Below are 56244 nucleotides of genomic sequence, written 5' to 3'. Positions count from 1 at the left end.
GTAGGTGATACTCTTGGTAAATTCATTGCAGTCAGGGATTGGAAATTGTCTTCCAAAATTACCGGAGAGTATTACGGTGATTATACTGCCTCTCTAGCTTTACTTTCAGCTAAGCATGCATTGTCTTGCACGAAACTTCTTAACAAGGATATAAGGGCTGGTGTTAGAGTTCTCGTTGAAGCACTCATAAGTAGCGGAGTAGCTATGGGGATGGCAGGTAGTACTAGACCTGCAAGTGGTTCGGAGCATTTATTCGCCCATGCGATAGAGATGTTATACCCCGGAAAGGGTCTCCACGGTGAGTTGGTTGCTATAGGGACTATTCTAATGGCTTACGTTCATGGAATTAACTGGAGAAAAATTAAAAGAGCTATGAAAAGAGTAGGGTTACCTACTAAAGCCAAAGAAATAGGAATCCCTGATGAGGGTGTTATAAAGGCATTAACAATCGCCCATAGCATAAGACCAGAGAGATATACTATTCTGGGAGACAGAGGATTAAGTTGGAATTCGGCTGAAAAAATTGCTAAGGAAACTGGTGTAATTAGCTGAAGTTAGATTTGTTAAAGGTCTCCGTGAATGACACACTAGCGTCAGGCAATACGTAGGTTATTATATCCTTTGCGGTAACGTAAATTCTTGACTGCAAGTCCTCCACTAAGTAAAGTTCCTTGGGAACAATTATCTTTACTTCTTTCTTATCATTACTTATCTCGACAGCGAACTTGTCTACGTTAGAGCTACCGAAGTATCTTTCCAAAAGTGCTTTTACTTTATCTAGTTCTGTTTCCGCTACTTTTACGACCTTTACCTTGTATATTAATGTCCTTCCAGCTAGTGGGTGATTATAATCTAGGACAACTCTACCTCCAGTGACACTTTTTACTACGGCAATACTTCCGTTACTCATCCTTAACACCATGTTAGGATATGGTCTAATACCTTGTTTCCTTAACTCTCCTAAAGACATCGTTTTTACTTTATTTGGATCTCTCTCACCGTAAGCCTTCTCCGGCGGTATTTCTATCTCTTTCTCTTCTCCTACACTCATTTGGTATAGGGCGTCCTCAAGACCTTTTATTATAGCTCCTTCACCCAGAATCACGAGTTTTGGTTTGTAAATTTTTTCACTATCATATATGTTAGCTTTTTTAGCTTCCTCTTCAATAGTTGTATCGAATATTTCTCCAGTATCTTTTATTCTTGCTATGTAGTCAATATAGACAAAATCTTTGTCTTTAAACATTGAGTATCTAAAATTAGTTGAGCTACTAGTTTTTAAAGCTAAGCAAATAAAGTTATAAACGAGTTAGTTAATCAGATTGTGAAAGGTAATGAAAGGTACACCCTCATTCGGTAAGATGAATAAGGGAGCTACTCATGTTAGATGCAGAAGATGTGGTAGAAATTCCTTTAACGCTAGAAAAGGCTACTGTGCAGCCTGCGGGTTCGGGAGGACTAAGAAAATCAGAAGATATAGTTGGCAAAACAAGAAGGTGAACGGAGTGAGATTAGTATAATGTACGAATGGCACTGGCACATAGAATGGCAAACTCCTTATGAGTATCACGCTCATGCAATAAAGAGGGTTATCGCAGAGGAAAGGAGCGAGTTCCAGAGGGTTCTCCTAGTAGAGCTTTTCAGGTTTGGAAAAAGCCTGATAATTGATGGTAAAGTGCAGTCTACAGTTTCAGACGAATATATTTACCACGAGACTTTAGTTCACCCTCTTTTAATAACTCTAGATAATCCTAAAGATGTGCTAATATTAGGCGGAGGAGAAGGGGCTACACTTAGAGAAGTTTTGAAGCACAAAAGTGTAAATAGTACTGTGATGGTGGATATTGACCCTGTAGTTATAGACTTCGCCAAAAAGTACCTCCACGAATGGCATCAAGGTAGTTTTGACAATCCAAAGACCAAACTGATTATAGGGGATGGTTACAAATTTGTAAAGGAGACAAATCAGAAGTTTGACGCTGTGATTTTAGACCTTACGGATCCAATTAAAGATTCTCCTTCTCAGCTCCTTTACACTGTGGAGTTTTACAAACAAGTGAAGGGAATTCTAAAGGAAAACGGAGGTTTAGTAACTCAAGCTACTTCTCCTTCATTTAGTTTGGACACGTTCTCAGCTATTTATAACACGTTAAGAAACGTGTTTAAGTACGTCAGTGCGTCCATAGCATATATACCGGGCTTTGACAGTCTATGGGGTTTCGTATATGCTTCGGATTATCGCAGTCCTTCTTCGCTCACTGCTGAACAAGTTGACAAGCTGATAAAAGAGACGATTATTGGCGAACTGAAGTTCTATGACGGTGAGACTCACGAGATGATCTTCAGCATACCTAAGCACATTAGGGTTAAACTTGAGAGTGAAAAAAGGATATCTACGGAAAAAGAGCCTATAGCAGTTCCAGCGTGAATTAGGTTAACTTTCCTATCTCCGTTTCATTTTCTAGATACGGATTACGATTTTTTACCCTACCGTACAACTTTTAAGTTCACACACAAAAAGTAATAAATGCCGGGGTGCCCGAGCGGACCAAGGGGGTAGGCTCGAGACCATTTCCAGCGTTCAGAGGCGCGCGACCTACTGCCTCTCTGAGGCACGCGGGTTCAAATCCCGCCCCCGGCGTTATTTCAACTTTTTTGTAGTTTTCACCGTATTACTTCATAGAAAGCTTTAATTACATAGCCCATGAAAGAGATATTAGCGGGGAAATAGTAGCGGCGTAGGGTAGCCAGGTATCCCGCGGGGCTCATAAGGTCTCAACCTGAGACACCCCGAGATCCCAGGTTCAAATCCTGGCGCCGCTACCTTCCCCGCTATTTATGATGACAAAGAGCCGAATGGAGTAGTGACATTTTCTGTGGGCAGCCGCTGAAAACTATTCATCTACTTATCAAAACAAAAATACTAATAGCCCAACACTTGGTATAACAAACGAAACACTTATAATAATATTTAAAGTCATTATTTAATCTGTTGAAAAATATAAGCAGTTAATGAAAATATTTTAATACTAAAAACCGTTAATTCATGATAACGTGGCGAAGAAAAATAATAAGCCCAAGAAAGATGATAACAAGAAACTCATACCAATTTATGAAGATGCCGTACATTCCTTAGATGAGATGGAACAACTCATACGTTTACAACTAAATTTGAAATACACTTCACTTGACGGTAAAAACAGAAAGGAAGAAGATATACGTGCCCTTTACCTCAGCAATGTTGTTAAGCAAACGACATACTCTTTGAAGGTCACCCGCAATATAGATATTGTAGAGTATCCAGCGAATTATATATTACTTGCTTATTTAACTAAATTAAATAGACAAGGATTTTTACGTGTTCCGCTTTCAGTTTTCAGTAAGTTAGATAAAACGATCATTAGTGAAATTTTCTTATGGTATGAAAACGTTACGTTGCAATATGCAGATAGTATTAAAGATCTTATTACAGAAAAGGATATAATAACTGAGACCGATATCCAAAATTTGCTTGATAAAACTCCCATACTAATGGACATCTCTCCATTAATAATGGTTAATAAAGATCAAGCATATCCTAACGAAAATAAATTCTACGTAATAGTTGCGATACAAGGGTCAACTAAAGACCTTACGGAAAGAATTGGTGAAATCCTGAGGAATTTCCTCACACGTATAGGATTTAAAGTAGAAGATCAACAATTTTTAGAACAGACCATAAAATTTTCTATAATTATTTAGATGTTCCCTAACTATTATCATAAAATTTATATTAAGGAATATACATTTGTATACACATGGGAAGAAAACCGTGTTTTATGTCAGATGAGGCATATTCGATAATTAAGTCCTACTGTGATGCAAGCGGTAAGACCATTTATGATGCTACAAATGAGGCAATAATGGTTTATAATAGGTTATTATCTCTTGGAGTAAATTTATCCCTTTTTTTAACTGAGTTAGAACTTTATAAACTATTAAAACAAGCCGAAGTCTTACGTATTAATCTCGAGATACCACCTGAAACTCTTGCAACTTATTTGGGGTCTTATTTAATGGCAAGAAGCGTGTCAAAAAGCACTGTTTTAAACAACATGTTTAGCATTCTAAATTTACTGTTGGACTTCATGGATGGGAAACCCCTACCAATACCATCTAATAACGGAAACACCTTTACTTACTCCTTTAAAAATGAGAAAGCTGCTATATATTTCGAGAATATAATTGAATCTTTAGCTAAGATATTAAATGAAAGTTATTCATTAAGTTTAAAAGTCAAGAGGGATGGTACGGTTGTAAGGGTTACGGAATGATTTTTACGGGAGTAGATCCCGGTAGTAGGACATATGAATTTGCTTTTGTCGACGAGGTGGGAAGGATAATAAAGTTTTTCTCCGTTCCTACAGAGCTTGTCAGTAAAGCATCAAGTACTCTGGTCAAAGCTATATCCGACCTTAGACCTAATGGAGTAGCACTGCCTTCAGGACACGGGTTGCCGTTTAAAAGGATTTCAGAAATCACTAATAGAGACATTTTTCTCATGACCCTAAAAGACCCTGACATTGATGGTCCTTTACGAAATTTTATAATCTCAGCTAAGTTATTACATAACGCCTTTACCGTACCCGGGGTCATAGAATTAAAGAGCGTAGATGAGAACAAGAAAATAAACCTCATCGACATGGGTACGGCTGATAAAGTAGCTTCCGCTTTCTTCTACAGAACCATGTATGATAGTTTCGTCTTGGTTGAAGTGGGTTCTTCTTTTTCGTCATTTATAGTAGTAATTGACGGGAAAGTTGTAGACGGGTTAGGGGGAAGTATAGTGCCCGGAGTTAACTCGGCTGGTTTCTTGGACGGTGAAGTGGCTTACTTGTTATGCAAATACTCGAAGATAAATAAAGACACTATATATACGCGAGGAAATTGGGCTAGGGGATTAAAACTCTTACAAATACTCTCGGAGTGGTATTCGGCTCAGTATAAAATACCGATCATAATATCCGGTAATAAAAAGTGGGAAGTACCTTTCGGTATTAAGCATAACTTCAAATTTAAGGAGTCGTCGGTAGGTTCAGCTTATATTGCTAACGCTTTATTCGGAGGTATATTCAGGAATTACGTTAACTTCCTCGAAAGTGTTGGCACGCCGATAGACTACGTGAGGTTGAAAGGATGGGAAGAGATTATTTCCTTGATAAAGACATTATAGTGGACAAGGACAGAAACATATACTTAGTATTCTCTAATGTAAACCCTTACGGTTACATCTACGCCATGTTAAAGTATGTCTATACAGGGAAAGGATTATGGAAAGGGTACGAAAGAGTGCTAAAATATTACGGTGTAAATAACATGCTTAGACTAAGTCAAGAGTTCCTCATGGAACCATGCTGTGATGTAACTTTCCCTATATTAAGACTTTCCAGTGTTTCAAAGCATTTAAAACCAGAAGAAAAAGCGTTAGAATTAGTTAAGCACGCGTCTGGTTCTAAACACGAAATCTCATTTCTCGAACTTTATACAGCCTTAGGAGTCAGACAAATAGGAATAACGGGGAGCTTGTTAGCGGGGATTAACCATGAAAACTCAGACCTCGATATAGTAATATACGGTTGTGAAGACACTCTACATGTTATGAATAACTTTGACGGCTTTGAAGAAGATAAAGATTGGATTGTTGAGACCTCACGTAATTACGGGCTAACTTTAGACTATTCTAAGCAATTATATGATAAAAGGACTCGGGGTGTGATAAAAGGAATAAAGTTCTCTATTCTCTTCGTGGATCCGAGACCGCAGAGACCGTGTAAGGAAGTATGCAAGAGGAAGGGAGAGATAACTATAACGGCTGAGGTAGAAAACGGTAGCTGTGATGCACTATTTTACCCATCTAAAGTTATTTTACACAACGTCAACGTAGTCTCAGGAAAAGTGGGACTGAAGCCCGAAATTTTAGTGTCTTATGAGGGGATATACTCCACACTCCTCTTTAAATCGAGGAAAATTGAAGCTAAGGGGATGCTAGTTGAATGTGAAAAACCCATTATAGTTGTAGGTGATAGAGATGTCCAAGGGTACATTAGAAGAATTTTGTAACTCGATCTCTTTCATCCTTTCTTCGTCTACTGTAGAAGAGGCATTTTATGATAAACCTGGTAACGCGTCGAGACGGAGGGACATTAAATCCGTAAGCTTTAAGGACTTGGTACTCTCCGCACTAGTATCTAAGGAGTATTATAAAGAATTGTGTAAGAGGGGACTTAGGAAAGAGAAACCTTTGTTTGACTCTTTATACAAGGCTGTACTAAAAAGTATGGAATTGGGAATAAATTTCGCTATTCTAGGCACGTTTATCCAAATGATCCCTATAGCTTATTCCTCTATTTCCAAATCCCTAGACGACACGCTAAAAAAAGCCTCGGTAACCATCAGGAGTTTAGACGAGAACGACTCTATTTATTTCTCAAAGTCGTTACAAATATTAGGATTAAGTTACTTGGGCGAGATAGACAGCGGTTTCGACTATAGAACTATAGGAAAACTTCCCCTTTATGAAGTCTTATTACACTCATCCTCAGATAGTGCTGTCAAAAATATGCTTGAAGATTATAAGTACTCTAGGTTAGTTGCCGATAAGATCGAAAAACTGGGAATGGAAAAAGGTGTACTCGAAGGTTTTCTATCAGTCCTATGTCAAGTCCCTGACGGGCTAGTATGGAGAAAACACGGGGGAAGGACGGCTATAACAGTTTCTAAAATGTCATGTGAGGCTTTAGAAAATCCAAAATTAATAAATGAACTAGATAAGTTCCTTTTAAAAAATGGATATAACCCAGGCTCTACAGCAGATATAGTGGCTGTGGGGATTGCTCTCTTCAAACTAGGTGAGTGGTATGACAAAAACGGCGTTAATTACTTTAACTCCATGCAAAGGGGATGTGATAGAGTTCCTTAATTCGTTAAGTGTAGACTACATAGTAGGCTTAGGAGATGTAGAATGCCCTCAGTACATATCTAACTATTACGGAATACTCGGTGAAATGGATAACATAACAACTCAAAAGCACCTAAGGCAGAGAAACAAGCTGATTACCACAACCTTTGGGAATTTATCTGTAGACTTCTCTACTGAGATTGTTATAACCCACTTCCAGCCTAGGACATCTTACGGTTCACAGCTGATTCTAGGGAAAATACTCTCAGAGTCCCCAGAACTACTTATTCACGGTCATTTACGATCTCAGAAGGAGTATAGTGTAGGAAAAACAAGAGTATATTCAGCAGGTAGTCTGGAAGATGGCTACTATTTAATTTTCGACTCGTCTAATAATTCAGTAGAGCTAGAGAGGACGAGCCATTAAATAAGCGTCTTCTCCATCTGCATAGTAGTGCTTTAACACCTTTACTTCGGAAAACCCTAGTTTTTTATAAAGCGATATTGCTGGCGCGTTTGACACTCTCACTTCTAAATAGACCTCTTCAGCCTCATATACTTCCTTCATAGCTTTAATGGAGTTCTGTAAAAGCGCCGTACCGATTCCCATTTTCCTGAATTTTTCCAATACCGCTATCGAAACTACGTGACCCTTCTTGACTAACGTAGGTATCTGTTTAACGTTACTGAACCCCCACTCTATTCTGGGCATAATATATCCTACTACTTCTCCGTCTATGTCAGCTACATAAAACGCACCCCCATATTCCTTTAAATGTTCTACGAAGAAGTAGTATGGGTAATTTTCTGGGAGGGTTAGTCTGTTAATCTTTACAATCTGGTCTATATCAGTAATCCTTGCCAATCTAACTATGAAAGCTCCGTATTTCTTCGTTTCGGCGAACTCCATAATATAAGGTTTTTATCCGTAGTTTAAATTTATGTCTGACACTTAATGGTACACCCATCCAAGAGGATCATCGGAGAGATCTCGGAAGAGCTTAAAGGTAAGAGGCTCTTGCTCGGCGTTACTGGAAGTGTATCCATTTATAAGTCCCTAGATCTGGCTAGGAGCTTAATGAGAAGGGGAGCCGAAGTAAAGGTGATAATGAGCGAAGATGCAAGTAAACTCATCTCACCTACTATGTTCCATTGGGCTACCGGTAATGATGTTATAACGCAAATAGGTGGCGAACTGGAACACGTAGAGTTGGCTGAGGACTACGACGTATTTATCATAGCCCCTGCAACTGCTAACACAATCTCAAAAATTGCTAACGGGATAGGGGACACTCCGGTAACACTTACGGCTCTGAACTTCATAGGAACGAAGAAGAAGGTAGTAATGGTCCCAGCAATGCACTTACCAATGTATCATTCCCCTCAGTTAAGGGACAATTTGCAAAAGTTAAGATCAGTCGGTGCAGAGATAATAGAACCCATGATAATCAAGGACTTAGCACACTATCCGGAAGTGGATTACCTAACTCAGTATATAGTCACTTATATGCTTAGGGGTAAAGACTTGACTGGTTTCAGAATTGTAGTTACCGCTGGACCGACCAGAGAGTTCATAGACCCGGTGAGGTTTATCTCAAACCCCAGTAGCGGGACTATGGGAGTTGATATAGCTAACGAGGCTTACTTCAGGGGAGCTGACGTAGTGCTGGTTCATGGACCCTTATCTACACATCATAAACCATATACTAGGACTGTACCAGTAACTACAACCGCGGAGATGGCGGACGAGGTGGAAAAGTTAGTCAAGGAGGGTTACGATATTGTAATCCTTGCAGGAGCCCCTGCGGACTTCAGACCAGTGATCACTGCAGAAAGCAAAATCGATAGCCATACTGTAGTTCCAGAGGTCAAATTGGAAAAAACTCCTAAGATCTCTTCAACGATTAGGAAATACGACGTGTTCTTAGTGGGTTTTGCTGCCGAAACTGCTAAGGATGATGAAGAATTAATAGAGAAAGCTAAGTTAAAGAAAGAAAGGCACAAGTTTGATATGATCGTCGCGAATAACGCTAGGAGAAAAGATATAGCTTTCTCGTCGGAGTTCAATGAAGTCATCGTTATAAGTGACGACAAGATCGAGAAGCTAGGTAAGGATTACAAGAGCGTAATAGCAAGAATTTTGTTAGACAAGATAAAAGAGGAATACATGAAAAGAAAGGGGAGAAGTAATTGAGTCTTTAAGCGTCTTTCCGCATACCGTTGGAAAATTGGTTCTCCTTATTGTAGCGTAGTTTGTTGAATGTTATTCAGCTTTAAGTTTAAATTCTACAACTCGTTAAACTCTAATTGGCTGGGACACAAAGTGGCTCGGGTAGCTCAGCCTGGTTAGAGCGACGGGCTGTGGACCCGTAGGTCCCGGGTTCAAGTCCCGGCCCGAGCCCTCATTAGGGGGATACCCCCTAATACCCCCAATGCTATTTTCTTTCATTTTTAGATACGATTCAACTACGTCAGCTAAAGGACCTACGTAACGTTCCCTTGGGTTACCGTCCTCACACTCTATCTTGTAAACGTAATACCGACCTTTTCTTTCGCGTAAAATATAGTCGCCGAATTTATAACGACGTTGTTTTTCGCCCAAGAACGCCAACCGTATTATGGTTGCCAATTCGCGTTTATAAGCATTGGCAACCCATCAATTTTTGCCGTGATTTGTGTAGAGTTGAAAGAAGACGGCAAAGATCCCTCATTTGTGCGAAAAATTGAATTTTGTCTAAGCAGCTGTGAGTGTGGAGATAGTGTCGTCATTAAGCTACAAATTCTGGGATTAACCTTCTCTCCCATAAGACTAGGGCTATGGAGTACATCATGGTACGAATGCTCCTATTTACTGCCTTCGTTGCTCTCTTGAATCTAATTAGCCTATCCCTTAATGAGGAATGGAAGGACTCGTTAGGGTTAACTGGCGAGACTACCGTGTGGTCTTTCAACCAGTAGTACAAGTTATAATCATCGCTCACCCATCTACCCTCTTCGGGCAAATACTTTTTAACCTCAAGGAAAGTACTCTCATCCCTATCCCCCAAAATGAGGTAAACTCCCAGCTTCGTGTACACGTAACAAGTGAAAACCCACTTGTAAAAAGCCCTAGCATTCTTGTACAAGTAAGTCCACATCTCATCAACAACCTTAGCAACAACCTTACCCTTGACCAGCTCCTTAGCCCTACCCCACTACTCAACCAACTTCTCATACTTCTTCCTACCATAACGCTTAATCCAAGTGAAAACAGTACCAAGAGGTACGTTAAGCACCCTAGAAATAGCCCTCATACTCATACCATTAGCATTTTCAAAGCCTCCTCCCTCAACTTCCTAGAATGATAACTAGCATCACCCAAGAAGTACTTACCACAATCCCTACACAAAAACTTCTGCCTACCCAAAGGCCTACCACACTTAACAACATGATGACTACCACAAGAGGGACAAGAAACGTCTTACCTAAATACAGGCTTCCTACCCGTAAGTAATACTCGTTATACAAATATAAATAACTTAACGACGATACCTATCTGCTTACTTAACAATTTTTCAAAATTCAATGAGAAGAAAGTCTATTAGCCACATTATTTTATTAACCTCTTTGAGAAGTTTATACATATGAGAATTGTTGAGGACAAGTACGGTAATAGGTTTCTAGAGATCGAGAATAAGGAAGATTTTAGGAAATTTAAGGAGGATTTATTAAAGAGGGCTAAGGAAAAGGCTAATGCCCGTAAACCTTCTTATGAGACCCAACCTCCCAAATGAAAACTATGCAATTTTTTGAATCAACGCTATAAAGTATCCTTATATCCCCAGTTACTTCTATGGAAAACATAGTATTTCCGTATATATCTTTTCCCAACTTCTCCCTGGAGTATTTGAAAGGGTTCTCTTGCAACAACTCCAATTTCTCTAAAATCAGCATGAGCAATTTATCATCGAATTCATCAGTAGCGAATTCTATGAATTCCTCATGGCTCTTAGCCTTCTTCAGCCGAAACCTTAACTTCCACTCTCTACAAACCACGATAAAAGATGTAGAGAACTTACTTTAAAAATCTATTTCTATCTCTTTTCGTATATTATCTCGTTAGAAATAATAGTTGTAATAATGGTAGTTATGTAGTTGTGTTGCTGCAAAGAGCATTAGTATCCCCATGAGAACAGCTACACCGTTTACGGTAGACCCAAAATCATACTACAAAAATATTTCTGATAGGATAATATCTAATCCGTGAAAGATAAAGAAATTTATAAGAGTGTAAAGAATTGAAGAAAGGGTTTAAGGTGAGGGAGACAGAGTATTACCAAGGGAGATAGGAAGATGGTAACACTTGGTCTCCCTCACCAAAATAACATTCAACAAATAGGATATAAATTACTTTCCATGCTAAACTTCAAGGGAAAGAAAGGAGAAAAGGTAGCAAAAACCCTCATCTCTGCTTGTTTGTGGAACGATTCAGTAGGGAACAAGTCCAGAGCGTATGACGTATCCCCACAGACCGTGAGGAACTACGTAGAGAAACAAGGGATGGAAGTAATTGATTGGAAAATGCTAGGGAAATTAGAAGTACTGAAGGGGGTAAAGGAGATAGACCTTATAGACTGGACAACAAAGACGTGGTATGGGAAACCGGTGAAAGGACTCGGGAGCTCTGAAAGAGGAAGCTCTTGGAACTACGCAACTGCAACAACCAAGTATAAGGGGAAAGTACTATTACTTGCCTACAAGTGAGCGGTATGACTAAGGACGAGATAGTGAAGGCTCTTGTGGAGCAAGTTGTTGCAATGGGATTCAAGATAAGGTTGATAACTCTTGACGCCGGTTTCTACACTGTCGACGTGATCAACTTCATTTCACAGTTTAAGTACATAATTGCTGTCCCAGTTGGGGATGTGAAGGATGAGGAGTTTGATGGTGATTACATGACTAATAGTAAGAGGCATAGGAGGAATGAGCAAGTTAAGTTCAGGCTTCTCGTGTACAGTAAGGAGAAGGTTAGGAGAAAGAAGAGGCTTGTTTATTTTGCTAGGGCTACTAACCTCGAGATACCAAAGAGGGAAGTGTTGGATTTGTACAATAAGGGGAGAGGTCCAATAGAGACCTCTTATAGGAACATTAAGGCTTTTCTTCCATTTACTAGTTCTACTAAGTTTGTTTTCCGCATATTGATCTTCGTTCTTGCCCTTGTACTCTACTCCTTGTTCAAGGGGGAGGTGGGGAGAGAGGAATTTAGATTATTATTAATTCGTTTATTTTTTTCCTGATTTATTCAATCCGGAGAATTTTACATTTAATCTAGCAGAAACACTTATTTACACTATAGATTTATTATTAAGGAGGTGATTTTGAGTCTACCGTTCTGGAGGAGGGAGAGGCTCCAAGGTTACCTCACGATCTTCACCATCATGACCAACGTTGTCAGGGAGCTAGTGGGGGAGCTGAACCTGAGGAGCGTGGAGGCGTTCCTCAGGTTCGTTGAACGTTATTTAGGCGGACCACCTGGGCTGATGAAAATCTTTAAGTTACGTTAAAGTCCCTAACTGCTGCAATTTCTAGATATATCTTAGTAAAAAACTTACATAATAATTCTAAAAATTATCTAACTGCAATATCTACAATTCCCACAACAATAAATAACGTTATAAAAATCATAATTAATTCAACTGTAAAGAATTTTTCAATATTAGAACTACCAGAATAGAACACCGTTTTACCTCCTAATTGAATTGAATTCTTAGTAATATAATTATAAAAGTTAAGTATATACAAAAAATTAATTAGTTGAATTATGAAAAACGTTGCACCTAAAACTCTTATTTTTTTTATTCATAGATTATTTCAGTTATCCGTTGTTTTTATTATTTCAGTTATCCGTTAGCTTTTCTTTTTGGGGCGAAAGCGAAATGACTTGGAGTTTTTAAATTTCGCTTTCAAATGTAAAATCAAGGGTTACATAATCACAACTATGATTTTTTCTACCACTATTATCATTATTATAACTATTATTCCTAATGAAATAATATACGAAAAGAAAAAGACTTTTAAATATGTTTTCTATATCTTTTAATCTGGTTAGCGAGAAGTGGGAATTGAGGCTTTCCATGAGGAAAGCTAGAGATTGTAGAGAATTTATGCAATACGTGGCAGATAATTTTAGTGATAAGTTATTGATGTTAATTCTTGAAAAATAAGAGTTATTAAGGAAAGATCCTTTGAAGTACGCCAGGGAAAAATTAGGTAAGGATAAATATAACAATCCTATGTTTTCCATAGAAGTTACGGGGGATACAAGGATACTTTATAGCGTTGATCCAAAAAATTGCATAGTTTTCATTTGGGAGATTGGGTCTCATAAGAAGGTTTACGGGCACGATCCTTAGCTTTTTCTCTAGCAATATTTAACAAGTCTTCTTTAAACTTCTCAAAGTCCTTATCTGACTCGATCACTAGAAACCTTTCTCCGTCCTTATCTTCAACAATTCTCATATGTATAAACTTCTCAAAGAGGTTATTAAAACAATTTGCTAACAGAGTTTCTTCTCATTGAATTTTGAAAAATTGTTAAGTAAGTGGTAGAAGCACATATATGGGATCCCGGCTTTCTATTCCCGTTAGAAAAATTCAATAAACTCCCCAGTTTGCTCTACAAAAATTCAGGGTAATTAACCCTGTGTGGATCCGCGATTTTTTGCTTACAAGAGCTCACTCTTACGTTAACGGGAACAGCATTAACAAATCTGTTAATCCTGAGGGGAGAGATTAAGTAATAGAGTTTTTGTAGTGTTGTTAGGCTATTTACATACTCCTTAATCCTACTTAAGGAAGAGGACAAGAGAAGCTATTTGGAACTCTTACTACAACTAGGAAGAAATATAACGTCGAGATAGTTGTTACCGATGGCGTTAAGGCACTCAACCGTACTATTAATTCTTCACAGATGAAAATAAAGAGACGATACTGCATTGTACACATGAAATACAATATGACTAAGGGCGAGAGAGAAGAGTTAGATAAACTCATCAAATCGGTTGAAGAAGGAGAAACTATGAGTGGCAAGTACGGTGTGCTTAATTGCCTTGAAACACTGAGGTAGGTGTGGAAGTGGCTTAAGAGTGACAACCTTGTCGAGTCTTTTAGTTGTGGAGAAGAAGCGTTTTGACAAGTCCTATTGCCCCTTGGAGAATTTTACAAATCGCACGGATTATTGCCATGGAGTTACCTATTCATTAATTATCTCATAAGTGTAATATTATTACGGTTATTCTTATTCTTATTTTTGTTCAGTATATATTTAGATTTCCTCCATAGAATTATGTTAATTATAAGAAAAATCACAATTCCAAAGAAAACATGAACTACCTATAATTAAGGTCTTGCGAGTATTAGCCATAATTCGTTAACATATGCTGTATTATCTAACTCTTTCGTTATCGTAATCTGAACAATGTATAAGTTACCTATTTTTTGGGTCGATGCAGTAAGATAGTAAGAAGCTTCAACAAAACCTATAGAATAAAGTGTCACATTATAAGTCTTGTTATCAAAAGTTATCAGATAATGATAGGCCTCTCCACCGGTATACGTCACAGAGCTCGGATTCGGAAGAAGCTCAACTTTTATACCGTTAGCTTGAATTTTTTGTGGAGTGTAGTCAGAATTTTCGTAGTATACATGTAAGATCAAGTATTTATATAGTACATGACCTATAGATATTGTACTCCCGTTTATAAACGTAGCATTTAATATAAACTCCTTAGAGAAGTTGGAATACGGTTCGTAAATTAGGTACATCCACGTCTTATTTTCCTCTGTAGCATTTAGATAAGTTTCTTTTGCATCAATTAAGATTTTCTTAGCATAATCTAGTTCGGTGGAGTTTTGGCCAATAGTTGAGTTACTAGTAATACTCCCTAGATTATGCTGAGATTGTTTATGATTAAATATGAAATATAGGCTAGCAGAAATGATTAATATAATAATAAATAAAGTAAGAAATAGGAAGAGGTTCTTAAGATTCATTGATCTCACCAAATCTTTTCCCCATTGGAATAATGGTTTCCTCCTATCTTATAGCCCACATATAATTTTCCATGAATAATTAGTTTTATTTGCATATTCTCCCATATACTCTTTGGTACATTATAGTAACTATTACCATTTATACCTTCATATGCATAAGCATTTGGCCATCTAGTTGAGGTCCACGGCTCTATTAACCACTTAGCGTCCTCTATTTTGAATGCATTCCCGTCTCCTAATGCTAAAAGTTCTTGTTCGTTGATAGTATAAGCTTCTAATATACCACCCACTAGTGTAACTACATCTGTATCATCTTCTAGAATGTGCATATTATAGAGGGTTGCTGTACTCCAATCAACAAAATAAAGATAAACCTAATTAGTACTATCATTTTGAGGTATAAGCCTAATTCCGAGCTCATAAACCGTATTAGGTTTTGGCTTAAATTCAACACCATTTATCTTGAACGGGGTACAAGCAAAATCACAACTTAATTGAGGATTTGTTGTACCTGCTGATATATGCCATTTCCAATTAGGATGATAACCTAATGAAGTTTGATAGAAATTTTTTGTAGACACGGATGTCCAGATTACGATTAGACCGGTCAAATATACTTTAGTCAGACTATAAACCTACAATATCTGATACCCGATAAACAAGTCTTCTTTGAGGTTGAAGATACGCTAAACGGGACTACACCGACTAATTTCCCAATCATTCCTTCAAGTAACTACATATTTATTGATGCATCAGCATTAAATAGCCCAGCTATATTTAACGGACTTCCACTCTATAACGGTGTAGAATTTGTGATGAAACCACCATCTGCAATGGCGTATGTAGTCCTAACGTTTGGCTTTGGAAGTAATGATATGGGGACTCAAGGAGTCCACTATTACTGGTGAATAAATTTATATAAGCTAACATTTCTTCTTTACTTTAATGAGAAACATAATTTTACCTATATTAGCAGTAACTCTAGTTCTTCTCGGTATATTCTTCTATCTACACCCAGTAAGAGGCAGTACTACAACTACCACCACTACAAATACTACTTATACCAATACTACATGGACTAATACCAGTTTACCCCCACAAGTACAACAATTAGAAAAAGAAATAGCTAACCTTAATTTTCCGATTATGTCCCTTAATCAAACACAAACTACAACAACACAAACAACATCCGTGCAGACATCTACAACTAAAGTTACCTCCCAACAGTGGTACGTTCAGTACGCCCCAGAAATTGTGATAGTGTTATTGCTAACCCTTTTAGGACTTTTATACAAGAGACGTTCAAAGAAATAACCCCTTTATAAACTAACTTTCTTTTTTGCGCCTTATGAAGTGGAGGCTATCTTTACTACTGTTAACTCTTTTATTCTTACCTATCTTCTTTTTACCGTCAAACGAGGCTATATGTTTTGGTTAGGGTGGCGGGGCTAACTACTTTTAAGTCCGTAGAGAAAACGTAATGCGTCTGGAGTTTCATTTGATCACCTTAATTTTCATAATCTAAATCGTCTGACTTTCTCCCCGCCAGCGAGGGTTCCCCTCATTTACTTTCAGTTTTTTATCTAGGATTAACGATATTATCTATAGGTATAGAATTAGTAGATTTACCTATATGCCAAAAATTTATCATAAAATAAAACATTTTCACGCCTAGTTTTATTCTATCTTTCTTTGTATAGTATAACGAAAGAATTTAATATGTAATTTTCTATGATATCTCTTATTTTTCCAATAAGAGTCAATAAACGTCCTACTAGAGGAAATGGATTAAAATAGGCAAGTAAAAATTCCTTCTCAGTAGTTCCTCAGTACGGCGGATATCCACCACCCTGATATCCGCCGTAAGGGCCTCCGTATTGTCCTCCTCCCATCATTCCTCCTTGTGCAGGGGGAGCACTTGCAACTACTTGTGCAATGAAGTTAAGTAATTGTTCCTCTTCCGTATATTCTTGGTATACATGATAAGCGTCAAATGCGGTACCTCCTATACCTAGAATGCTGAGTAATTTGTTATGTAAAATCTCGTCGCTGAAGAAGGCAAATCCACCGCTCATAGCTAACGGTATAAGGTCTTGGATCCAGTTAGCAATGCCGGTTTCAATCGTGACCATACCAGATCCTTGGCAAATCCTTATAGTGTAGGCCTTATTAGAGTCAGTCAGAAACCCGAACAGACTCGTGTGTCTTGCTTGTATTACTGCCATATTCTGACTAATCATAGGGTTTACTTGGAACCCTCTTCCGTTAAGGTAAGCTACTACTTGCTCGCCCACATATTGCATATTTATAGGGTATGACACTGGTACCGTCATTGTTTTTCCTCCCAGCCCTATAGACCCTCCACAAAGTGCTGATCCAAATGATGGTTGTCCGAAGAACGGAATTCCCATACTTATAATACTCTTGAAAGTAGTATATATGTTTAGATTCTGTTAATATAAGGCGTTTTTTCTACTATTGTGACAGCTTAAAGAGACTAAGACTCAAGTTACATTAAATAAGACAAGAGGGTGACTTTTAATCACGAGTCGTCTAATTATAGTTTAAAAATTTTCTTCGCAAATAGGCTTCTTTCCTTCTCGTCCAGCCCATGTAAATTCAATAGTCTTAAGTCAATAGGTGTATAAGGGTAGTTACTGCCATAAACTCTTTTGCCTTTAAAAACAATACTTACCTCAGGAGGTACCATAGAGATTTCGAAAAACACTTTTTCTTCTTTTGCTAGTTCCATAGCTTCATTGATGTAATTAGGATATCCAGAATGTATGAGAATAAGATAAGGTACTCTCGACAAATATGGTTTTAAGTGGGAGGGGTTACCGTAACCTCTCCCCGTATATACGAGAAGGGGTAGGTCTTCCTTTTCCACAATTTTGATTAATTCAAGAACTCTTTCATCTTTTAAGCTAAAGGAGTGGTTTATAGGGTTGAGTATTAAGCCTACGATCCCTTTCTCGATCTGTCTATAAACCTCGACTTGAGGAGGAATTCTGCACCTTACGTTATAAATTCCTAGCCTAGGTTTGTCAGGATATTTCATATACTGTTGATAGAACCCGTCTACGCAACACTCGCAACCGTATTTATATGCAGGATTTAAGACGAAGTTACGTAAAGGATATTCTGCGCTGGTGGGATAAAGTTTAAGCCCTAGATGTACGTTAATGTCTATTATTTCCACGACTAATACTCTCTTCAAACAGAGTCAATAAGTATTTCAGTTGAAACTGCTCTTCAATATAATTTCATTATAAAGTTAATTTATAGTAACATTTATAAAATTATATTCATTGATATTATCGATGAATAAAAAAACGTTAATTGGATTATTAGTTTTAGTAATAATAATAATAGGTGGAGTTCTTGTATTATCGCACTTCAGTAACAATATATCTTCTTCGTTAACTCCAGCGTCAAAGTCGTCTCTCTTACAAAATACTATCACCGCGGGTACGTTTGTGAAGGTTAATGATCAGGACTATGCACCACCGGGTAAGGTAATTGTTGTTGTACAATCTTGGTATGGATGCCCGGTAGGAGCTGCTGCATCGTGGGCGATATATAATGTTATTAAGAATTATGGTAATGTGTCGTTCCAATTTCATTATTCAGATCCCGATCATTCTCCTGCTAATATACCCGGTCTGATATTCACCGGATTCAAGTCACAAGGAGAATTAGAGTTTTACATAGCTTATGTTTACAACGAGTATCTTAATGCTTCATACAATGGCACTCCAATTCCTACCGACCAGTTAATACCGGAAGGAGAGCAAATACTGACAGAAGAGCTGGAAACTATGGGTGTTCCTAATGCGACTCAAGTAGTAAGTATTATAATACACTACGAAGTCAACATTACAGTAAGCAATTACGGTAAACCAGCAGCATTGTATGTAAAACCCCCTCACCTAAATTTCGCTATCTTGATATCAGGTCCTAACGGGACTTACATCGTAGACACTCCTATAGTAAATCCTACTACTTTAGAAGGCTATTCACCTCAGTACGTCTATCAGAATCTTGATACCTTCACTCAGATAATTCAAGCCTCGGACATGATTCAAAACGTAATAGCTATGGCATATCCAACTGGTTCATGCCCTACCTGATAGCTTTACTGAGAAATTTATCCAGATTATTTACATCTTATCGACTCAAATTGTTACGACAAAATTAAAATAAAAAGAAGGGAAACTCTTATTATGGGTAAGTTATTCGGTACCGATGGAGTCAGAGGAATAGTTAACAAGGAGCTAACACCTGAATTAGTGCTTAAATTAGCTAAGGCTATAGGTACGTATTTTGGTAAGGAAAGCAAAATTCTCATAGGAAGGGATGCAAGAGCTGGCGGAGACATGTTAATGAGGGTTGTGGAAGCAGGGTTACTTAGTGTAGGTGTCCAAGTTTATGATGGTGGAATGGCAGCAACTCCTGCGCTACAATACGCTGTTAAGACCTTAGGATACGACGCTGGTGTAATAGTAACTGCGAGCCATAATCCGGCTCCCTATAATGGAATAAAGGTTATAGATCGTGATGGTATTGAAGTAAGAAGAGAGAAGGAGAATGAAATCGAAGAAATATACTTTAGTGAGAGGTTCAACACGCAAGAATGGAGCGCTTTAACTAACGAGGTTAAGAAGGAGGACAGAGTCATAGATATTTACGTAAAGGGAGTCCTTAGCCATGTTGATATAGAAAAAGTAGCTAAAAAGCACTACACGGTTCTCATCGACTCTGCTAACAGTGTAGGAGGACTTTCTACTCCTTTAGTTGCCAGAGGATTAGGCTGTAAAATATATACTCTTAACGGTAATGTTGACCCGTTGTTTCCGGCTAGACAACCTGAGCCCACATTTGATTCATTAAAGGAGACGGCAAACGTAGCTAAAACGTTGAAGGCAGACTTAACCGTAACTCATGACGGTGATGCTGATAGGGCTATATTTATTGACTCAGAAGGTAGGATACAGTGGGGAGATAGGAGCGCGGCTCTCCTCTCGTATTGGACTCACGTTAAGAATCCTAGAGCCAGTAATAAGGTAGTTACAGCTGTTTCTAGTTCCAGCCTTGTTGAGGAATACCTATCTAAGTTCGGGATTGAAGTAATATGGACTAAGGTAGGTAGTGTAGATATTGCACATAGAGTCCAGGATGAGAAGGCTTTAGCTGGATTTGAGGAGAACGGCGGCTTTATGTATCCTCCTCATCAGTACGTTAGAGACGGTGCTATGAGTTTCGCGTTAATGCTAGAGCTGATGGCTGAGGAGAACGTTAGTTCAGCCGAACTCTTCGATAGATTGCCTAAGTACTACTTAGTGAAGACTAAAGTGGAGTTAAAGCCTGGATATGATGTTAACGTCCTCTATTCTAAGTTAATCTCGATATATCAGGGAAAAGGAAAGATGTTGACTATTGACGGTGTTAAGGTGATAACAAACGATTATTGGTTCTTAGTAAGGAAGAGCGGTACAGAGCCTATAATAAGGATTCTAGTAGAGGCTAAAGATGAGGAAAAAGCAAATAATATAGCTCAAGAGTTAAAGAGTATTGTTGAAAGCGGATGAAGTATAGGCTGTTAGACCTTTTAGCTTGTCCTATTTGTAAACATTTTCCTCTTACGTACTACGTTTTTTCTGAGAAACAAGTTGAGAGAAATTTAGGAGATGAGAAAAAGCCCTTGTGCGAAATATATTGTGCGTATAAGAAAGTCAACGTTAAGGATGCTAAGGAAGAACTTCCTTGTGAAGAGTGTTTCAAGAAAGAGATCGTTTATGGAATTCTTTATTGTTCTCAGTGTAAGAGATGGTATCCAGTTATTGACGAAATACCGAGGATGTTACCAGATAAGCTAAGAAGAGAAAGTGAAGATGTTGAATTTTTAAAGAAATATAAGGATAAAATTCCTAGAGAAATCTTGTTGGAAGGTCTACCTTATAACATTAAAGAGAGTATTTGACATATGCTTATTAATTTGTAGTATCATAAGTAATATTGGTGTAGCCGTTTGGAAAACGGATATCTCTCAAATCTTGACGAATGGATTAAGATGCAAAAGAATTTATTGAATACTGTGAGAGAAATGGAGAAAAAATATGAGTCAGGTGATATTGACAGACTTGACTTAATATTAGCCACTAGAGTAGCATTCCAGCATATAATGAGGACTATAAAAGCATTCGATCAATGGTTACAAGATCCGCAAATTATTAGGCATATGCCTAAGGAGATGTTAGAGGATGTAATGAAGACTACATGGAAGCTTTTAGAAACACTGCTTGAACTAGACATAAGGCATACGAGCGAGTTTAGAGATTTGGTAATCAAGTTAAGCAAAGAAGGAAAGCTAGACCCACTGATATGGAACAGACCACTAAGTGACGAGAACCAACAGCAGACTGGCAGAAGAGGAAGCTTTATGACGATGTGAAGTATCTTTCTATTTTAATATTCTTTACTGTATTCTTTACTGCACTATTATAACAACTGTACTATAACAAGATGGATTAAAAACAAAAAATAAATAAGGTAGAATTTCGGTTTAGTATCTTCTATTATTTCTTCTATTCTTTAATCTATTTTCTTCATCTATCGCTTGAACCTTAAGTTTTACATCATTTATTAATTGGTTAAGGTTATTCTTGAAATCTTCCTCTATAGTTTGAGTGTCTAAAAACTCTAGTCCATTATTAGTAACTTTTAACTTCTTGCTGACTGGATCGTTCTCTACATATCCTAAGTATAATAAAGAAGTAATATCTTCTTTAACCATAGGACTGAAAATGTTTCCGCCAATAATGTTGAACTGATATCCTAAATCTAACCCTTTCTCCTTCATTTCATTTAATGCAGTAACTAGAGCCTTCTCCGATGCACCGCCTAAAACCTTAATTATGTATAATAGTTTGACCTTTCTTTTGTCTTCTTTAAGAACGTCAGGAGTTATTACTTGCTTCGTCACAAGCTTTACGTCCTTAGACTTTGTCTGACCGCCAGGCTGAGACATATAATTCTCCTCTTCTAATACTCTCACTTCTGCCTTATTATCTTAACTATATCTAATGTCACGTCATAAGGATTACTTGCTTTTGTTATTGCTCCGCCTACAACAAAGATGTTAATCGGTAAGTCAAGCAACTCTTGTATCCTCTCCTTATTTAAGCCTCCAGCTACTGAAACTACTACCCCCAGTTCCGATACCTCTTTGATCTCTTTTTTAAGGTCTGAAACACTAATCCCCCTTTTCTTTTGTACGTCTAAACCAACGTGTAGTCCTATTATATCCACACCTAGTTTTTTGAGTTCCTGAGCTCTGTCCCTAACGTTCTTAACGTTTATTAAGTCTGCTTGCACTAAGATACCGTATTCATGAGCTTTCTTCACTGCACTCTCTATTGTAGCATCATCCATAATTCCTAGGACAGTCATTATTTTTGCTCCTCCCAACCTAGCTATTTCAGCTTCAACATCACCAGCATCTGCCGTCTTAGTATCCGCTAGAACGATTTTCCCTTTACCGATCTCATTAAGTTTTTTAAGCGCAGTAATACCTTCAGCCTTTAGTAGTGGAGTTCCACACTCTAATATATCTGTCCCCCCTTTTATCGCATCTAATGCTACTTTTAAGGCGTCATCTATTTTTAAAAAATCTAGTGCTACCTGTAAAGATCTAGAATTTTTTAGTTTTTCAAGTAATTCCATATTATTCCCCGTATAGATTACCCATTAGAAATAAGACAAATGAGCTTTAAAACTGGTGTTTGTAGAATATTAGCTGTGATTTCCGTTTGACGAAGTTTATTATAGTCACCGGAGGCGTTCTGTCAAGCGTTGGTAAGGGTACGGTGTCAGCCTCTATAGGGCTTCTGCTAAAGGCCAGAGGATATAATGTCACGTTAGTAAAGGTCGATCCATATCTGAATGTAGATGCAGGGACTATGAACCCATATATGCACGGTGAAGTATTCGTGACTGATGATGGAGCAGAGACTGATCTAGATTTAGGGCATTATGAAAGGTTTGTCGGAATAAATATGAGCAAATACAACAACATAACTGCAGGCAAGGTTTATTTCGAGGTAATCAGAAAGGAAAGAGAGGGAAAATACTTAGGTCAGACAGTTCAGATAATCCCGCACGTTACGGACGAGATAAAATCAATGATAAGGAAAGCTGCTGAGAAGGCTAATGCGGAAGTCGTAATAGTTGAGATAGGAGGTACTGTAGGTGATATAGAGAGTTTGCCTTTTCTTGAGGCAGTTAGGCAGTTGAGAATTGAGGAGGCTGAACCTAACGTATTATTTGTACACGTCGCACTCGTAGAATATTTAAAAGCCACCGAGGAGATCAAAACGAAACCGCTTCAGCACAGCGTACAAGAATTACGCAGGATAGGAATACAACCAGATATTATAATTGCAAGGTCTGTAGTACCATTAGATGAAGAAACTAGGAAAAAGATCGCTCTATTTACAAATGTAAGACCAGAAAATATTTTCTCTAACTACGATGTTTCCATGACGTATGAAGTACCCCTAATACTCGAGAATCAAGGAGTACCAAGTAGAATTCTAGAGAAACTTCAGCTTAAAGATAGTCAGCCAAATCTGGAAGATTGGAAGAAGTTCATCTCAGACCTTAAAGAGGGTAAGAGAGAGGTCACAATAGCTCTTGTCGGTAAGTATACGAAATTGAAAGACAGCTACATAAGCATAAAGGAGGCAATATATCACGCTGCGGCTAAACTAAAGTTAAAGCCCGTATTATTATGGATAGAATCGACCGATCTCGAAAGTTATCCACAAGAACTGGAGAAACTTAAGAAGGTTAATGGTATAATAGTATTGCCAGGCTTTGGAGCGAGGGGGGTTGAAGGTAAGATATCTGCGATAAGGATTGCAAGAGAGAATAACATTCCGTTTTTGGGAATATGTTATGGGATGCAATTAGCTGTAGTGGAGTTCGCTAGGAATATAATGGGTTTGAAAGGGGCTCACACTACAGAGGTCGATCCTAAAACACCTTATCCGGTGATAACTCTTCTAGATGAACAAAAGAAAGTGGTGCAAGTTGGTGGAACGATGAGATTAGGATTACAGAAGGTTATAATTAAGGAAGGGACGTTAGCCAACAAGATTTACGGTTCAACAGTCGCTTATGAAAGACATAGGCATAGATACGAAGTCAACCCTGAATACGTAGACGAACTCCAAAAGAACGGGATGGTTATTTCGGGAATCAGTGAAAACGGTCTGGTAGAGATGATCGAGCTTAAGGATCATAAGTTCTTCGTCGGACTACAAGGGCATCCTGAATACAGAAGTAGACCGTTAGCACCTTCACCCGTTTTCGTTAGTTTTCTCAAGGCTAGTGCTGGTATCGAGTAAAATTATAGTTATTTTTTGGTATTTAGGTTTCACGATTTTTCTTATTCCTTTAACCCCGTTTTCATACTTAACTTCCACAAGGCCGGCATTTTCTAGCTCAGCAACATGATTACTTATATTCCCCTTACTCATGTGCAGTATTTCGCTTAATTCAGTTATATCTAACGGCTTCTCGCTTGTAAGTTTCAGTATATTTATTCTTGCCATTACGCTTAATGTCTTTGATATCTTTACAATTTCTTCAGGTTCTGAGATTATTAATTCCACGTTGTTTATCTTGACATCATTTCCCTTAAAAAACGTAAGGTAAAAGAGATGAGAACCCTTTTATATTAGCTAGTAACACAATTTCAAATTGAGGAGACTTATCGTGCAAGCGAAGATGGAAAATCCGTTAAAGAGCCTAAAAACAGCTATGAATAAAGTTGTATTAGTGAAATTGAAGAATGGTTCTGAATACATCGGTAGATTGGAACAGAGTGACGGTACCATGAACCTAGTATTAAGGGACTGTATAGAGACTAAAGAAGGTACATCAGACCCTGTTGCAAAATATGGCAGAGTTTTAATCAGAGGTAGTAACATCCTCTTTATCAGTGTTGACTACGAAGTGATAATGGGAAAAGAAAAGTAAATTTATAAGCTATTTGGTGTGAGGATAAGGTATAATGAGGAACATAAACGTTCAATTAAGCCACTGGGCTGATATAGACTCTTTAGATGTAGAATTAGTAGAAAGAAAAGGAGTAGGTCATCCGGACTACATAGCGGATTCGGCATCAGAGGAAGCCAGTAGAAAACTTTCGCTTTATTATCTCAAGAACTACGGAGTAATTTTACATCACAATTTAGATAAGACTTTACTCGTAGGCGGTCAAGCAGCACCTAAGTTCAAGGGCGGAGAAGTTCTTCATCCTATATACATTGTAGTATCAGGTAGAGCAACTACTGAAGTCAAGACAGAGCACGGAACAGAGAGTATACCAGTAGGAACAATTATAATTGAAAGTGTTAAGGAATGGATTAAGGATCACTTCAGATATCTAGACCCAGAAAAACATGTAGTAGTTGATTACAAAATAGGGAAAGGTTCTACGGATCTAGTTGGAATATTTGAAGCTAGTAAGAAAGTACCTTTATCTAATGATACAAGTTTTGGAGTTGGATTTGCACCTTATTCTAAACTGGAAAATCTGGTGTTTAATACAGAAAGGCTGTTGAACTCTAAGGAAATTAAAGCTAAGATCCCTGAGATAGGAGAAGACATAAAGGTGATGGGATTAAGAAAAGGCAATAGGATAGAATTAACCGTGGCTATGGCAGTTATAAGCCAGCTTGTAGAAGACGTAAATCAGTATATAAACGTTAAAGAAGAAACTAAGAATCAAATTCTAGATTTAGCAGCAAAATTAGTTCCTAATTATGATGTGAAAGTGAACATAAACACTGGTGATAAGATAGATAGGGGTATAGTATATCTCACCGTGACTGGAACTTCAGCGGAGCACGGAGATGATGGAATGACGGGGAGAGGAAACAGGGCTACCGGACTAATAACGCCCATGCGTCCTATGTCTTTGGAAGCTACTGCAGGAAAGAACCCCGTGAATCATGTAGGCAAACTTTACAACATCGTTGCGAACCTAATTGCACAAAAAGTATCTCAAGAGGTAAAAGGTGTAAAAAGCGTCCAAGTAGAAGTGTTAGGTCAAATAGGGAGACCTATAGACGACCCTCTAATAGCTAACGTTCAGGTTATGACTGAGGACGGTAAAATTAACGATAATATGAAGAGAGAGATCGAAGGGATCACTGATGAGATGCTGGGCAATATTGTCAAGATCTCTGATCTGATATTAGAGGGTAAGGTCATTTTGTTCTGAAACGATTTCTCCTATAGTCTTCAAGGATTCTCTTTAGGTCAAGTTTTTCGCTCTCTGCGAGTAACTTTTCCTTATTAAGTATTTCCAAGTCTCTTAGTGTCTCTTTTTCAACAATTACTTTATCCCTCAAAAATAACTTCACTATAGAATTATCTACTTGTTGACTATAAAAATATACTCTTTTTTCGCTAATATCTACCTTCATGTAAAGAGGTAACTGATCGGAATCTACTACCAGTAATCTTGAGTTAACCAAACCTTCTATTATCTCGAGTAAATTCTTGGTTTCTCTTTCTTTCTCTTCTATCTTATTCCTCATGATATTTATAAGTTTAATATAGTTCTCTATCTCTAACTTCAACTCGTAAATTTTTCTTTCCTTTTGAAGTTCCTTATTATACATCATTTTAATCTCATCAATTCTTCTCTGTAATAACACATTTTGAAATGTCATTTCTCTGATCTTTCTTTTAAGTCTTTCTATATCCCTCTTTAACTGTACATTCTCTTCCTCAAGAGAGTTCACTTTAGTGTAGTAGTCAGTTTGATGCGGAGTAAAATTAGGTTGAGAAATTTCATTTTTGGTGTCTTCTATCTCTTTTTCAATTTCTTTTTCTACACACTCATCCATAGTTTTACCTTCAATAACACATTCCAGTACCCGATCCTCATCTACGTCTATATCCATTCTCCTTAGTAATCCTCTAGCCTGATTAAGCTTGTGGGAGATCTCATAATATGCCTTCAAAGCAGCTGCTAAAGAATCCCTTATGTGCGGATCGTCTATTTTCAATCCGTGCTGAGTCGAGAATTTATCGACAATTAACATCTTCTCATCCATGCTGAGCCTCTTGTCTGGAACAAACAACTTAGAGTTTAGCATGGCTGAAATTTTCTTTACAGTGTCAGGCACTGGAGTTACGTCAGTTGCTATTAAAACGGGCTTTCCGTATTTTCTTATTATGTCTATTACGTCTTCTCTGTCTATATTTCTCCTAGACGTCATAAACAAGGGGTTTCCGTGCAAATCTATTATTGATATCCCTACTTCTATCCCAGGGTCTATGCCTACTATGATGGGCTTAGTTTCTTTTTTTGTATCTCCAAACTCGATTTTGGATTTATAAACTGGCTTTATCTCAACTCTTAGGTCATGGCCCTTCATTTTCCTTACGATTCCGTATAAACTCTCTCTGGGCGAATACACCGTAAATACAGCTTTTTCTATCCCGTTCTTACTTCTCTTTATCGAATAATCGTAATCAAACCCGTGTGCATCTAGTTGTTCTTTAATTCTTTTAGCTACTCTGAGAATGAGCCCCCTTAAGTTTCTTTTATATCTATTACTGCTCATCCCTCCGGGTCCTACAGCCCTGCCTCTGGAAATTATAATCTTTGTCTTATTCTCCCTAATTCTGATGGGGGTCCCTATACCCTTTAGTGCTAGAACAGCTGCTAGATAAGCTGTTCTTAACGGTGTTGGTTTTCCTTGAACGTCAATTCCAGCCTCTCTTGCTACGTCTCTGATATCTTTGAACATGTCGTTGACGTAAGTAACTTGTATAACTTCTAGTTTGTCCGGTAAAAGCGATAAGATTTTGACAAGTTTTTTCTCATCGGGTGCTAACTCGTAAACGTTATCTACTGCTATTTTATCTGGTCTTAATTCCCAAGCTAACCTTAATATTTTCGTGAGAGGAGATGATTCTGCCTTGTATTCTACTTCACCTTTTTCATTTATGATAATCACAGAATATGTGGGAGGCTTCAAGGAAGACGGGCTTTGGCCTGGCTCAATATCAATTCCCATTACCTTCATGGTTTCCCCTTTATATAATCTATGACAGCATCTACATCTTTATCTATTTCATACTTCTTATAAAAATAAGCAAGAATATGATCTACATCTCTCATAAGTAAGTCCTCGTTCTCGGGGCTTGCCCATTGCGGCCAATCGATTACGTAAGCTGTTCCGTCCTTTACAAGTACATTATATTCACTTAAGTCGCCATGAATCATCTTACATTCATTATACGCTATTCTAATTGTCGACAGTATCTGATCTAGTATTTCTTCTGGGTTTGTCAATTCACTCTTGTATAACTCTCTACTTTCCACCAGTTCCATAGCCACGGCGTTATAAGCTCTTCCGTAAGGTTGCGGAACATAGCCGTAATTTTTCTTAACACACTCAAGAGCCTGGTATTCCCTTTCTGCGTTTTCCGCTGAAATTACCGTCCAGTCTTTATCTTTTTGGATATTTCGGATCTTCCTGACGTTCTTGTAACTTCTCTTACCGACCCTGTGGAATTTGACTACAAGCGGTTCGTCGTTAAAGTTATAACCTACGTACACTTCGCTCTCTTTTCCGACCCCTATTACTATCCCAAGGTTCTTAAGGACTTTCTCCACGTAAAGTTTCTTTATTGCTAATATATCTAGAGCTGTAAAAGTAATTCTGTAACTGTATTCACCACTTATTATCTGTTTTGAAAGTAACCTGAGGTTATACAGTCTTAACAAAACTGGCTGGAGTTCGTTTAACCTTAACCCTGTTTCCTCTACTAACTCTGATGTCATAATCCACTCGTGGTTACTATGGAGAGAATAAATGGTTTTAAGAATTTTATAATCTAAGGGACCTACAAGAGAGGCTCGCTCGGCTAATGTTAAAGAAGGCATAACTGGTAACAATAAATATTATGTCTTCACGCTTTAATTTTTTTCATAAGAAGCTTTGACTTACCAGGTATTTCCCTGATAATGTCCTCTTTTAAAGCTCTAAGACCTTTAATACCGAACTTTTCGTAGAAGTACTTTATTATCTTATCAGCTAGTTTAGAAGGATCGTCGTCACCTGGAGAAATTACAACGTAAGTGTCCGTCTTCGAAGATACGTTATCGATGTTACCTGTCATAACTTTTAAACCTTCCTCGCTCTTCATCAAGCCTATAGCAAGTTGCAATCTAACGTTCTTTATATAGTTCTTTTTACCGTAGATCATGAAGGATCCTTTCTTAAGGTACTCACCACTTGGCGGGGTCTTGCTAACTTGTTCCCCGTATACCCAAAAAACGTCTATGGCAGCCATACCAGCCTTCCAAGCTTTAGAGTAGCAAGCCGAAATTGTGGCAGCATCAAGTAAGTCCTCCTCTTTGGGCTCTTTACCACTCGTTTTCAGAACAGTGGCAGCAGCTCCTTGAATGTCAGAGTGGAAGAAGATATCTTTGTCCTCTAACAGTTTTCTGACTATACTTTCGTTCTGATCGATGTCTCTTCCGGCAATTACTAGAAAACCATTCCTTGTTATAGTCCAATGGTATTTTTCGTACCATTCCTTCTTTCTTGAGGCTACAATTATCTCTTCCTTTCTTTCGAGGATTTGATTTTCCAGATCTCGCATTTTTCTTTGTAAATCCTCTAAAACTTCCCTTGCTCTCTTAGCTTTTTCCACGTACTCCTTAGCCATATCGAAGTATTTAGAAGAATTCTTATAGACTGAGAGACTAGGATCCAGTTCCACTTCTATTCCATTAATGGTGGTCTTGAAGGGATTTCGCTTACCCGACTGACTAAGAAGGGAGTTAACCGTCTCATAGTTAGCCACTATAATTTGTGCAATGCTTCTTAGCTCTTCAGCTTTTTTCTCATAGTCTTCTATTTGCCTTTTAGTTTCCTCTATTGTTTTTTCTAACTTTTTCCTTTCTTCCTCAAGTTTTTTGTCTATTTCACTCTTTATTAACGATCTTTCCTCTGCTGTAAAAAATTCATCTAATGCGTCATTATAACTTTCCATCTCAATACAACCTTCAATTTTTACCGGGAGTACAGTAGTGTCCTTAATTAAACACTTATCGAAATTACCGCTTGATATCTTCCTCAATAATTCCTCAATCTTTTTCTTGGCTTCCTCTAGCTCTTGTTCATTGGTTGCGTATAATTTCAGAGCTTCAGCGAGTTCTTGAGGTATTCCCAAGATCCTGCTTAGGTTACCTTTCTTAAGTAGTTTGTCTACCTCTTCCTTAGTCGGAGGGTTAAAGGGTGGAGGAGGGGTATAAGTCAGACCTAATTTTATAGTTCTGTCTTTAAATTCTTTGTACTCGGTAGAGAACAATACCTTGTTATTCTCATCTGTAATCACCATGAGACCTCTCGGGAGTAATTCTAAGTAGATGATTTTCTCTGACGCAAGTATCTTTATAATCCTTTCCGTTCCTAAGATCGAGATGTCTTTTATTATTCTGTCTCGAAGAAGCTCACGTAACACCGTGACCTCGGCGGTCGAGTCTTTTTGTCTTTCATATTTCGTGAAGTGAATTCTCTTACCCGGCTCCAAGACTAAGTTCTTATATTCGCCCCTACAATATAGCTTAAGTAAGTAGGCTGAAAGCCCTTCGATTTTGAATATGTTGTCTATTCTACACCCTTCAAGTTTATTCTTGTTTTCTGTGTACCACGCCAGTAGATCAATGTAAGACATGCTCGTTTTTCTATTCAACTATTTTACCCCCTATAGTCTATTAATTACCGTGGAGAAGGAAGATAAAATCTTGGTGCTCAGAGGGATTATGGGAGTAGTGAGCGGTGCTCTTTCATTCATCTTACTGAATAACGAGGTAATAGCACTTCTGATTCCGTTAATTACATATGCGTTATCCGTTGGGATAGTCTATGGTATTATAAGGGGTTTTAACCTTACTAAGTGGGATTTACTAGGCAGAGGTGTTTCAATATTATTGGCGTCGTGGCTTTTAATATTTGTAATACTGTATAATGTTTAATGCAAACTCAGAAATTCGTAGTAGATGCAATGCTGGGCAAGCTAGCAAGGTGGCTGAGGATATTAGGTTACGACACTGCCTACAATAATAACTTTGAAGACTGGAAAATTTTGAAGATTGCTTCTGATGAGAATAGAATAATTATAACGAGAGATAGAGGGTTATGTGTAAGAGCTAGGAAGAGGGGGCTAGAGTGTTTTTATGTTATCCCTGGTCTGAAAATTGAAGAAATTTTAGCTAAATTATCTTCTAAATACTCTATAGATTTGAATATTGTAGATCCTAATTTTTCAAGGTGCTCCGTGTGTAACGGTGTGCTGAAGAAGGTTAATGACAATTTGTGGGAGTGCACTAGGTGTCATAAAAAGTATTGGAAGGGTTCTCATTGGAGAACTATAGAGAGCACTCTTATTAGGGCGAGAGCAATATTAAAGAATAATGAGTCTCGACAGCAGTCAATTAGTTACGATCAGTGATCTCACTGAAGATTTAGGCAAGAAATTAGTAAAGATTGCAAGACAGTCAATTGAAGTCGAGTTAGGGTTAAGGAGAAAGATTGATGAGTCTCTTTACGACCCCGTCCTAGATAAAAGAGGATTAGCTTTTGTTACACTTGAAAAAGAAACCGGTTCAACTACATCTCTTAGAGGGTGTATAGGTTACGTTGAGGCTGTGGCACCACTTAGCGAGATAGTAAGTAAGGCTGCAATTGGTGCTGCGTTTTCTGACCCCAGGTTTCCTCCTTTAGCTAAGCACGAGATCGATGAGATTATAATAGAGGTAACAGTTCTGACAAAACCTGAGGAGATTACAACAAGTAATAGGAAAGACCTCGTGAATCAAGTTAAAGTAGGAGAAGACGGATTGATTGTCGAGTACGGGATAATGTATAGCGGTCTATTATTGCCTCAAGTTCCTATGGAATATTGCTGGGACTCTGAGACCTTCCTAGCCGAAACTTGTATCAAAGCAGGATTAGACCCTGATTGCTGGTTAAATTCAAAAGTAAAAGTTAAGAAATTCCAAGGTATTATTTTCAGAGAGACGAGTCCTAATTCAGAAAATATCCTTGTTCTAAAGCCCAACCAAATTAAATGCAAAAAAGAGGAAATTTTGAATTTATAGTAGTTACTTTTTTATTCGGCGAAGCCAAAAAAGATTAGTAGCGTGGTTAGGATGGAGGAAGAATTTGCAGAACTTTTTACAGACGAAGTTAAACAAGCTTTACAAGACGCTTTAAAAGATATGAAAAACCTTGTTGATGTATACGTATTTATAAACTCTCTAGATGAACATTGCCACTATTGTGATGTTACGAAAAGATTTTTAGAATTCATGAGTGCCGCTGCTCCTAAAAAGGATGGTAAAAGCTTATTACAGATTCACGTGCTAGACAAAGCTGACCAGAATGACTTACAAGTTTTCAAAGAGTTTAATATCGAGAGAGTTCCAACTGTTGCCTTTGTTAAAGGCTATATAAGATGGACTGGCGCTCCCTTAGGAGAAGAGATAAGGGCACTAGTTGAGACTGCTGTAAGGCTTTCACTAAACGAAAGTGGATTAAGTCAAGAGACAATTAATGCAATAAAAGAGAAGCTGAACGGATTTGTGAAGATCGAGACGGTGGTTACTCCCTCATGTCCTTATTGTCCTTACGCTGCTTTAATGGCTCATATGGTAGCTTACGAAGCTTGTAAAGCTGGTAAGTGTAATGTACTATCAGATGTGGTAGAGGCATACGAGAACCAAGACATAGCCGAGAAATATCAAGTAATGTCAGTGCCTTCTGTAGCTATAAACGGCTCTGTTGAATTCATAGGAGTTCCTACTGAAGAGAATTTCATAGCTTCAATCCTTGAGAAGCAGAATCAGAAAGCGTAATCTCAAGTTTAAGGAAAGTAGTTTTTTAATAACGCATGACTTATTTTATTTGTGAAAATTATTTCAATTAAGCTTACTGATGAAGAGTACAAGGAATTAGAAGAAAAGGCAAGACAAGAGGGTTATGTTCTACTTTCGGAGTACGTAAGGAGTGTTTTGTTCGGAAGGCAAACCCCAATTCAAAATCAGATTAATGTTGACGTGAATAACCCCGAGATAGTGAATCAGATTGTTACAAAATTAGAGAGAAAAATAATGGATTATATAAATCCTTTTACAGCGCAAATAGAGGAAATAAAGAGGAAAATTGCGGATCTTACCGAAAAAATTGAAGAGTTAGAAAGTAGTAAAAAGAGTGCTGAAAAGATTGAAAAGAGTGAAGAGAAAAAACAGATCAAGGTTGAAGCGAAGAAAGAGCAACCGCAACTTAAGAAGACAGCTATTGAAAGGTTACAAGAAGAAGGTATATTATTTGAGTCGGAACTTAAGGCATTAAGAGATCCTACAGCTTTCTTCAATAAACTTGAGAGAGAAGGAGCTAAAATAATGTACTTAGAATCCGAAAGAATAGCTATGAGTCAAGATTTTTACAACAAATTTATTGAAGATATTTCATCGATAGATACATCTGATCCTGAAGAGGCTGCAAGTAAGCTTGAACCTAAAGAGGCAAAACTATTCAGGAAATTGGCAAAAGAAGCACTGGTAATATATGACGCTAACTCTAAAGGATGGAAACTAGCAGCTCAACTGTGATTTTTGTTCGTAAACCGTGGAACTGTAACTCCTCTTTGTCCTTGATATTTTCCTTGGTATGGGTTCTCTACTGGTGTTAAAGTTTTAGCAAAAATAAGGTGAAGGAACCTCATCCCTTTTTTCAGTTTTACGGGGAATGATGAGCCTACTACTTCTATCGTAATCTGACCTTCAAACCCTGCATCTACAATCGTTGGAGGGATGAAGAGACCTAGTCTAGCAAAAGATGAACGAAGGTTTACGAATGCCATTACGTCATTGGGTAACTTAACTAATTCTTCCGTTGTGAGTAATACGTGTTCATAGGGGCGTATTATAAACTCTTCTCCTTTCTCTACATGGAAAAGAGAGTAATCGGGATTGTCCGGGTCGAATACTTTGTCTTGTGTTTCTTCAAATCTAGCTATTTCCTCACCGATACGTAGGTCTATTCCGTTTTCTCTAACACTGTCCTCTCTTAATGGATCTATTACGATCCACCTTTTTTCAAGGTAGTATTTCAAATCACGATCTCCAAGAATCATGCTACCTTAATATTTTATATACGAACACTATTTAAGGAAAAGGTTACTTGAATAAGAGGTCAGGGTAACTCTGATTCGTCATATCTCGGTCTTGCCAGATTTCATCATCCTTATTACACTTTTTGATCAACATATTAAAGTGATGGAGTTTAAACTAATCGCTGAATATTTTGATAAACTCGAGAGAATATCATCAAGGATACAAATAACTTCATTGTTGACTGACTTGTTCAAGAAATCCGATAAGGATGTAATAGATAAAGTGGTTTATATAATTCAGGGAAAACTATGGCCTGACTTTTATGGTTATCCTGAAATAGGTCTCGGAGAAAAGTTAATGATAAAGGCTTTATCCATAGGGATTAACGTCAAGGAGGATACAATCGAGGCCGAACTTAAAAAGGTAGGTGACTTGGGTGAAGTAGCCTATAGGCTGAAAAAGTCAGGCAGCGGAACTACAATCTTGGCATTCTTAGGTGCTTCGTCATCTTCTCCCCTAACCGTTGAGGAAGTATATAACTCTCTAAGTAAGATTGCTTTGGCTGAGGGCGAAGGAAGCAGGGATGTAAAAATCCGCTCCCTAGCTGGTTTATTAAAGAAGGCCGATCCCCTAGAAGCGAAATACATTATAAGGTTTATAGATGGGAGACTGAGAGTTGGTATAGGAGACGCCACAATTATGGACGCTCTCGCTAACGCCTATGGAGGAGGTCCTCACGCACGTCCAATAATTGAAAGGGCTTATAATCTAAGGGCAGATCTTGGTAACATAGCTAAAGTAGTGGCTTCGGAGGGTATTGAAGCGTTAAAGAATCTAAAGCCTGAAGTAGGAATACCCATAAGACCGATGTTAGCAGAAAGGCTCAACGACCCGGTTGAAATATTATCAAAAGTCGGAGGTCAAGCGTTAGTAGATTATAAATATGACGGGGAAAGGGCTCAAATTCACAAGAAAGGTAATGAGGTTTATATATTCTCAAGAAGGCTCGAAAATATTACTAAGCAGTATCCCGACGTAAGAGATTATGTTAAAGACTATATCAATGCAGATGAGGTGATAATTGAAGGCGAGATAGTGGCTATAGACAAAGAAAGTGGAGACATTTTACCTTTCCAGGAGTTAATGCATAGGAAGAGAAAAAACGATATACATGAGGCGGTTGAGGAATACCCAGTAAATGTCTACCTTTTCGACTTAATGTATTATAACGGAGAGGATTATACTTTAAAACCTTTGCCAAAGAGGAGAAAGAAGCTCGAAGAAATAATAAAGCCCAACGACAAGTTGCACATTGCTCACCATATATTTACCGATGACGTCGAAAAGCTGAAAGAGTACTTCTATCAGGCTATCTCAGAAGGCGCAGAAGGAATAATGGTGAAGGCTGTAGGTAAAGACTCAATATATCAGGCTGGAGCTAGGGGATTCTTGTGGATAAAACTCAAGAGAGACTATCAGAGTGAGATGGCTGACAGCGTTGACTTAGTAGTTGTTGGTGCTTTTTACGGGAGGGGTAAGAGGGGAGGAAAGTTAAGCTCACTATTAATGGCAGCTTACGACCCTGAGACTGACACATTTTATACAGTATGTAAAGTAGCCTCGGGTTTCAGCGATGCGGAACTGGATGAGCTACAAAAGAAACTTATGGAGATCAAAATAGACTCCAAAGACCCGAGAGTAGAGTCAGAAATGGAACCAGATATATGGGTTCGACCAAAGTATGTGGCTGAGGTGATAGGTGCGGAGATAACTCTTTCCCCGCAACATACCTGCTGTAAGGGGCAAGTAAGCAAGGAAGCAGGACTCTCAATAAGATTCCCCAGGTTTATAAGGTGGAGGGATGATAAGAGCGTGGAAGAAGCTACCACACCACAAGAAATCTTAGAGATGTATAAGTTGAAGCTGAAGAAAAAAGAGGATTCAAGCGGAGAGACGGAACCTTCCTAATCAAAATTCATATATTGTTACTTCATTAATTTTAGTGTGTTCGATATACAAGATAGCGGTGCAATACTGGTAGGTAATAACTTTGTTATCGATGGTCATTATAAGAGGTTATTCAGGGCTGTAACACACTTTCACGCTGATCACATAAGCGAATTAAATAAGAGTATTAAGGAATGCACCAGCATAATCGCCTCACCTATTACTATTGAATCGTTACAAGTGCTAGGATATAACATACCTAAGCACAAACAACTACCGCTTAATTACGGCGTAAAGGTAGACCTTCTTGGTGAGAAAATAAAGCTTGAGAGGGCAGAGCATATCATGGGAGCATCACAAGTAGTTATTGAAACTGAAAAAGGTGTAGAGATAGCTTATACCGGTGATTTTAGGAACCCAGGTAAAGGTACGCCGATTCTCAATCCCGACGTATTAATAATAGACGTAACCTACGGCAGTCCAAACTTTGTGAGAAAATACAAGGATGATATGGAGATGTTGTTCGCAGATTATGTAGCAGATGCCCTCCTTAAAGGTCCGGTTACTATTTACGCATACTACGGAAAGTTACAAGAGGCTATGAAAGTATTGCGTAAGTATAACCTCGATGCACCGTTTCTGGTTGAAAATAAGGTGGAGAAATTAACAGCCATAGCTGAAAAATATGGAGAAATGGTGGGTAAATTTGTAAGTAAAAATACTGAAGAGGGAAAGAAGATAATTAAGGATGGATGGTACGTAGAGTTTAAACATGCGACCGAATTTAAGAGGAGGACTAAGGCTACAACTAACTTCCTCTTAGACGGTTGGCTTGTTAAGGACTTCATAAAACCGGTAGATTCGAACTCATTTATTATAGGGTTTAGCAGCCACGGAGACTTCGAGGATAATTTGAAGTATGTAGAAATGACTACAGCCGACCTAGTAATCCTAGATGGGAGTAGGAGTAAATACGCGTATGACTTTGCGGTATATGTGACAAAATATTATAGAAAGAAAGTAAAAATATTACCGTCCTCCAATGGTAGTTAAGGTTATATTACTAGACTTTCCGCTATCAACTTCTTTTCCTTAAACCTTGTCGGTAGGTACGGTCTCATTTCTGGCGGAACTTTTCCGTTCAGTATTAGTTCAGCCACAAGCTTACCGGAATACGGGGCAAACATCATCCCATGTCCGCTGTAACCGGCATCAATATAAAGTCCTTCCGGCCACTCGTCATCATAACCCATTATATGGGAACTATCAGGCGTCATTTCGTAATAACCACTCCAACCTCTTAATATTCCTATACCTTCAATGCCCTTAACAGTCTCCCTTATTGCTCTCAAAAAGTGTGAGAGCTCTTCGAAAGAGTTAGTAAATGGTAGAAAATCGTACGGTCTAGGAGTTTCTGTACCCCCGATTATTTCACCCTTTAGTGTTTGCGAAAAATAGACCTTATTACTCGTGTCTATTACTAAGGGTCTTACCCTGAAACTTACGTCTTCCGTTATAAAGATTTCCTTTTTCTCAGGAAATATAGGTACGTTAATCCCAGAATTCGTCATTAATTTACCGCTCCAAGCACCAGCCGTTACTACTACGACGTCATCATTCAATTCTCCACCTTTTACTAGTTTTATCCCCGCTACTTTCCCCCCTTTGAAGTTTATTTTTTCTACTTCATCTATGATTAATCTTGCCTTATCCTTTATCTCCAAGTAATAACTGTAAATTAAGTAGTCGTGATGGAATGCACCATCTTGAGGCGCGTAGTAACACAACCCTTCGCTTTTTAGAAACTCAAATTCGCTACAATCTCTGAATTCACCTCCTATACCCTCAGCTTTCCACATGCTGTCCAACTTCTTTTGGATTGAGATTTGTTCCTCGTCCCTTAATATCCATAAGTATCCCGTGAAATAAAGTAGAGAGTTGAGCCTCAGCTCTTTAACGTGCTGTATTAGGTATGGAATAGCTTTCTTGGCGTATGTTATATTCTCTCTGCTGAAGAAATGATAGCGAAACCTAGAGGCATTTCTACTGCTAGACCCAAATCCTATCCTCTTCATTTCGATTATCTTAATATCATTAAAACCCTCTCTGGTCAAGTGATAAGCTAAACTTAGACCATGAGCACCTGCACCAACAATGATCATATTCTCACCGGATAAATAGGCGTCCTGAAGGAAATTAGAATATTGCTTTTTAGGTAGTCTCCTGCAACTATTACGCATGCTTTACCTTGGCACTTTCCAGTCCCTAACCCTGTAACTCTCTTTATTTCCTCAGTATCTCTAACGCCGAGAGATTTTGCATATTCTATATCTTCTAACCAAACCTCCTCGCATTCGCATATCAGACCATTGCTTCCATAATAGTAAGGTGAGATGGAGAATGTAACTTCCTTTGATGAGTAGTTTTTCAGCTCATCTATTTTTTTCGGGTCGTTAAGAACCTCACCGCTGAGTAAACTTAAGTATTCGTCAACTATCCCCAATATTCCACCAGTTATTTGCACGTTATTTTCTCTTACAGGCTTGTATACGTGATTTTCATAAGTATACGAAAGCCCCATGCTACTTGTAACCTCAAGCCTTGGCTGTTTGAGAACAGAAAATACGATAAGTGAAACTTCATATTCGCCCTTTTTGGTCGTGACTACCAGTTTTTTGTCATCAGTTCTAATCACGTCTACTATGTAATCCCTTTCAAGTTCTATTCCATTTTCGTTTACAAGATCTCTGTATAATGGTGAAAAGGCAAAGTCAACATGTTGGGGAGCTAAAATTATAGCTTTTTTAGAGTTCAGAGCCGTCTTTACAGCCAAATCGTTATATCCTAATACTAGTATCTTACTCTCCTCTCCAATTTCCCCCTTTAGCTTCCTAATGTAATACTCTCTTGACACTACTCCTTGTTCCCAATTACCCTTGAATATAGGCTTTAAAGTCCTAGCTCCGGTAGAAACTACTATCTCTTCAGCCTCTACAAGAAGGAACTTATCTTCTAGCTCAAAAAGTAGTCCTTCGTCAAATTTCCCCATGTAATTACCGTAAAGAACTTTATTTTCGAATTTCTTTACTTTTTCCTTTAGTTTCTTTACTATTTCCTCCTTGGAAAGTAAGAGAGAGGGAGACTCGTCAAATAGGATGTCCCCGAATAACTCCCTAGTTATCATAATTGAGTCCTCATTCAGAGCAGCTATACCTGAGGTTCCTCCTCCAATGATCAGCCTTTTGAAATGGGCTTTCTCTACATCTTTGTGTTTTTTAAGAGGTGAATAATGTTTAGGTAGGTCTTGGAAGAATGGAAGAGCCGGTAGCACACTACTATTTCTCAGTAGTCGAGTCTCATGAAGAAACCTTATGTTTATTCTGAGGGGTAGAGGATGCCTCTCTTTCGGAGAGGATGTAAAGACGGAAGTTATTTCTCCTTTATCGTTAACATATTCGGTGTAAGGCATACCGTATTCGTCATAACTTACCCCGATTTTTCTCTTTGTCCTTTTAGTATATGCGGCGGGAACTCTCATAAGGTTCTAACAATTTTAATATTGGTCTCCCTTCCATTTTAATGTTATTAATATTGAATAGTTTAAGAATTGTAGGTGCTATATCTATTATCTTAGCCTGTTGAATAGTTTCTGTCCTATTCAGCTCTAATTGTTTGTATTTTGCGATTATGACCCCGTATAGGTCATTCTTTCTAAAATACCCGTGTTCACCACTGTTCATTTTATAAGGGATAACGTCTTCAATCACTTCCATGTCTTTTTTCACGGCGCTGCTAACCCCATAATAGTCCTTAATTCCTCCTATCTTAATATCACCTTCACGGTCGGATGCTGGTGATTCATTAGCGTATATAGAAGTGAAAATCTTTTCGTTACCATCCGTAAGGTTTTCTAAATTCCTGACTATATATCTAACTAGCTTAGGGAACTCCTTCAGTGATACTATTCCCCTATTTTCCCTACCTTTTAGGTTAATTCGTATCTGTCCTCCTCCGCCGTAATATGCTTTAGTCCTAGACCAGTCGATTTCATCCTTTTCGTTCAAGGACAAGACATTAATTTTCTCCAGTAGTTTGTTAATAAACACTTTTTTCTTTACCTTTTCAATACCGTGGTCTGAGGCAACTATCACTAAATCAGCATAATCTAAGTGCATTTTTATGAATTCATCAGCCATAAGATAACTTTGTACTATATGCTCCCAAGCCTTTTCGTCATCTAAACCATATAATAAGTGTTGTACATTGTCAACTACTGGCAAATATGTTAAAGCGAAGTCCCATTTCACGTTATCAAGAAGATATTTAGTATAATTGTAAAAGAAGGTGAAGGTTCTCTTAACAGTTTCCATGTATTCTTCAAAGGTAATTATATCCTTATGAAGCGAAACATGGTCACCGTCCATAATCATGCCATAAACAGTAGATATTTCATTCCAAATTCTTTCCATTAATTGAGGTTTATTACCCCACCTCTTATTATCGAAAGCTATAGGTGATATGTATATGTCGTTCTCCCTTGCGTGTAATATGGTTGTAGCGTTAAACTCCTCTTTTCCGCACTTTCCCCTAATGGTAATTGGTAAGCTCCACTCATTCTTTTCTAACTCAATGATTTTATCCCCGTTTGGATAGGGAATAGCTACGTAAAATTTATTCGAAGATCTTTCAACTAACCAAACTTTTCCTAGAACTTTATTTTCTCCCTCAGTTATCACTCTTCCATCACTGCATTTCTTCATTTTACTCTTATACGGATCGAAAAGGGCAGAGTTTTCCATGTTCCATTTATCAGGTAAAGCTTGTGGTGAAGAGGTCACTAATGTATTATACCCATTTTTACTCAAGTAAACCCAGAGAGGGTCGGTCTTTAACGGATCGCTAGAGTATGCAGAGAGTTCGTTAGATAATCGTTTGTCTTTAACGAATATTTTAGGAGCCGTAACACCGTTTACTTTAGGAGTATTACCAGTCACAAGAGAAGCTAAAGCTATAGGGGTTAATGATGGGAAGACTGACTCGAGTTTTCCGAAAAAGCCCTTTGATATTAACTCGTTTATCGTAGGTAGCTTGTTCCTTATCTTCTCTACTACGTGAAAAGCCATTCCGTCAATGACTATTAATAGAAGTCTCAAAACGCCTACCCGTTAACTTTTGTTTTCTTCTCTATCTCGTCCTTGATGTCTTTAGGCATAATCATATTAACATTTTTTCTCTTAGCTTTGCCTTTTTCGTCAAAACTAAGTGCGAACTCATAAAAACCTTTTTCGTTCTCGAATTTACCGTAAATATCTACTTTGTCCTTAAATTGTTGAAAGAACTTTATTTCTAAGGTCTTTTCATCAACTTCCCCTACTATCTCTCTTAATGTTTTAAGAGTGAGCTTGCGTAAGGTAGTATCATCCATTAATCATCCCTCAAAAGCTCTTTCAACAAGATAAATATTCCATTCATATCATGTTCTCTAGCTTCATATATATTATTAACCCCCTCTAAAGCTCTGGTAGTTGATGGACCTATACTAACTACTGTAGTACACTCTCTCAGAGAGTCCTTAACTAATGTGGCTATTAGAGAACTAGTAATTATTACATAGTTAAAAGTACAATCAGATAGAAGTTGTTTGGTCTTCCTTAAGTTCTCCTCATTTATTAAAAGGTCGTAATCAACTATTTGGGTTATCTGTGGGTACTTTTCCTTGTCCCTCTTATACCCGACACTACTTCTTACTAAGATTGTTTTATCTCTTGAATTTCTTAACATCTTCTGGACCATCGAGTCAACGGTGAAAGTTTCAGGAACTATCACTTGCTTAACGTTAAATATATCTTTTAACGCATTTGCCGTAGAGGGTCCTACTGCATAAACTTCATTAACTTTTTCGAAAACCTCGGCGTAATTAAAACATTTAACCGCGTTTACACTTGTAAATCCTATCGTTTTCGGCATAAAAGGCAGCGTGTGGGGTATACAAATCGGTTTTAATACCGGTATATTAACTATCTCTACCTCGGGATCTTGGGGTACTTCACTGCCCTCAGGTCTTAATAACAATACCTTCATCCTTAATCTCCTTTAACAGTCGTTTACCTAGCTCCTCTCCTACCTCTTCTGGTTTTCCTCGGAAAATACCCTCAACTGTAATTTTCTTTCTTCCGTCAATGAACGTCATTATTCCTCGGTATTCACCCTCATCTAATTCCTCAAACAATACACCTAAAGGGGAATGACATCCTCCTCCAATAATATTTAGAGCCGTTCTCTCGGCTATTGCTTCGTGGTAGGTCTTTTCGTCATTTAATTTTCTGAAAAGGTCTTTTAAGGGGGAGTTAGACTTTCCCACGATGGCTATTATTCCTTGGTTAGCTTCAGGAGTTAGGAGTGTAGGATCGAATTTAGAATAGTTTATTCCTTGATATTGATGGTCATAAGTAGCGAGCCTCGTTATTGAGGCTTCAGCTACAATTATTGCATCGTATTCACCCTGAAATAACTTTCTTAATCTGGTGTCGATGTTCCCTCTAAGGTCTCTCACCAACAGATCCTTACGATAAAATACTATCGAATTTCTCCTTCTCATACTGCTCGTTCCTATAACTTTACCGCTTTCCAACTCAAAGAGACCTCTGTATGACAGTGAAATTAAAACGTCAAAGGGCGGGTCTCTCTTTAGGACTGCATAGAGCTCTAAACCGGGCGGAGTCTCGCTTAACATATCTTTCATGCTGTGGACTGCAATATCAGCCTCCCCGTTGATGACAGCCTGATTCACTTCTTTCTCGAAAACCCCTTTTCCAAGCTGTGATAAGGGCGAAGCTTGAAATAGGTCAGCCTTTGTTTTAACCTCGACGAATGAGGTCTCTATTCCTAATTTATTTAATTTCTCTTCCACCATTCTTACTTGTATTCTGCTGAGCTTACTCCCTCTTGCAGCTATTCTTATTTTTTTCATAGTTCATTTATCACCTTTCTTGTTACTTCTATTGTGGTATTGACTACTGAGGGGTTGTGGGCACCAGAAGAGAATATTACTTCAAATTGACTAGGTGGAATGAAGACTCCTCCTTCTAACATTCTCTGATGCATCTTAAAATATGTGTTCTTGTCAGCTTGTTTTGCTTCGGTAGCATTAGTTACTTTCTTCACGCCAAAGAAAACTTGGAACATGCTTTCAATTCTGTTAAGGGTAAAGGTAAAGCCCTTCCTCTCTAGAAGTGTAGAGAGTTCTTCACTGAAAGCTTTAGTGGCCTCTCTAGCAGTATCATAAACTTTCTCCCTTTCTAATACTTCTATTGTCGCTAAACCGGCTGTCATGCTCAATGGGTTTGCGTTAAACGTCCCTGCGTTAAAAACCTTACCTGAAGGCGTTAGCAAATCAATTATTTCAGCTCTTCCAGCTACAGCTCCGATAGGTAGACCTCCTCCTATAATTTTTCCTAAAGTTGTCAAATCTGGGTTTATGCCGAAATAACCTTGAGCTCCGCTAAGTCCCAATCTGAACCCCGTAATGACCTCGTCGAATATTAAAAGCGAGTTATAAGACTTGGTCAGTTCCCTCAACCCCTTTAAAAAGTCCTTCTCCGGTAAGATCAACCCCATATTACCCATTACCGGCTCTACTATTACCCCTGCTACGTCTTCTTTTTTCAGCGTTTTTTCAACGCAGGAAAGGTCATTGTACTCGCATATCTCGACTGTATTTCTTATCGACAAAGGTATTCCGTTAGAAGTAGAGACGTTGAATTCAGTAGCTGCACTACCTGCCTCTACAAGACCGTAATCATGAGCGCCATGATAATTGCCGTTAAATTTGAGTATTTTCTCTTTTCCAGTATATCCTCTTGATAACCTCAATGCTAACATCGTAGCCTCAGTTCCACTGTTAACGAACCGAACCTTCTGTGCAGAAGGTAAATGACTGATTATCTTTTCCGCAAGCTTTATCTCAACCGGACTAGGAGTACCGTAGAGCCAGCCTTTCTGAACTTGTTCTATAATCTTCTTTTCGACATAGGGGTGACGATGCCCTAAAAATAGTGGACCATATCCTAAAACGTAATCTATTAGCCTTTTTCCATCTACTGTATATAAGAAAGCTCCTTCACTCCTATCTACGTAAAACGGATAAGGCTTAACTGCAGCTCTTACTGGGCTGTTAACTCCCCCGGCAAAAAGCTTTAGGGCTTCCTTCCATAAGTTCTCGCTCAAAACGGAACACCCTCCTTGATCCATTCTGCAATCTTCGGAGCATAATACGTCAGTATTATATCAGCTCCAGCTCTCCTGATCGCTGTAGTTATTTCTAATACAGCTGTTTTTTCGTCGATCCACCCATTTAGCGCGGCGGCTTTTATCATGCTGTATTCACCGCTGACGTGATAAGCAGCTAAGGGGTATTCAGGGAAGTTTTCCTTCACGATTCTTATTACATCGAGATATGTATGTGCCGGCTTTACCATCAATATGTCCGCTCCTTCCTCTACATCTAGATGAGCTTCCTTAATTGCCTCGTATGAGTTCCTAGGATCCATTTGATATCCTCTTCTATCTCCGAAAGCGGGTTTAGAGTAAGCAGCATCTCTAAAAGGTGAATAGAAAGTCGAGGCATATTTTACACTGTAAGACATTATACTAACGTCTTTGAACCCGTTTTCGTCAAGCGTCCTCCTTATAGCTCCTACTACTCCATCCATCATTGATGACGGAGCTATTATATCCGCCCCAGCTTCGGCTTGACTTAAGGCGATTTTAGCATGAACCTCCAAGCTTTCATCGTTATCAACCAACACTTTACTGTTTTTATTAACTACTATCCCGCAGTGACCATGACTGGTGTACTCGTCAGTACATTCATCAGCTATTAAGAGAATCTTATCTCCAAAAGTTTGTCTAAGAAGTCTTAAGCTCCTTTGAATTATCCCGTCCTTAGCATATGCTGAAGAGGCAAAGTCGTCTTTATATGAAGGAATACCAAACAGTATAAAGCTCTTTATTCCGAGACTGAAGGACTGCTCTACAAATTTGATTAGGTGATCGTTAGGCGGGTACCTGAATACGTCGGGCATACTGTCAATTTTTTCTGGCTCGTTTATGTTCTCCTTCACAAAAATAGGTAAGACTAGTTGGGAAACGTTAAGAGTTGTTTGGGCTACCAGCTCTCTTATCACTTTATTAGTTCTTAGTCTTCTCGGTCTTAGAGTCGGAAACGTTACCATTTCCTAAAACCTCTATTAGATAATTAAGGTAATCCATCCTATTAGGAGTTTTTCTAATATCCTCTAAAACCGGCGAGAGCACTTTCTTTAGCAAAGATGAACTCATCTTATCAAGTATCTCTGATATTTCATCCATTTCTGGGTGCTCCTTCTTAGCTAATACGTTCATTGCCTCCTTGATCTCTTCTCTCCTTATCTCCTCTATCTTACTCATAAATATTGAAATCAGTCTGTTGAGGTTATACGTCTCAATCTCTCTGTTGAACTTATCCAATTCCGCCTCAATTATCTTCTTAGCCTTTTCTATCTCTCCCATTTTCCTCTCCATTATTTGGGCTGAAAGAGACTTGAGGGTTTCTAAGGTCACTACATTATCACCTTCAACGATAGCTGGCAGTGATAAGTCAACTACGAGTTTTGGTCCGTTTAGCTTGACCTTCTGTGGGTAGTAGATAGCCACGAATACGACGTCAAATTTACTTACCTCGTCAAAGTTAAGTTCCATAGCTTTATATCCAAATTTTCTTGCAACGTCATAGGCTCTGCTCAGAGTTCTGTTAAATATCGTTACATCCGTTATACCGGAATCCCTAAGCATATGGGCTAGTTTACTTCCTATTTCCCCAGCTCCTACAATTGCAACCTTTAAGTTTTTGATATGTTTAAATTGTCTTATTACATAATCAACTGCGAGCGAATAGACACCGGTCTTACCTTTCGATATATTAGTCTCACTTCTAACCCTCCTACCGATCTTTACTGCTGAAGTAAATAATAGATCTAAAGCGTCGTCTATTAGCTTTAATTTTTTGCATTTCTCAGAAGTTTCTTTTATTTGTCCAAGAATTTCATATTCTCCAACTGCGAGTGAATCTATCCCTGAGGCGACCTCAAAGAGGTGCTTTGCCACCGCTCTACCTTGTAGGATTGTAGCATCTTTGGTTATCTTCTCCCTATGGAAAGAGTCCAGTCTTTCTAGAAAGTTTTTAAGATCTTCTGAGTTGTGTAAATAGAGATAAGCCTCGACTCTATTGCACGTTTGGAGGACACAAATCTCAATGTCGTCTGAAGATTTTAACGCCTTAAGTTCCTCGTCTCTAATATAGTGCTCGTATAATTTATCGAGACCTACCGTTTTATAAGTATATATTAGTGCGTAATAATTGTCTAATTTAATCTGTCTTATAGCCATTGATTATCTCCTCCGCCCTCTTAATTGAGTGTTCTATGTCGTTTTTACTCACATAATCCCTAAACTTAGGATCATTGAAAATTAAGGAGTACAACGAGAATCTTCTTCTTGGGTCTTCTACTTCCGACTTCATCTTATCCTTAACTAGCCCCATGACTTCTACCAGCTTTTTCACTTCGTCGTTGAGAACTCTTTCCTTAATCAGCTGTAGGATAAACTTTGAGGAAAGACTAGACTTACCGAAAGTAGTAACGGCTACGCCTATCGAGTCCTCAATAGAGTAAATGGGTACTATGAAATTTGATTCCTCAGGGTTGGTCGGATCGTTACATAGTTTTCCCAAGATTTTAGCAACTTTACATATCGAAGAATTAAGAGTCCTATCTGAGGTAGCCGTTACTATTATGTGGTATCGTGAAAGGAAGTTATCGTCGATTAGTGATTTTGCATCACCCTTAATTAATTTGATTTTCTTCTCTTCGTAAGCTCTTTGAAGATCTGTCGAAAAATCTAAACTCACTACCGTAACGTCACTCATTAGCTCCGCGAATTTTAAAGCCCTTTTAGTCCCTACCGTGCCCCCACCTATCACTAGAACTTTTAACCCCCTAAGATCTAGAAAAATAGGTAGATAAGTGTAATTTCGCGCGTTCACTATTGTTAATGTAAATTCGCTTAATTTAAATTCTACTCTGTTTATTTAAATCAAATTATATTCAGATTTTGTTTTTATAATTAACTGTTAGGAGATTTTAATGAGAGAACATCTAGAACTAAATTTTAAAATTAGATGTCTCTTTTTCGCCACCTAAAAAGAATAAGCGAGTGTATGAAAAAGAGACAAAAAGCACGTTAACAACACTTTGTTTCAAACAAGTTAACTTTAAAAATGACATCCTTTTCATTATATCAATACATCATTCACCACCCCTCCGAACTTTTTCACCCCCCACTTTTATTCCCTTTAAAGATTTTTTGTTAACAGTCTAATTGTAGATCCTACACTTTCTACTTTATTTACTTTACTCTCACTAGTAGTGAAATATATTTAATAAAAGGGTAACAAGGCTTGGCATGTTTCAAATATTGTTTTATTATAAACGTTAGGTATTTAGATACTTTTTAACGGAAAATCCTAGTTATACTAAAGTATTACGGTTTTACGATAAATGATAAATAAAAATTTTCATATTTCTATGCAGTTCTATTATCTAGTGAATATGTTTAATTATAACCAACTTAGAAATTTTATATATGAATTGTATTACACTGGTTAACGTTTATAAGAGATTTGGTTCAATAGAAGCCCTTCGAGATCTCTCATTTTCTATTCCTTGCGGCGGTAGATATGCCCTTCTGGGTCCTAATGGTGCAGGTAAGTCCACTACCATGAAAATTTTAGCTGGAATGTTAAAGCCTGATCAAGGTGACGTTTTCATTAAAGGTCTGAAGCCGGGGGATAAACAAGTGAAGAGGATTATGGGATATCTGCCAGAAGACCCGATGCCATATAGAATACTCACAGTAAGGGAGAATTTAGAGTATATAGCTGCGCTGAGAGGTATACCTAACCCTAAAGAGAAGGCTAGGGAGATGATGGAGAAATTAGATTTGGTTCAATATGAAAATATACAAGCCGGTAAGCTCTCAAGGGGTAATCAGCAGAAACTCGCAATAGCGTTAGTACTTCTTCATAATCCTGAAATAGTCTTATTGGATGAGCCCCTTAACTATCTAGATATACCTACTCAGGAAAAAGTAATAGGTATGTTAAGGCAAATGAACGCTACGTTTTTAGTTTCTACTCATATTATGTCAATAGCTACCAGGTTAACTGATCACGTTATTGTGATATCTAGAGGCTCTGTAATATGGAGTGGCTCAATAGTAGATTTGAAGTCTATGGGAAGAGAGGACGAACCGATAGAAAGTGTAGTGGCAAGGTTGATGAGCAGTGTGGGGTAAACTCATAAAATTTGTTATTTTTTCCCGGATTCCTAAAAGATCTTTCATCCTCAACGTTTTTATCTCAGCAATTTTAGTAGTAATGAACTTACTAAGCTATGATTTCGAGCCATCTCAAGTAATAACAGAGTTTTCGTTATTCTCGATATTTTATTCCTCGATCCTAGTAGCCACCTCAATATTTAACACTAGGTTCGGCATGGTATCTAAATCCGACAGTGATTTCCTAGCAATGCTTCCCATTGACGATAGAATGCTAGTCACTTCAGTTATTATTGGTTCCATAGTATCTAATTTGGCTCTCTCAATCCTTTTTGTATCGTTGTTCGTACTATCTATAGGCTTATATGGTATCTTTATTCCATTTCTTCTGAGTTTGATCTCAGCTTCACTTCCCGCCATAACTTATTCACTCAGTATAAAGAGGAAAGTGCTCGTAGCTTTAGGAATTGCTGGTTGGTTCTTGTTAGCAGGTGTGGGATTTCCTTTTAGTCCTATGTCCATGTTCGTCGGATATGATACGATAGGGTTTTCGTTACTAATAACATTGTCCTTAAGTTCATTCTTTCTAGCCATCAAGAGATTTTCTTTCACTAATTATTCTAATATCATTATAACGTCTGAAAAAGGTGAGGTTAAGGAACAGATAAACTTCACTAAAGTAAGGTATCCTCTCTTGGTTATGTTAGTTAAAAACTTAAACGTATTGGAAGTAGGTGGGCGAGCTAATTTCATGGGTACTACAACATACGTCACTAAGAGAGTCAAGTTATGGCAAATTTTGTTAATTACCTCATTAATGGGTGCTATGATATATTTTGCTTATACTCTAAAAATTGGATTCTTCTCTCTTAACTTTTACGTCATTATCATAACGTGGTTCTTAACTGTCTTATTATCAAGTTCTGCACTAATTAGCGAACCGATATGGTTAGACATGAACGTTATGACTCCCTTGGAGTTCTTCAGGAACTATCTCATAAGTAAGGCTATAGCCCTAGCCGTAGTCCTTTTACCAATAGGTCTTTTTGAAGTATTGAGTAGTCAAGTTGTGCTCGGCTTAACCGTTATGGTAGATTTACCTTTAGGTTCGATTTTCGTTATGTCCCTAAACTCGAGGTTCTACCGTGCGTCATTCCAAAATATTCAGATAACAACTGCGGGCAGGTCCTTGGTTTCATTCTTATCTATTATTATCCCTTTAGACGTCCTAGAGGTTATAGCGTTCTTACCCTACCTTTCCGTACTTATTATTGGCACAGTCGTTCTATTAGTTCTCGACCTTCCGTTCTTTTTATCGAGTTCATACTGGCAGAGTACCGTAGAGAAAATAATGACTTCAGTAACTTAGTTTTATAATTTCTCTTAGGTCTACAAATATCTCTTTACTCTAAGTAGAGAATTTGCTAATACTTAAAATTAGTAAAATTATTAGCGTTAAGCTAATATTCATCTAATTTCGTAAAAGCTTAAAGGGGTAAGAGCTGATTATATCGCGTATTGATAGTTGGTAATTTACTGATAATATTTCCAATACTGGTTTTATCTGCAGAACTCATTGCTAGAGGTGCAGAGAATCTTGAAGAATTCATGGGACAAGGTATGGCCGGCGGAATAATAATGGGTCTACTTACAGCACTACCCGAAACTATTTTTGTAATTATTGCTTCCTTAAGGGGTGAACCCTATATAGCTTTAGGCTCTGCGATAGGCGGAAATGTCATGCTATTTACATTTGGAGTAGGCTTACTCGGGATTTACAATTTCTTGAGGTGGAAGAAAAATCTCGTAATCGCTGAGGACTATTCGGTGGAGCATAGATTTCTGATCGCTTCAACCATGTTACTGCTAATTGTTTTGATATACGGTTCTCTGGACATTTATACGTCAATCCCCCTCCTCAGTTTGTACGGATACTACACTTATTATAGAGTGAAGAAATTCGTAAAAGAGGACAGAGAGGAAGCAGAGACGGAGGAAATAATAAAGGCTGCTCTGTACTTAGTTATGGGTGCATTTCTGCTCATCCTTTTTTCAGGACCTTTCATTGGTGATGTGGCTGAACTTTCTAGCTATTTCCATATACCCTCAATCTGGTTAGCATTAATATTGACCCCGTTAGCAGGTGAATTAGAAGAAACGATAACCGCAATACGACTTACGACCACCTCTGAACGCGGAGGGTCTTTAGCGATATTTGACTTCGTAGGTAGCAAGATACAGAACGCCACCGTGCTCTTAGCGATAGTAGGCTTGTTTAACCACGTTAGACTTCAACCTGGGATGAGTGAAATAGTTGCGACATTGATAGCTAATACTTTTGCGATCTTCATACTTATGGACAAGAACTTAGGGTTAAAGGAGTCAATAATGCTCTTGTTTGTATATTTCTTAGTAGCGTATTTTACACTAGTCTTTTAAATCTGGCTTTTCTTACTCACTTATGCTAAGAGGTTCAATAACGACCGTGCTGGCTTCAAATGAGGAGTTGATAAAACAGACTGCAGAAAAGCTGGGCAAAAAAACGGAGAACAACATTTACTACAAAAAGATAGGCGAGCTTATTAGGTCAGTTTTAACTCCTACTAAGCTACTAGACCAAGCTGAAGCTCTCTCAATATCGTCGTCCTTTTATCTGGTCATGAATCAACTTACCGCGATAGAGGGCGAACTCGCGTTATTAGCTGAAGCTTCGGGGTTAAAAGGAGTTGTTATTCCGCCTCCTGATAAAGAGACCTTCAGCAAGGTCTTTAAAGAGCTCTCAATTAGTAACATGATCTCAGAGTTCGTGGAACTAGACGAGCCGGTGAGCGATCTTGGTTACGTATATATCGATAGGGCTTTCAATGTAAAAGGTGTAGGAGTAGTAGTTCTGGGTTTTGCACTGACTGAAGTAAAGGCTCACGATAAGCTCGTTGCATTACCGATGAAAAAAGAAGTGGAAGTAAAAAGCATACAAGTACTTGACGAAGACCAACAAGCTGTTCAACCTGGGACTAGGATAGGTTTTGCATTACGTAATGTGAAGCTCGAAGAAATAGAAGGTGTAACTGCTCTAATTAAACCCGGCATTAACCTTACTAACGTAATCAGGGATGTAAATAAGTTCAAATGGGCTTCAGAAGCTAGTAACGTTCACGTAGTTGCTGGCGGTTTTAAAGTATTGGGAAGTATCAATGGAAATGAAATAAAACTAAACGGAGAGATTCCAACAACCATCAAGAGGGCAATAATTTTGAATATGAACGCTAAACCCAAGACCCCAAGAGTCTACGGGTGTGCACTGATGTAAAGGCTCACCACTAGAGCCACCGCTAATAATGTTAATAATCCAGTATAAATCCACATAGGAGTTAATTTAACCTCAAACTTGTTTTCTTTTATCCGCTTCTCGTCCTGCAAATACTCGTAGAAACCGTAAAGGAGCGTAGCTATTCCCATGATTATCATTATAACACCTCCGAGAAGGGAAGATGACGTCAGAGGTTCGTGGGCTAAAACGTGTAGAAAAATTTGAAACTTGGCTATAACGAATCCGAATCCCATTAAAGCTATGGATGTTCTCACCCAAGCTAAGAATGTCCTCTTAGCGGCTAGATGATCTCTCGCACTAATTTCGACACACCTATAAGCTTATTAATTGCGGGGACTACTTAGCGTTTATGTTCAGTGAAGAAGTAGATAAAGCTTTGAAAGAAATGGGCTTCAGCGAACTTACTGAAGTCCAAAGAAAGACAATCCCGCTGATGTTGAGCGGGAAAAACGTAATAGTAAGGGCTAAAACCGGTAGCGGAAAGACAGCTGCCTTCGGAATTCCCGTTGTAGAGCTTGAGTATAAATCACTTGTGATTACCCCTACCAGGGAACTCACCAGGCAGGTTTCATCTCACATTAAATCTATCGGTAAATACAAGGGGATAAAAGTGGCTGAAATATACGGAGGTATGCCTTACAACAGACAACTTAGAGAGTTAGAAGGTGCCGACGTTGTAGTTGCTACCCCGGGAAGATTATTAGACCTATGGGGAAAAGGAGAAATAAATCTAGAGGAGTTTGAGGTAGTTGTAGTAGACGAGGCAGATTTGATGTTGGACATGGGTTTTATAGAGGACGTTGAGATGATTTTATCACATACGACCAGTAGGAAGATAACGGGACTCTTTTCAGCTACTATACCCAAAGAGATAGAAGCCTTAGCATCTAAGTTCGTGGACAACCCCGAAAGGGTTTATGTGTGTGAGGGACTAGCTAACGTTGAGCACAAATTTCTTGAAGTAGAAGATGATTGGAGGTCAAAAGTTAGGAGTTTAAGGGAGGAAGAAGACAGCGGAATTATCGTATTTATGAGGACTAGAAGCAGGGTAGCTAAATTAGTGCACTTACTAGATAACGCTGTAGAACTCAGGGGTGATTTACCTCAAAGGGTGAGAAACGAAAACATAGATGCGTTTAGAAGAGGGGAATATGATATCCTCGTAACAACGGATGTTGCGTCCAGAGGTATTGACATACCGTTAGTCCACAAGGTTGTCAACTTTGACGCTCCTCAGGACTTGAAGACGTATATACACAGAATTGGTAGGACTGGAAGAATGGGGAAAAAGGGGGTTGCGATAACTTTCTTAACTCCAAGAGACTTTTGGTTAGAAAGAGAAGTAAAGAAGTTATTAGCGAAGGAGACTAAAGTAGGAGTTTAAAAACAATAGAAAAAGCCTTTATTTTAAGTCCTTGAAAGCGTAAAGTAAAGTAAAGGAAAAAAGACGTTTCTTAAACCCGAATTCAAATTCCTGCTTCTGCCTCGTTTACTTTCTCCAGGCTTTGTCCTATAGTGTTTGGTAAAACGAATACTAGCACTATTCCCATTACGACCATCGGTACTTGGAACAGTACCCAAGTCCCAAGAGATCCTAAAGTCGGTATAAAGTCTAAGATAATTGCAGTAGAGATAGCAGCTCCTAGGTGTGCAAATCCGTCCGAAAATGCGAAGGATGTAGCTCTTGCATAAGTAGGGACATTTTCAGTACCGTTAAGGTAGTTCATTTGATTACTCCAACCTACTCCTATGAAGTTCGTTAAGAACATTGCCACAAAAGCTATAGTAGTATTGTTTTGAAGCACTAAATACACTGACAACAAAACTCCTAGTAACATACCAACAGCATAAGCTATAGTAGTCAGAATTGCCCTCCTAATTTTCTCGACTGCGAACCTAAGGGCTATTGCTCCCAGAAAAGTTCCTATACCAGCAGTTCCGAACAACACAGTGTATTCATTAATTAAGGCTTTGTCGTTACCATAAACGCTATTAACCCAAATCAGGAATTCGGTCAAGTACGGGTACTCGCCGAAGTAGAAGAAGAAAATAGATAACATGACGGAGATTATCCTTATAGCATATTTCTTGTTGAGGAACACTGTAAGAGGATTCTTCTCTTCTACTTTGTACTGCAGAGGGTTATAAGGCGGGAGTTCAGCTACTTTAGCCTTACCTTTGCTTCTTCCTCCATCTTTCTAACTAGCGCTTCAGCTTGGTCTATTTTTCCTTTCAAGGCTAGCATTCTAACTGTCTCGTCTGCGTGAGACCTTATAACGAGTACTATAAAAGCTAAAGTAGCACCTATTAGGAATATTACTCTCCAACCTATTGCTGGGTTTAGAATGTCTATTATAGATGCTAAGAAGGGACCCAGTCCTAGCCCTGCCCATCCGGCAATGTATACCAAGTTGAAGTATTGACCCCTCTTAACAGCAGGTACCATTTCTACCAGATAAGTAGGTACGAGAATTAAGTCTCCACCTATACCCATCCCAGTAATAAACCTAAAAACGAGAAACATAGGATAGTTTACTGATAGAGCGTTACCAAGACTACCAATTGCAGTTAAAAGTGCCGTAAACATTAGCATCGGTTTCCTTCCTACCTTGTCAGCCAGATATCCCAAGATTAAGGCACCTGGTATATAACCGAATAATCCCATTGACACTACGGTAGTTGCCTCGGATGTTGTTAATCCAGTATAAGGAAGTGATGTACCGGAGAATGCTACACCAATATCAATGACGTCATAAAGTGCGATGAAATAACCGAAGGCTAAAGCAAGAATAACTGAGATGGGTAAGACCATTGTAGGGAGTCTGTCTATTCTAGCTGTCAATTCCGCTACTTTTGAATATACATCGGGACTTTTTTTAGTTGGGCTTCCTTGAGGATTTGTCATTGCAAACTGAATTTCATCAGTTGTTAGTATTTAAGTTTTTTATACAAATCAAAAATAGTAAGTTCAATTTTAGTAAATAAGGTATTTATAACCAAAAAAGAAGTAGCAAGAACGGGAAAGGGCACTCCACTGATATTAAGAAAAGGCAAAGTATCACTACCTCTTAAAATGCTAAAAAATCGTTATAAGGACAATTTCTTAGGCTTAAACAGAGAGCTCCCGGTTAATTATGAGAGACACTTCTTAATTCTCTCTTCACTTATATTACCTTGTCTAAGAGCTAATTCGAATTTGATTAGATCCGATGCGGAAATTTGAAGGTATTATCAACCGTGCTTTCCAAGTCCTCTGTGATAACTCCTTTCAATTCTTCATATTTAGCGTTGGGGGTTTTAGGGGTGTCCCCCACAGACGATTATGAGATAGTCGGTTGGGTTTGGCTAACGAATTACGGTGAGTTAAAGTCGAACGGCGTGAACGTAAAACTCAGTGATGATAAGAAGTATTTCATTTATAATAATAAGAAATATTTGTCGGGCGTCTACCACCTGGTTCGAAAAAACGGTCTTGAGGGTTTAGTCAGCGAAAAATTCCTCAAGTCGATTTGAATTTTTCGCACAAATGAGTAATCTTTATCGTCTCCTTCCAACTCCACACTGGTCGTTCTATTAGAATAAGTATTTATACCCGCGTTACTTAACATTCTTAAAATGCCTAATTTCTACGTCCATTCTAAATTCTATGTAAAAGAGATTAAAGGAAAGTATTATGTTTACTCCATAGAGAAGGATGAAGGCGGTAAGCAAAGGCATCATTACATTGCTCCTTTAGAAAGGATAATTGAGATATACGTTAATATCGGGAGTGGGGTGTTCCCCCTACACAACGCCGCGGCCGGGATTTGAACCCGGGTCAGGGGCTCGACAGGCCCCCATCCTAGACCGCTAGACTACCGCGGCATGCTTCATTTCTTATCCATATTTTGTTCGTATTTAAAATTTACTTGGTAAAGGTCGAACTATCATAAGGCTTCACGTTCTTAACCGGTAAGCGAAAGGTGTCCCGTAAGTAATAAGAGGTTACGACGAAGATTCGTTTGAAACTTGACCTCCAGTAACTTCTACTCTATAGTTTAGCATTTAAGTTTTTCCAATCAACGTCTCTAGAAGATAGTTGCTGGAGGATGGAAAGGTTTTAGGGAAGAACAAGCTTTATCCTTCACCATTTCTAGCATTCTAAAGAACTCAGGACGTAAGACTATCGCAATGTATTCTGGCTGATATAAAGAGGAATTCTTTGAGAAAATTACGATACCAGGAATTACGAACTTTTACTCTTAGCTTTAAAAATTGTCATAAACGGATAGGGCCAATGTAGTATTTTTTAACGTTCTTCACAACTAACATAAAGGCAATGCAAATTCTCAAAAATTCATAATCAGACCGATTAAGGTTATTTTCATAAACTTTATTACCAAAGAAAATAAAGCTGGCTTAATGGTATCT

General features: G+C 38.2%; 61 protein-coding genes, 4 tRNA genes and 6 pseudogenes (1 of these 71 only partly in view). 39 read left to right on the top strand and 32 right to left on the bottom strand.

Annotated elements, in window-relative coordinates; translation table 11 throughout:
* On the top strand, positions 1-552 hold the 3' portion of the coding sequence (locus WIW52_RS09750; RefSeq protein ID WP_337710171.1) for an NAD(P)-dependent glycerol-1-phosphate dehydrogenase. Its footprint begins 501 nt before the window's first position; the window shows 552 of its 1053 coding nt (coding positions 502-1053); its start codon lies off the left edge, out of view; it ends in the stop codon at positions 550-552.
* Here WIW52_RS09750 and WIW52_RS09745 read toward each other — a convergent pair.
* Positions 545-1246 carry a peptidylprolyl isomerase gene (locus WIW52_RS09745; RefSeq protein WP_337710169.1) on the bottom strand — a complete coding sequence of 234 codons (702 nt, stop codon included), beginning with the start codon at positions 1244-1246 and terminating at the stop codon, positions 545-547. The genes WIW52_RS09750 and WIW52_RS09745 overlap by 8 nt on opposite strands.
* An 88-nt stretch (positions 1247-1334) precedes the next feature.
* On the opposite strand from WIW52_RS09745, the gene WIW52_RS09740 reads away from it, so the two are divergent.
* From WIW52_RS09740 to WIW52_RS09695, 10 genes are all read left to right on the top strand, one after another.
* Entirely contained in the window at positions 1335-1520 is a 186-nt protein-coding gene (locus WIW52_RS09740; RefSeq protein ID WP_337699748.1) for a 50S ribosomal protein L37e, read from the top strand.
* Complete coding sequence (gene speE / locus WIW52_RS09735) at positions 1520-2428, top strand: polyamine aminopropyltransferase (protein WP_337710167.1); 909 nt, start codon at positions 1520-1522, stop codon at positions 2426-2428. Before WIW52_RS09740 ends, speE begins: the two co-directional genes overlap by 1 nt.
* Positions 2429-2529: 101 nt before the next feature.
* Positions 2530-2641 (top strand) — tRNA-Ser (locus WIW52_RS09730).
* A 91-nt stretch (positions 2642-2732) separates the two neighbouring features.
* Positions 2733-2823 (top strand) — tRNA-Met (locus WIW52_RS09725).
* Positions 2824-3054: 231 nt separating this feature from the next.
* Entirely contained in the window at positions 3055-3741 is a 687-nt protein-coding gene (locus tag WIW52_RS09720; protein WP_337710166.1) for a hypothetical protein, read from the top strand.
* 77 nt (positions 3742-3818) lie between these two features.
* On the top strand, positions 3819-4313 hold the full coding sequence (locus WIW52_RS09715) for a hypothetical protein (protein ID WP_337710165.1): 495 nt from the start codon (positions 3819-3821) through the stop codon (positions 4311-4313).
* Positions 4310-5212 carry a DUF1464 family protein gene (locus WIW52_RS09710; protein ID WP_337710164.1) on the top strand — a complete coding sequence of 301 codons (903 nt, stop codon included), beginning with the start codon at positions 4310-4312 and terminating at the stop codon, positions 5210-5212. The genes WIW52_RS09715 and WIW52_RS09710 overlap by 4 nt, the downstream gene beginning before the upstream one ends.
* Positions 5176-6099, top strand: coding sequence for a nucleotidyltransferase domain-containing protein (locus tag WIW52_RS09705; RefSeq protein WP_337710162.1), 924 nt, complete (start codon positions 5176-5178; stop codon positions 6097-6099). The genes WIW52_RS09710 and WIW52_RS09705 overlap by 37 nt, the downstream gene beginning before the upstream one ends.
* Positions 6068-6958, top strand: coding sequence for a triphosphoribosyl-dephospho-CoA synthase (locus tag WIW52_RS09700; protein WP_337710160.1), 891 nt, complete (start codon positions 6068-6070; stop codon positions 6956-6958). The genes WIW52_RS09705 and WIW52_RS09700 overlap by 32 nt, the downstream gene beginning before the upstream one ends.
* Complete coding sequence (locus WIW52_RS09695) at positions 6897-7364, top strand: hypothetical protein (RefSeq protein WP_337710158.1); 468 nt, start codon at positions 6897-6899, stop codon at positions 7362-7364. Before WIW52_RS09700 ends, WIW52_RS09695 begins: the two co-directional genes overlap by 62 nt.
* On the opposite strand, the gene rimI is transcribed toward WIW52_RS09695, so the two are convergent.
* The gene (rimI, locus tag WIW52_RS09690; RefSeq protein ID WP_337699762.1) at positions 7344-7847 is read right to left on the bottom strand and encodes a ribosomal protein S18-alanine N-acetyltransferase; all 504 of its coding nucleotides are present in this window, start codon (positions 7845-7847) and stop codon (positions 7344-7346) included. The genes WIW52_RS09695 and rimI overlap by 21 nt on opposite strands.
* A 45-nt stretch (positions 7848-7892) precedes the next feature.
* On the opposite strand from rimI, the gene coaBC reads away from it, so the two are divergent.
* Complete coding sequence (gene coaBC, locus WIW52_RS09685) at positions 7893-9131, top strand: bifunctional phosphopantothenoylcysteine decarboxylase/phosphopantothenate--cysteine ligase CoaBC (protein ID WP_337710156.1); 1239 nt, start codon at positions 7893-7895, stop codon at positions 9129-9131.
* Positions 9132-9263: 132 nt separating this feature from the next.
* Positions 9264-9338: transfer RNA gene (locus WIW52_RS09680), tRNA-His, on the top strand.
* 30 nt (positions 9339-9368) lie between these two features.
* Here the strand turns inward: WIW52_RS09680 and WIW52_RS09675 are convergent.
* Positions 9369-9539: pseudogene (locus WIW52_RS09675) on the bottom strand (putative integrase); the annotation flags it as partial.
* A gap of 166 nt (positions 9540-9705) precedes the next feature.
* A pseudogene (locus tag WIW52_RS09670) lies at positions 9706-10424 on the bottom strand (IS1/IS1595 family N-terminal zinc-binding domain-containing protein); the annotation flags it as partial.
* Positions 10425-10560: 136 nt separating this feature from the next.
* Between WIW52_RS09670 and WIW52_RS09665 the strand changes: the two are divergent.
* Positions 10561-10710 (top strand): hypothetical protein, encoded by a 150-nt coding sequence (locus WIW52_RS09665; protein WP_337710153.1) that lies wholly within the window; start codon positions 10561-10563, stop codon positions 10708-10710.
* Here the strand turns inward: WIW52_RS09665 and WIW52_RS09660 are convergent.
* The gene (locus WIW52_RS09660) at positions 10667-10972 is read right to left on the bottom strand and encodes a type II toxin-antitoxin system RelE family toxin (RefSeq protein ID WP_337710151.1); all 306 of its coding nucleotides are present in this window, start codon (positions 10970-10972) and stop codon (positions 10667-10669) included. The two genes, WIW52_RS09665 and WIW52_RS09660, sit on opposite strands and share 44 nt — an antisense overlap.
* A gap of 297 nt (positions 10973-11269) precedes the next feature.
* On the opposite strand from WIW52_RS09660, the pseudogene WIW52_RS09655 reads away from it, so the two are divergent.
* The 3 pseudogenes from WIW52_RS09655 to WIW52_RS09645 all read left to right on the top strand — a co-directional run bounded on the left by WIW52_RS09655 (position 11270) and on the right by WIW52_RS09645 (position 13329).
* A pseudogene (locus WIW52_RS09655) lies at positions 11270-12292 on the top strand (ISH3 family transposase).
* A 14-nt stretch (positions 12293-12306) separates the two neighbouring features.
* Positions 12307-12480, top strand: a pseudogene (locus tag WIW52_RS09650) (IS701 family transposase); the annotation flags it as partial.
* 516 nt (positions 12481-12996) lie between these two features.
* Positions 12997-13329: pseudogene (locus WIW52_RS09645) on the top strand (type II toxin-antitoxin system RelE family toxin).
* Here WIW52_RS09645 and WIW52_RS09640 read toward each other — a convergent pair.
* From WIW52_RS09640 to WIW52_RS09630, 3 genes are all read right to left on the bottom strand, one after another.
* Positions 13280-13435: a hypothetical protein gene (locus WIW52_RS09640; protein ID WP_337710148.1), complete on the bottom strand. Its 156-nt coding sequence runs from the start codon at positions 13433-13435 to the stop codon at positions 13280-13282. The pseudogene WIW52_RS09645 and the gene WIW52_RS09640 sit on opposite strands and share 50 nt — an antisense overlap.
* 879 nt (positions 13436-14314) lie before the next feature.
* Positions 14315-14968 carry a hypothetical protein gene (locus WIW52_RS09635; RefSeq protein ID WP_337710146.1) on the bottom strand — a complete coding sequence of 218 codons (654 nt, stop codon included), beginning with the start codon at positions 14966-14968 and terminating at the stop codon, positions 14315-14317.
* A gap of 5 nt (positions 14969-14973) precedes the next feature.
* Positions 14974-15297: a hypothetical protein gene (locus tag WIW52_RS09630; RefSeq protein ID WP_337710145.1), complete on the bottom strand. Its 324-nt coding sequence runs from the start codon at positions 15295-15297 to the stop codon at positions 14974-14976.
* A gap of 616 nt (positions 15298-15913) precedes the next feature.
* Here WIW52_RS09630 and WIW52_RS09625 point away from each other — a divergent pair.
* Positions 15914-16282 (top strand): hypothetical protein, encoded by a 369-nt coding sequence (locus tag WIW52_RS09625; RefSeq protein WP_337710144.1) that lies wholly within the window; start codon positions 15914-15916, stop codon positions 16280-16282.
* 512 nt (positions 16283-16794) lie between these two features.
* Here WIW52_RS09625 and WIW52_RS09620 read toward each other — a convergent pair.
* Positions 16795-17379, bottom strand: coding sequence for a hypothetical protein (locus WIW52_RS09620; RefSeq protein WP_337710141.1), 585 nt, complete (start codon positions 17377-17379; stop codon positions 16795-16797).
* Between the two features lie 146 nt (positions 17380-17525).
* Positions 17526-18170, bottom strand: coding sequence for an amidohydrolase family protein (locus WIW52_RS09615; protein ID WP_337710139.1), 645 nt, complete (start codon positions 18168-18170; stop codon positions 17526-17528).
* A 121-nt stretch (positions 18171-18291) separates the two neighbouring features.
* On the opposite strand from WIW52_RS09615, the gene WIW52_RS09610 reads away from it, so the two are divergent.
* From WIW52_RS09610 to WIW52_RS09595, 4 genes are all read left to right on the top strand, one after another.
* Positions 18292-19101 carry a DUF929 domain-containing protein gene (locus tag WIW52_RS09610; protein ID WP_337710138.1) on the top strand — a complete coding sequence of 270 codons (810 nt, stop codon included), beginning with the start codon at positions 18292-18294 and terminating at the stop codon, positions 19099-19101.
* A gap of 93 nt (positions 19102-19194) precedes the next feature.
* Positions 19195-20559 carry a phosphoglucosamine mutase gene (gene glmM / locus WIW52_RS09605; protein ID WP_337710137.1) on the top strand — a complete coding sequence of 455 codons (1365 nt, stop codon included), beginning with the start codon at positions 19195-19197 and terminating at the stop codon, positions 20557-20559.
* Positions 20556-20951 (top strand): Trm112 family protein, encoded by a 396-nt coding sequence (locus WIW52_RS09600; RefSeq protein ID WP_337710136.1) that lies wholly within the window; start codon positions 20556-20558, stop codon positions 20949-20951. Before glmM ends, WIW52_RS09600 begins: the two co-directional genes overlap by 4 nt.
* 48 nt (positions 20952-20999) lie before the next feature.
* Positions 21000-21422: a DUF2153 domain-containing protein gene (locus WIW52_RS09595; RefSeq protein WP_337710135.1), complete on the top strand. Its 423-nt coding sequence runs from the start codon at positions 21000-21002 to the stop codon at positions 21420-21422.
* Positions 21423-21533: 111 nt separating this feature from the next.
* On the opposite strand, the gene WIW52_RS09590 is transcribed toward WIW52_RS09595, so the two are convergent.
* A complete protein-coding gene (locus WIW52_RS09590) occupies positions 21534-21998 on the bottom strand; it encodes a hypothetical protein (protein WP_337710232.1) in 465 nt (154 codons plus the stop codon).
* A gap of 23 nt (positions 21999-22021) precedes the next feature.
* Positions 22022-22693: an orotidine 5'-phosphate decarboxylase / HUMPS family protein gene (locus tag WIW52_RS09585; protein WP_337699781.1), complete on the bottom strand. Its 672-nt coding sequence runs from the start codon at positions 22691-22693 to the stop codon at positions 22022-22024.
* 86 nt (positions 22694-22779) lie between these two features.
* On the opposite strand from WIW52_RS09585, the gene WIW52_RS09580 reads away from it, so the two are divergent.
* Positions 22780-24378 (top strand): CTP synthase, encoded by a 1599-nt coding sequence (locus WIW52_RS09580; protein WP_337710134.1) that lies wholly within the window; start codon positions 22780-22782, stop codon positions 24376-24378.
* Here WIW52_RS09580 and WIW52_RS09575 read toward each other — a convergent pair.
* Entirely contained in the window at positions 24331-24645 is a 315-nt protein-coding gene (locus tag WIW52_RS09575) for an ArsR/SmtB family transcription factor (protein WP_337710133.1), read from the bottom strand. The genes WIW52_RS09580 and WIW52_RS09575 overlap by 48 nt on opposite strands.
* A 103-nt stretch (positions 24646-24748) precedes the next feature.
* Here WIW52_RS09575 and WIW52_RS09570 point away from each other — a divergent pair, with 103 nt between their 5' ends.
* Entirely contained in the window at positions 24749-25012 is a 264-nt protein-coding gene (locus WIW52_RS09570; protein ID WP_156004928.1) for a U6 snRNA-associated Sm-like protein LSm6, read from the top strand.
* Between the two features lie 31 nt (positions 25013-25043).
* Positions 25044-26261 carry a methionine adenosyltransferase gene (locus tag WIW52_RS09565; RefSeq protein ID WP_337700062.1) on the top strand — a complete coding sequence of 406 codons (1218 nt, stop codon included), beginning with the start codon at positions 25044-25046 and terminating at the stop codon, positions 26259-26261.
* Here WIW52_RS09565 and WIW52_RS09560 read toward each other — a convergent pair.
* From WIW52_RS09560 to WIW52_RS09550, 3 genes are read right to left on the bottom strand one after another with little or no spacing between them, the layout of a single operon-like run.
* Complete coding sequence (locus WIW52_RS09560; protein ID WP_337710132.1) at positions 26248-28080, bottom strand: DUF460 domain-containing protein; 1833 nt, start codon at positions 28078-28080, stop codon at positions 26248-26250. The two genes, WIW52_RS09565 and WIW52_RS09560, sit on opposite strands and share 14 nt — an antisense overlap.
* Complete coding sequence (locus tag WIW52_RS09555; protein WP_337710131.1) at positions 28077-28943, bottom strand: RIO1 family regulatory kinase/ATPase domain-containing protein; 867 nt, start codon at positions 28941-28943, stop codon at positions 28077-28079. The genes WIW52_RS09560 and WIW52_RS09555 overlap by 4 nt, the downstream gene beginning before the upstream one ends.
* 26 nt (positions 28944-28969) lie before the next feature.
* Positions 28970-30760, bottom strand: a complete 1791-nt coding sequence (locus WIW52_RS09550; protein WP_337710130.1) for an NFACT family protein — start codon at positions 30758-30760, stop codon at positions 28970-28972.
* Between the two features lie 31 nt (positions 30761-30791).
* On the opposite strand from WIW52_RS09550, the gene WIW52_RS09545 reads away from it, so the two are divergent.
* From WIW52_RS09545 to WIW52_RS09525, 5 genes are read left to right on the top strand one after another with little or no spacing between them, the layout of a single operon-like run.
* Positions 30792-31043 carry a hypothetical protein gene (locus WIW52_RS09545; protein WP_337699793.1) on the top strand — a complete coding sequence of 84 codons (252 nt, stop codon included), beginning with the start codon at positions 30792-30794 and terminating at the stop codon, positions 31041-31043.
* Positions 31043-31519, top strand: a complete 477-nt coding sequence (locus WIW52_RS09540; protein ID WP_337699795.1) for a Mut7-C RNAse domain-containing protein — start codon at positions 31043-31045, stop codon at positions 31517-31519. Before WIW52_RS09545 ends, WIW52_RS09540 begins: the two co-directional genes overlap by 1 nt.
* The gene (locus WIW52_RS09535; RefSeq protein ID WP_337699797.1) at positions 31482-32168 is read left to right on the top strand and encodes a TIGR00296 family protein; all 687 of its coding nucleotides are present in this window, start codon (positions 31482-31484) and stop codon (positions 32166-32168) included. Before WIW52_RS09540 ends, WIW52_RS09535 begins: the two co-directional genes overlap by 38 nt.
* A gap of 51 nt (positions 32169-32219) precedes the next feature.
* Positions 32220-32924: a protein disulfide oxidoreductase gene (gene pdo, locus WIW52_RS09530; RefSeq protein WP_337710129.1), complete on the top strand. Its 705-nt coding sequence runs from the start codon at positions 32220-32222 to the stop codon at positions 32922-32924.
* Between the two features lie 51 nt (positions 32925-32975).
* A complete protein-coding gene (locus WIW52_RS09525) occupies positions 32976-33680 on the top strand; it encodes a plasmid mobilization protein (RefSeq protein ID WP_337710128.1) in 705 nt (234 codons plus the stop codon).
* On the opposite strand, the gene dcd is transcribed toward WIW52_RS09525, so the two are convergent.
* The gene (gene dcd, locus WIW52_RS09520; RefSeq protein ID WP_337710127.1) at positions 33671-34204 is read right to left on the bottom strand and encodes a dCTP deaminase; all 534 of its coding nucleotides are present in this window, start codon (positions 34202-34204) and stop codon (positions 33671-33673) included. The two genes, WIW52_RS09525 and dcd, sit on opposite strands and share 10 nt — an antisense overlap.
* A gap of 142 nt (positions 34205-34346) precedes the next feature.
* Between dcd and WIW52_RS09515 the strand changes: the two genes are divergently transcribed.
* Positions 34347-36152, top strand: coding sequence for an ATP-dependent DNA ligase (locus WIW52_RS09515; protein ID WP_337710231.1), 1806 nt, complete (start codon positions 34347-34349; stop codon positions 36150-36152).
* Positions 36153-36188: 36 nt separating this feature from the next.
* Complete coding sequence (locus WIW52_RS09510; RefSeq protein WP_337710126.1) at positions 36189-37184, top strand: MBL fold metallo-hydrolase; 996 nt, start codon at positions 36189-36191, stop codon at positions 37182-37184.
* 2 nt (positions 37185-37186) lie between these two features.
* Here the strand turns inward: WIW52_RS09510 and WIW52_RS09505 are convergent, their stop codons facing one another.
* Genes WIW52_RS09505 through WIW52_RS09460 form a run of 10 tightly spaced genes read right to left on the bottom strand, consistent with a single transcriptional unit; the run spans position 37187 to position 47211 of the window.
* The gene (locus WIW52_RS09505) at positions 37187-38293 is read right to left on the bottom strand and encodes an NAD(P)/FAD-dependent oxidoreductase (protein WP_337710125.1); all 1107 of its coding nucleotides are present in this window, start codon (positions 38291-38293) and stop codon (positions 37187-37189) included.
* On the bottom strand, positions 38290-39669 hold the full coding sequence (locus WIW52_RS09500; RefSeq protein WP_337710124.1) for a (2Fe-2S)-binding protein: 1380 nt from the start codon (positions 39667-39669) through the stop codon (positions 38290-38292). Before WIW52_RS09500 ends, WIW52_RS09505 begins: the two co-directional genes overlap by 4 nt.
* Positions 39644-41284 carry an alkaline phosphatase family protein gene (locus WIW52_RS09495; RefSeq protein ID WP_337710123.1) on the bottom strand — a complete coding sequence of 547 codons (1641 nt, stop codon included), beginning with the start codon at positions 41282-41284 and terminating at the stop codon, positions 39644-39646. The genes WIW52_RS09500 and WIW52_RS09495 overlap by 26 nt, the downstream gene beginning before the upstream one ends.
* A gap of 5 nt (positions 41285-41289) precedes the next feature.
* Positions 41290-41556 (bottom strand): hypothetical protein, encoded by a 267-nt coding sequence (locus tag WIW52_RS09490; protein WP_337710122.1) that lies wholly within the window; start codon positions 41554-41556, stop codon positions 41290-41292.
* Positions 41556-42212, bottom strand: a complete 657-nt coding sequence (locus WIW52_RS09485) for a uroporphyrinogen-III synthase (RefSeq protein WP_337710121.1) — start codon at positions 42210-42212, stop codon at positions 41556-41558. The genes WIW52_RS09490 and WIW52_RS09485 overlap by 1 nt, the downstream gene beginning before the upstream one ends.
* Positions 42187-43101, bottom strand: coding sequence for a hydroxymethylbilane synthase (gene hemC, locus WIW52_RS09480; protein WP_337710120.1), 915 nt, complete (start codon positions 43099-43101; stop codon positions 42187-42189). The genes WIW52_RS09485 and hemC overlap by 26 nt, the downstream gene beginning before the upstream one ends.
* Positions 43098-44381, bottom strand: a complete 1284-nt coding sequence (gene hemL / locus WIW52_RS09475; RefSeq protein WP_337710119.1) for a glutamate-1-semialdehyde 2,1-aminomutase — start codon at positions 44379-44381, stop codon at positions 43098-43100. Before hemL ends, hemC begins: the two co-directional genes overlap by 4 nt.
* Complete coding sequence (gene hemB / locus WIW52_RS09470; protein WP_337699822.1) at positions 44354-45364, bottom strand: porphobilinogen synthase; 1011 nt, start codon at positions 45362-45364, stop codon at positions 44354-44356. Before hemB ends, hemL begins: the two co-directional genes overlap by 28 nt.
* Entirely contained in the window at positions 45321-46556 is a 1236-nt protein-coding gene (locus WIW52_RS09465; protein WP_337710118.1) for a glutamyl-tRNA reductase, read from the bottom strand. Before WIW52_RS09465 ends, hemB begins: the two co-directional genes overlap by 44 nt.
* Positions 46537-47211, bottom strand: coding sequence for a precorrin-2 dehydrogenase/sirohydrochlorin ferrochelatase family protein (locus tag WIW52_RS09460; protein ID WP_337710117.1), 675 nt, complete (start codon positions 47209-47211; stop codon positions 46537-46539). Before WIW52_RS09460 ends, WIW52_RS09465 begins: the two co-directional genes overlap by 20 nt.
* 599 nt (positions 47212-47810) lie before the next feature.
* Between WIW52_RS09460 and WIW52_RS09455 the strand changes: the two genes are divergently transcribed.
* The 4 genes from WIW52_RS09455 to WIW52_RS09440 all read left to right on the top strand — a co-directional run bounded on the left by WIW52_RS09455 (position 47811) and on the right by WIW52_RS09440 (position 51813).
* Positions 47811-48521 (top strand): ABC transporter ATP-binding protein, encoded by a 711-nt coding sequence (locus WIW52_RS09455; RefSeq protein WP_337710116.1) that lies wholly within the window; start codon positions 47811-47813, stop codon positions 48519-48521.
* 82 nt (positions 48522-48603) lie between these two features.
* Entirely contained in the window at positions 48604-49872 is a 1269-nt protein-coding gene (locus tag WIW52_RS09450; RefSeq protein ID WP_337710115.1) for a hypothetical protein, read from the top strand.
* Positions 49873-50021: 149 nt separating this feature from the next.
* Positions 50022-50942, top strand: a complete 921-nt coding sequence (locus WIW52_RS09445) for a sodium:calcium antiporter (RefSeq protein WP_337710114.1) — start codon at positions 50022-50024, stop codon at positions 50940-50942.
* A gap of 22 nt (positions 50943-50964) precedes the next feature.
* Positions 50965-51813 (top strand): translation elongation factor, encoded by an 849-nt coding sequence (locus tag WIW52_RS09440; protein ID WP_337710113.1) that lies wholly within the window; start codon positions 50965-50967, stop codon positions 51811-51813.
* Here WIW52_RS09440 and WIW52_RS11330 read toward each other — a convergent pair.
* Positions 51792-51962 (bottom strand): hypothetical protein, encoded by a 171-nt coding sequence (locus WIW52_RS11330; RefSeq protein WP_443295691.1) that lies wholly within the window; start codon positions 51960-51962, stop codon positions 51792-51794. The two genes, WIW52_RS09440 and WIW52_RS11330, sit on opposite strands and share 22 nt — an antisense overlap.
* A gap of 6 nt (positions 51963-51968) precedes the next feature.
* Positions 51969-52067: pseudogene (locus tag WIW52_RS11325) on the bottom strand (YidH family protein); the annotation flags it as partial.
* Positions 52068-52183: 116 nt separating this feature from the next.
* Here WIW52_RS11325 and WIW52_RS09430 point away from each other — a divergent pair.
* On the top strand, positions 52184-53218 hold the full coding sequence (locus tag WIW52_RS09430) for a DEAD/DEAH box helicase (protein ID WP_337710112.1): 1035 nt from the start codon (positions 52184-52186) through the stop codon (positions 53216-53218).
* Between the two features lie 82 nt (positions 53219-53300).
* Here the strand turns inward: WIW52_RS09430 and WIW52_RS09425 are convergent, their stop codons facing one another.
* On the bottom strand, positions 53301-53894 hold the full coding sequence (locus WIW52_RS09425) for an MFS transporter (RefSeq protein ID WP_337710111.1): 594 nt from the start codon (positions 53892-53894) through the stop codon (positions 53301-53303).
* A gap of 101 nt (positions 53895-53995) precedes the next feature.
* The gene (locus WIW52_RS09420; protein WP_337710110.1) at positions 53996-54739 is read right to left on the bottom strand and encodes an MFS transporter; all 744 of its coding nucleotides are present in this window, start codon (positions 54737-54739) and stop codon (positions 53996-53998) included.
* Positions 54740-55053: 314 nt separating this feature from the next.
* Between WIW52_RS09420 and WIW52_RS09415 the strand changes: the two genes are divergently transcribed.
* Together WIW52_RS09415 and WIW52_RS09410 are read left to right on the top strand one after the other, a co-directional pair.
* Positions 55054-55347, top strand: coding sequence for a hypothetical protein (locus WIW52_RS09415; protein ID WP_337710109.1), 294 nt, complete (start codon positions 55054-55056; stop codon positions 55345-55347).
* A gap of 102 nt (positions 55348-55449) precedes the next feature.
* Complete coding sequence (locus tag WIW52_RS09410) at positions 55450-55644, top strand: putative integrase (protein ID WP_337710108.1); 195 nt, start codon at positions 55450-55452, stop codon at positions 55642-55644.
* On the opposite strand, the gene WIW52_RS09405 is transcribed toward WIW52_RS09410, so the two are convergent.
* Positions 55626-55698 (bottom strand) — tRNA-Asp (locus WIW52_RS09405). The genes WIW52_RS09410 and WIW52_RS09405 overlap by 19 nt on opposite strands.
* Positions 55699-56244: the final 546 nt, after the last annotated feature.

It is taken from the genome of Stygiolobus sp. RP850M, assembly GCF_037389295.1.
GTDB lineage: Archaea > Thermoproteota > Thermoprotei_A > Sulfolobales > Sulfolobaceae > Stygiolobus.
Note: the sequence above shows the minus strand (reverse complement) of the source record. Positions and strands in the feature narration are given on the sequence as shown.

What these genes read in the sequence shown, in the direction of transcription:
- WIW52_RS09610 (WP_337710138.1), top strand. Translation starts at nt 18,292, where the DNA reads ATGAATAAAAAAACGTTAATTGGATTATTAGTTTTAGTAATAATAATA.
- WIW52_RS09425 (WP_337710111.1), bottom strand. Translation starts at nt 53,894, where the DNA reads ATGTTATCTATTTTCTTCTTCTACTTCGGCGAGTACCCGTACTTGACC.
- dcd (WP_337710127.1), bottom strand. Translation starts at nt 34,204, where the DNA reads ATGATTCTTGGAGATCGTGATTTGAAATACTACCTTGAAAAAAGGTGG.
- WIW52_RS09515 (WP_337710231.1), top strand. Translation starts at nt 34,347, where the DNA reads ATGGAGTTTAAACTAATCGCTGAATATTTTGATAAACTCGAGAGAATA.
- WIW52_RS09560 (WP_337710132.1), bottom strand. Translation starts at nt 28,080, where the DNA reads ATGAAGGTAATGGGAATTGATATTGAGCCAGGCCAAAGCCCGTCTTCC.
- WIW52_RS09420 (WP_337710110.1), bottom strand. Translation starts at nt 54,739, where the DNA reads ATGACAAATCCTCAAGGAAGCCCAACTAAAAAAAGTCCCGATGTATAT.
- hemC (WP_337710120.1), bottom strand. Translation starts at nt 43,101, where the DNA reads ATGAAAAAAATAAGAATAGCTGCAAGAGGGAGTAAGCTCAGCAGAATA.
- WIW52_RS09640 (WP_337710148.1), bottom strand. Translation starts at nt 13,435, where the DNA reads ATGAGAATTGTTGAAGATAAGGACGGAGAAAGGTTTCTAGTGATCGAG.
- WIW52_RS09740 (WP_337699748.1), top strand. Translation starts at nt 1,335, where the DNA reads ATGAAAGGTACACCCTCATTCGGTAAGATGAATAAGGGAGCTACTCAT.
- hemB (WP_337699822.1), bottom strand. Translation starts at nt 45,364, where the DNA reads ATGGTAACGTTTCCGACTCTAAGACCGAGAAGACTAAGAACTAATAAA.
- WIW52_RS09555 (WP_337710131.1), bottom strand. Translation starts at nt 28,943, where the DNA reads ATGCCTTCTTTAACATTAGCCGAGCGAGCCTCTCTTGTAGGTCCCTTA.
- WIW52_RS09450 (WP_337710115.1), top strand. Translation starts at nt 48,604, where the DNA reads ATGAACTTACTAAGCTATGATTTCGAGCCATCTCAAGTAATAACAGAG.
- WIW52_RS09485 (WP_337710121.1), bottom strand. Translation starts at nt 42,212, where the DNA reads ATGAAGGTATTGTTATTAAGACCTGAGGGCAGTGAAGTACCCCAAGAT.
- WIW52_RS09505 (WP_337710125.1), bottom strand. Translation starts at nt 38,293, where the DNA reads ATGATCATTGTTGGTGCAGGTGCTCATGGTCTAAGTTTAGCTTATCAC.
- pdo (WP_337710129.1), top strand. Translation starts at nt 32,220, where the DNA reads ATGGAGGAAGAATTTGCAGAACTTTTTACAGACGAAGTTAAACAAGCT.
- WIW52_RS09590 (WP_337710232.1), bottom strand. Translation starts at nt 21,998, where the DNA reads ATGTCTCAGCCTGGCGGTCAGACAAAGTCTAAGGACGTAAAGCTTGTG.
- WIW52_RS09600 (WP_337710136.1), top strand. Translation starts at nt 20,556, where the DNA reads ATGAAGTATAGGCTGTTAGACCTTTTAGCTTGTCCTATTTGTAAACAT.
- WIW52_RS11330 (WP_443295691.1), bottom strand. Translation starts at nt 51,962, where the DNA reads ATGGGAATAGCTACGCTCCTTTACGGTTTCTACGAGTATTTGCAGGAC.
- WIW52_RS09625 (WP_337710144.1), top strand. Translation starts at nt 15,914, where the DNA reads ATGAGAAACATAATTTTACCTATATTAGCAGTAACTCTAGTTCTTCTC.
- WIW52_RS09535 (WP_337699797.1), top strand. Translation starts at nt 31,482, where the DNA reads ATGAGTCTCGACAGCAGTCAATTAGTTACGATCAGTGATCTCACTGAA.
- WIW52_RS09635 (WP_337710146.1), bottom strand. Translation starts at nt 14,968, where the DNA reads ATGAATCTTAAGAACCTCTTCCTATTTCTTACTTTATTTATTATTATA.
- WIW52_RS09490 (WP_337710122.1), bottom strand. Translation starts at nt 41,556, where the DNA reads ATGGATGATACTACCTTACGCAAGCTCACTCTTAAAACATTAAGAGAG.
- WIW52_RS09585 (WP_337699781.1), bottom strand. Translation starts at nt 22,693, where the DNA reads ATGGAATTACTTGAAAAACTAAAAAATTCTAGATCTTTACAGGTAGCA.
- WIW52_RS09705 (WP_337710162.1), top strand. Translation starts at nt 5,176, where the DNA reads ATGGGAAGAGATTATTTCCTTGATAAAGACATTATAGTGGACAAGGAC.
- WIW52_RS09465 (WP_337710118.1), bottom strand. Translation starts at nt 46,556, where the DNA reads ATGGCTATAAGACAGATTAAATTAGACAATTATTACGCACTAATATAT.
- WIW52_RS09620 (WP_337710141.1), bottom strand. Translation starts at nt 17,379, where the DNA reads ATGGGAATTCCGTTCTTCGGACAACCATCATTTGGATCAGCACTTTGT.
- coaBC (WP_337710156.1), top strand. Translation starts at nt 7,893, where the DNA reads ATGGTACACCCATCCAAGAGGATCATCGGAGAGATCTCGGAAGAGCTT.
- WIW52_RS09455 (WP_337710116.1), top strand. Translation starts at nt 47,811, where the DNA reads ATGAATTGTATTACACTGGTTAACGTTTATAAGAGATTTGGTTCAATA.
- WIW52_RS09700 (WP_337710160.1), top strand. Translation starts at nt 6,068, where the DNA reads ATGTCCAAGGGTACATTAGAAGAATTTTGTAACTCGATCTCTTTCATC.
- WIW52_RS09410 (WP_337710108.1), top strand. Translation starts at nt 55,450, where the DNA reads ATGCCTAATTTCTACGTCCATTCTAAATTCTATGTAAAAGAGATTAAA.
- WIW52_RS09710 (WP_337710164.1), top strand. Translation starts at nt 4,310, where the DNA reads ATGATTTTTACGGGAGTAGATCCCGGTAGTAGGACATATGAATTTGCT.
- WIW52_RS09430 (WP_337710112.1), top strand. Translation starts at nt 52,184, where the DNA reads ATGTTCAGTGAAGAAGTAGATAAAGCTTTGAAAGAAATGGGCTTCAGC.
- WIW52_RS09500 (WP_337710124.1), bottom strand. Translation starts at nt 39,669, where the DNA reads ATGAGAGTTCCCGCCGCATATACTAAAAGGACAAAGAGAAAAATCGGG.
- rimI (WP_337699762.1), bottom strand. Translation starts at nt 7,847, where the DNA reads ATGGAGTTCGCCGAAACGAAGAAATACGGAGCTTTCATAGTTAGATTG.
- hemL (WP_337710119.1), bottom strand. Translation starts at nt 44,381, where the DNA reads ATGGATCAAGGAGGGTGTTCCGTTTTGAGCGAGAACTTATGGAAGGAA.
- WIW52_RS09695 (WP_337710158.1), top strand. Translation starts at nt 6,897, where the DNA reads ATGACAAAAACGGCGTTAATTACTTTAACTCCATGCAAAGGGGATGTG.
- glmM (WP_337710137.1), top strand. Translation starts at nt 19,195, where the DNA reads ATGGGTAAGTTATTCGGTACCGATGGAGTCAGAGGAATAGTTAACAAG.
- WIW52_RS09630 (WP_337710145.1), bottom strand. Translation starts at nt 15,297, where the DNA reads ATGCACATTCTAGAAGATGATACAGATGTAGTTACACTAGTGGGTGGT.
- WIW52_RS09745 (WP_337710169.1), bottom strand. Translation starts at nt 1,246, where the DNA reads ATGTTTAAAGACAAAGATTTTGTCTATATTGACTACATAGCAAGAATA.
- WIW52_RS09540 (WP_337699795.1), top strand. Translation starts at nt 31,043, where the DNA reads ATGCAAACTCAGAAATTCGTAGTAGATGCAATGCTGGGCAAGCTAGCA.
- speE (WP_337710167.1), top strand. Translation starts at nt 1,520, where the DNA reads ATGTACGAATGGCACTGGCACATAGAATGGCAAACTCCTTATGAGTAT.
- WIW52_RS09440 (WP_337710113.1), top strand. Translation starts at nt 50,965, where the DNA reads ATGCTAAGAGGTTCAATAACGACCGTGCTGGCTTCAAATGAGGAGTTG.
- WIW52_RS09665 (WP_337710153.1), top strand. Translation starts at nt 10,561, where the DNA reads ATGAGAATTGTTGAGGACAAGTACGGTAATAGGTTTCTAGAGATCGAG.
- WIW52_RS09715 (WP_337710165.1), top strand. Translation starts at nt 3,819, where the DNA reads ATGTCAGATGAGGCATATTCGATAATTAAGTCCTACTGTGATGCAAGC.